57 protein-coding genes, 1 tRNA gene and 1 pseudogene (1 of these 59 only partly in view) are annotated in these 53,270 nt (G+C 66.6%); 22 read left to right on the plus strand and 37 right to left on the minus strand.

The features are described from left to right. Positions 1-62 precede the first annotated feature (62 nt). The 3 genes from ASE66_RS28715 to lipB form a co-directional block, all read right to left on the minus strand. Positions 63-1,661, minus strand: coding sequence for a carboxyl transferase domain-containing protein (locus ASE66_RS28715; protein ID WP_413814300.1), 1,599 nt, complete (start codon positions 1,659-1,661; stop codon positions 63-65). Between the two features lie 144 nt (positions 1,662-1,805). Beyond that, the gene (locus ASE66_RS32795; RefSeq protein ID WP_156412364.1) at positions 1,806-2,006 is read right to left on the minus strand and encodes a hypothetical protein; all 201 of its coding nucleotides are present in this window, start codon (positions 2,004-2,006) and stop codon (positions 1,806-1,808) included. 64 nt (positions 2,007-2,070) lie between these two features. Beyond that, positions 2,071-2,778 (minus strand): lipoyl(octanoyl) transferase LipB, encoded by a 708-nt coding sequence (lipB, locus tag ASE66_RS28725; protein WP_057193161.1) that lies wholly within the window; start codon positions 2,776-2,778, stop codon positions 2,071-2,073. Between the two features lie 133 nt (positions 2,779-2,911). Between lipB and ASE66_RS31665 the strand changes: the two genes are divergently transcribed. Further along, positions 2,912-3,181 carry a FliM/FliN family flagellar motor switch protein gene (locus ASE66_RS31665; RefSeq protein WP_244495087.1) on the plus strand — a complete coding sequence of 90 codons (270 nt, stop codon included), beginning with the start codon at positions 2,912-2,914 and terminating at the stop codon, positions 3,179-3,181. Between the two features lie 25 nt (positions 3,182-3,206). On the opposite strand, the gene ASE66_RS28735 is transcribed toward ASE66_RS31665, so the two are convergent. Continuing rightward, positions 3,207-4,061, minus strand: a complete 855-nt coding sequence (locus tag ASE66_RS28735; RefSeq protein ID WP_057193163.1) for a 2-keto-4-pentenoate hydratase — start codon at positions 4,059-4,061, stop codon at positions 3,207-3,209. Between the two features lie 237 nt (positions 4,062-4,298). On the opposite strand from ASE66_RS28735, the gene ASE66_RS28740 reads away from it, so the two are divergent. The 3 genes from ASE66_RS28740 to ASE66_RS28750 all read left to right on the plus strand — a co-directional run bounded on the left by ASE66_RS28740 (position 4,299) and on the right by ASE66_RS28750 (position 6,982). After that, positions 4,299-4,383 (plus strand) — tRNA-Leu (locus ASE66_RS28740). Positions 4,384-4,562: 179 nt separating this feature from the next. Beyond that, positions 4,563-5,969: a magnesium transporter gene (mgtE, locus tag ASE66_RS28745; RefSeq protein ID WP_057193165.1), complete on the plus strand. Its 1,407-nt coding sequence runs from the start codon at positions 4,563-4,565 to the stop codon at positions 5,967-5,969. Positions 5,970-6,046: 77 nt separating this feature from the next. Continuing rightward, complete coding sequence (locus ASE66_RS28750; RefSeq protein WP_244495088.1) at positions 6,047-6,982, plus strand: glycoside hydrolase family 25 protein; 936 nt, start codon at positions 6,047-6,049, stop codon at positions 6,980-6,982. Between the two features lie 4 nt (positions 6,983-6,986). On the opposite strand, the gene ASE66_RS28755 is transcribed toward ASE66_RS28750, so the two are convergent. Beyond that, positions 6,987-7,706, minus strand: a complete 720-nt coding sequence (locus tag ASE66_RS28755; RefSeq protein WP_057193167.1) for a CDP-alcohol phosphatidyltransferase family protein — start codon at positions 7,704-7,706, stop codon at positions 6,987-6,989. Positions 7,707-7,810: 104 nt separating this feature from the next. On the opposite strand from ASE66_RS28755, the gene ASE66_RS28760 reads away from it, so the two are divergent. Together ASE66_RS28760 and ASE66_RS28765 are read left to right on the plus strand one after the other, a co-directional pair. Continuing rightward, the gene (locus tag ASE66_RS28760) at positions 7,811-8,797 is read left to right on the plus strand and encodes a GH25 family lysozyme (RefSeq protein WP_057193169.1); all 987 of its coding nucleotides are present in this window, start codon (positions 7,811-7,813) and stop codon (positions 8,795-8,797) included. A 75-nt stretch (positions 8,798-8,872) separates the two neighbouring features. Then, on the plus strand, positions 8,873-9,868 hold the full coding sequence (locus ASE66_RS28765; protein WP_057193171.1) for a CorA family divalent cation transporter: 996 nt from the start codon (positions 8,873-8,875) through the stop codon (positions 9,866-9,868). A 109-nt stretch (positions 9,869-9,977) separates the two neighbouring features. Here the strand turns inward: ASE66_RS28765 and ASE66_RS28770 are convergent, their stop codons facing one another. Continuing rightward, positions 9,978-11,579, minus strand: coding sequence for an arylsulfatase (locus ASE66_RS28770; RefSeq protein WP_057193173.1), 1,602 nt, complete (start codon positions 11,577-11,579; stop codon positions 9,978-9,980). Between the two features lie 336 nt (positions 11,580-11,915). On the opposite strand from ASE66_RS28770, the gene ASE66_RS28775 reads away from it, so the two are divergent. From ASE66_RS28775 to ASE66_RS28805, 7 genes and pseudogenes are all read left to right on the plus strand, one after another. Further along, entirely contained in the window at positions 11,916-13,088 is a 1,173-nt protein-coding gene (locus ASE66_RS28775; protein WP_057193175.1) for an isovaleryl-CoA dehydrogenase, read from the plus strand. Positions 13,089-13,127: 39 nt separating this feature from the next. Then, on the plus strand, positions 13,128-14,045 hold the full coding sequence (locus tag ASE66_RS28780; RefSeq protein ID WP_057193177.1) for a LysR family transcriptional regulator: 918 nt from the start codon (positions 13,128-13,130) through the stop codon (positions 14,043-14,045). A 148-nt stretch (positions 14,046-14,193) separates the two neighbouring features. Next, complete coding sequence (locus ASE66_RS28785) at positions 14,194-15,219, plus strand: Bug family tripartite tricarboxylate transporter substrate binding protein (RefSeq protein WP_057193178.1); 1,026 nt, start codon at positions 14,194-14,196, stop codon at positions 15,217-15,219. A 178-nt stretch (positions 15,220-15,397) separates the two neighbouring features. After that, positions 15,398-16,156 carry a rhodanese-like domain-containing protein gene (locus ASE66_RS28790; protein ID WP_057193180.1) on the plus strand — a complete coding sequence of 253 codons (759 nt, stop codon included), beginning with the start codon at positions 15,398-15,400 and terminating at the stop codon, positions 16,154-16,156. Between the two features lie 160 nt (positions 16,157-16,316). Further along, positions 16,317-16,709 (plus strand): annotated as a pseudogene (locus ASE66_RS28795) (gamma-glutamylcyclotransferase family protein); the annotation flags it as partial. Between the two features lie 299 nt (positions 16,710-17,008). Further along, positions 17,009-17,518, plus strand: a complete 510-nt coding sequence (locus ASE66_RS28800) for a DUF3592 domain-containing protein (RefSeq protein ID WP_057193182.1) — start codon at positions 17,009-17,011, stop codon at positions 17,516-17,518. Between the two features lie 98 nt (positions 17,519-17,616). Continuing rightward, a complete protein-coding gene (locus ASE66_RS28805; protein WP_057193183.1) occupies positions 17,617-17,994 on the plus strand; it encodes a hypothetical protein in 378 nt (125 codons plus the stop codon). Positions 17,995-18,017: 23 nt separating this feature from the next. On the opposite strand, the gene ASE66_RS28810 is transcribed toward ASE66_RS28805, so the two are convergent. The 4 genes from ASE66_RS28810 to ASE66_RS28820 form a co-directional block, all read right to left on the minus strand. Next, complete coding sequence (locus ASE66_RS28810) at positions 18,018-18,947, minus strand: alpha/beta hydrolase (protein ID WP_057193185.1); 930 nt, start codon at positions 18,945-18,947, stop codon at positions 18,018-18,020. A gap of 138 nt (positions 18,948-19,085) precedes the next feature. After that, positions 19,086-20,882 (minus strand): ABC transporter ATP-binding protein, encoded by a 1,797-nt coding sequence (locus ASE66_RS28815; RefSeq protein WP_057193491.1) that lies wholly within the window; start codon positions 20,880-20,882, stop codon positions 19,086-19,088. Between the two features lie 487 nt (positions 20,883-21,369). Further along, positions 21,370-21,543, minus strand: coding sequence for a hypothetical protein (locus ASE66_RS32305; protein WP_156412365.1), 174 nt, complete (start codon positions 21,541-21,543; stop codon positions 21,370-21,372). Between the two features lie 9 nt (positions 21,544-21,552). Next, positions 21,553-21,963 carry a rhodanese-like domain-containing protein gene (locus ASE66_RS28820; RefSeq protein ID WP_057193186.1) on the minus strand — a complete coding sequence of 137 codons (411 nt, stop codon included), beginning with the start codon at positions 21,961-21,963 and terminating at the stop codon, positions 21,553-21,555. A gap of 110 nt (positions 21,964-22,073) precedes the next feature. Between ASE66_RS28820 and ASE66_RS28825 the strand changes: the two genes are divergently transcribed. The 3 genes from ASE66_RS28825 (at position 22,074) to ASE66_RS28835 (ending at position 24,705) form a co-directional block, all read left to right on the plus strand. Next, positions 22,074-22,769, plus strand: a complete 696-nt coding sequence (locus ASE66_RS28825; protein WP_057193188.1) for a DUF599 domain-containing protein — start codon at positions 22,074-22,076, stop codon at positions 22,767-22,769. 30 nt (positions 22,770-22,799) lie between these two features. Further along, positions 22,800-23,081, plus strand: coding sequence for a DUF3253 domain-containing protein (locus ASE66_RS28830; RefSeq protein WP_057193189.1), 282 nt, complete (start codon positions 22,800-22,802; stop codon positions 23,079-23,081). 385 nt (positions 23,082-23,466) lie between these two features. Beyond that, on the plus strand, positions 23,467-24,705 hold the full coding sequence (locus ASE66_RS28835) for a glycosyltransferase (RefSeq protein WP_057193190.1): 1,239 nt from the start codon (positions 23,467-23,469) through the stop codon (positions 24,703-24,705). Here the strand turns inward: ASE66_RS28835 and ASE66_RS28840 are convergent. The 5 genes from ASE66_RS28840 to ASE66_RS28860 all read right to left on the minus strand — a co-directional run bounded on the left by ASE66_RS28840 (position 24,702) and on the right by ASE66_RS28860 (position 29,658). Beyond that, positions 24,702-25,511: a YdcF family protein gene (locus tag ASE66_RS28840; RefSeq protein WP_057193191.1), complete on the minus strand. Its 810-nt coding sequence runs from the start codon at positions 25,509-25,511 to the stop codon at positions 24,702-24,704. The genes ASE66_RS28835 and ASE66_RS28840 overlap by 4 nt on opposite strands. Before the next feature lie 244 nt (positions 25,512-25,755). Continuing rightward, positions 25,756-26,271, minus strand: a complete 516-nt coding sequence (locus tag ASE66_RS28845; RefSeq protein WP_162262543.1) for a lysozyme inhibitor LprI family protein — start codon at positions 26,269-26,271, stop codon at positions 25,756-25,758. A 51-nt stretch (positions 26,272-26,322) separates the two neighbouring features. Next, positions 26,323-26,943 (minus strand): glutathione S-transferase family protein, encoded by a 621-nt coding sequence (locus ASE66_RS28850; RefSeq protein ID WP_057193194.1) that lies wholly within the window; start codon positions 26,941-26,943, stop codon positions 26,323-26,325. Positions 26,944-27,119: 176 nt separating this feature from the next. Further along, the gene (locus ASE66_RS28855) at positions 27,120-29,120 is read right to left on the minus strand and encodes an acetyl/propionyl/methylcrotonyl-CoA carboxylase subunit alpha (RefSeq protein WP_057193195.1); all 2,001 of its coding nucleotides are present in this window, start codon (positions 29,118-29,120) and stop codon (positions 27,120-27,122) included. A gap of 148 nt (positions 29,121-29,268) precedes the next feature. Further along, positions 29,269-29,658 carry a hypothetical protein gene (locus tag ASE66_RS28860; protein WP_156412366.1) on the minus strand — a complete coding sequence of 130 codons (390 nt, stop codon included), beginning with the start codon at positions 29,656-29,658 and terminating at the stop codon, positions 29,269-29,271. 332 nt (positions 29,659-29,990) lie between these two features. On the opposite strand from ASE66_RS28860, the gene ASE66_RS28865 reads away from it, so the two are divergent. Then, the gene (locus ASE66_RS28865; RefSeq protein ID WP_057193198.1) at positions 29,991-31,367 is read left to right on the plus strand and encodes a M20/M25/M40 family metallo-hydrolase; all 1,377 of its coding nucleotides are present in this window, start codon (positions 29,991-29,993) and stop codon (positions 31,365-31,367) included. 29 nt (positions 31,368-31,396) lie between these two features. Here ASE66_RS28865 and ASE66_RS28870 read toward each other — a convergent pair whose 3' ends face one another. The 5 genes from ASE66_RS28870 to ASE66_RS28890 form a co-directional block, all read right to left on the minus strand. Continuing rightward, positions 31,397-32,077, minus strand: coding sequence for an HAD-IA family hydrolase (locus ASE66_RS28870; protein WP_057193201.1), 681 nt, complete (start codon positions 32,075-32,077; stop codon positions 31,397-31,399). A gap of 72 nt (positions 32,078-32,149) precedes the next feature. Continuing rightward, on the minus strand, positions 32,150-32,647 hold the full coding sequence (locus ASE66_RS28875; RefSeq protein WP_057193203.1) for a hypothetical protein: 498 nt from the start codon (positions 32,645-32,647) through the stop codon (positions 32,150-32,152). A 104-nt stretch (positions 32,648-32,751) separates the two neighbouring features. Beyond that, the gene (locus ASE66_RS28880; protein WP_244495089.1) at positions 32,752-34,059 is read right to left on the minus strand and encodes an RluA family pseudouridine synthase; all 1,308 of its coding nucleotides are present in this window, start codon (positions 34,057-34,059) and stop codon (positions 32,752-32,754) included. Beyond that, a complete protein-coding gene (crcB, locus tag ASE66_RS33505) occupies positions 34,056-34,439 on the minus strand; it encodes a fluoride efflux transporter CrcB (protein ID WP_057193493.1) in 384 nt (127 codons plus the stop codon). Before crcB ends, ASE66_RS28880 begins: the two co-directional genes overlap by 4 nt. Before the next feature lie 50 nt (positions 34,440-34,489). Continuing rightward, positions 34,490-35,125: a TetR/AcrR family transcriptional regulator gene (locus ASE66_RS28890; protein ID WP_057193205.1), complete on the minus strand. Its 636-nt coding sequence runs from the start codon at positions 35,123-35,125 to the stop codon at positions 34,490-34,492. 101 nt (positions 35,126-35,226) lie between these two features. Between ASE66_RS28890 and ASE66_RS28895 the strand changes: the two genes are divergently transcribed. Together ASE66_RS28895 and ASE66_RS28900 are read left to right on the plus strand one after the other, a co-directional pair. Beyond that, a complete protein-coding gene (locus tag ASE66_RS28895; RefSeq protein ID WP_057193207.1) occupies positions 35,227-35,883 on the plus strand; it encodes a DUF998 domain-containing protein in 657 nt (218 codons plus the stop codon). 67 nt (positions 35,884-35,950) lie between these two features. After that, positions 35,951-37,291 (plus strand): hypothetical protein, encoded by a 1,341-nt coding sequence (locus tag ASE66_RS28900; protein ID WP_057193209.1) that lies wholly within the window; start codon positions 35,951-35,953, stop codon positions 37,289-37,291. A gap of 152 nt (positions 37,292-37,443) precedes the next feature. Here the strand turns inward: ASE66_RS28900 and ASE66_RS28905 are convergent, their stop codons facing one another. Continuing rightward, entirely contained in the window at positions 37,444-38,751 is a 1,308-nt protein-coding gene (locus ASE66_RS28905) for a replication-associated recombination protein A (protein WP_057193211.1), read from the minus strand. Position 38,752: 1 nt separating this feature from the next. Further along, on the minus strand, positions 38,753-40,183 hold the full coding sequence (locus tag ASE66_RS28910) for a DegQ family serine endoprotease (protein ID WP_057193213.1): 1,431 nt from the start codon (positions 40,181-40,183) through the stop codon (positions 38,753-38,755). Positions 40,184-40,339: 156 nt separating this feature from the next. Here ASE66_RS28910 and ASE66_RS31670 point away from each other — a divergent pair, with 156 nt between their 5' ends. Next, the gene (locus tag ASE66_RS31670; protein WP_162262544.1) at positions 40,340-40,759 is read left to right on the plus strand and encodes a BLUF domain-containing protein; all 420 of its coding nucleotides are present in this window, start codon (positions 40,340-40,342) and stop codon (positions 40,757-40,759) included. Between the two features lie 3 nt (positions 40,760-40,762). Here the strand turns inward: ASE66_RS31670 and ASE66_RS28920 are convergent, their stop codons facing one another. The 7 genes from ASE66_RS28920 to ASE66_RS28950 all read right to left on the minus strand — a co-directional run bounded on the left by ASE66_RS28920 (position 40,763) and on the right by ASE66_RS28950 (position 47,421). Next, positions 40,763-41,719 (minus strand): tripartite tricarboxylate transporter substrate-binding protein, encoded by a 957-nt coding sequence (locus tag ASE66_RS28920; protein ID WP_057193217.1) that lies wholly within the window; start codon positions 41,717-41,719, stop codon positions 40,763-40,765. Between the two features lie 235 nt (positions 41,720-41,954). Beyond that, positions 41,955-43,220: a Glu/Leu/Phe/Val family dehydrogenase gene (locus ASE66_RS28925; protein ID WP_057193219.1), complete on the minus strand. Its 1,266-nt coding sequence runs from the start codon at positions 43,218-43,220 to the stop codon at positions 41,955-41,957. A 207-nt stretch (positions 43,221-43,427) separates the two neighbouring features. After that, entirely contained in the window at positions 43,428-43,847 is a 420-nt protein-coding gene (gene rplQ / locus ASE66_RS28930; RefSeq protein WP_057193221.1) for a 50S ribosomal protein L17, read from the minus strand. Between the two features lie 112 nt (positions 43,848-43,959). Then, positions 43,960-44,976 (minus strand): DNA-directed RNA polymerase subunit alpha, encoded by a 1,017-nt coding sequence (locus ASE66_RS28935; RefSeq protein WP_057193223.1) that lies wholly within the window; start codon positions 44,974-44,976, stop codon positions 43,960-43,962. 91 nt (positions 44,977-45,067) lie between these two features. Continuing rightward, positions 45,068-45,457, minus strand: a complete 390-nt coding sequence (gene rpsK, locus ASE66_RS28940) for a 30S ribosomal protein S11 (protein ID WP_043237079.1) — start codon at positions 45,455-45,457, stop codon at positions 45,068-45,070. Positions 45,458-45,629: 172 nt separating this feature from the next. Then, entirely contained in the window at positions 45,630-45,998 is a 369-nt protein-coding gene (rpsM, locus tag ASE66_RS28945) for a 30S ribosomal protein S13 (protein WP_057193225.1), read from the minus strand. Between the two features lie 226 nt (positions 45,999-46,224). Next, positions 46,225-47,421, minus strand: a complete 1,197-nt coding sequence (locus tag ASE66_RS28950) for an ABC transporter substrate-binding protein (protein WP_057193228.1) — start codon at positions 47,419-47,421, stop codon at positions 46,225-46,227. 357 nt (positions 47,422-47,778) lie between these two features. Here ASE66_RS28950 and ASE66_RS28955 point away from each other — a divergent pair, with 357 nt between their 5' ends. Beyond that, positions 47,779-48,015, plus strand: coding sequence for an AbrB/MazE/SpoVT family DNA-binding domain-containing protein (locus ASE66_RS28955; protein WP_057193230.1), 237 nt, complete (start codon positions 47,779-47,781; stop codon positions 48,013-48,015). Further along, positions 48,012-48,413, plus strand: coding sequence for a type II toxin-antitoxin system VapC family toxin (locus tag ASE66_RS28960; protein ID WP_057193232.1), 402 nt, complete (start codon positions 48,012-48,014; stop codon positions 48,411-48,413). Before ASE66_RS28955 ends, ASE66_RS28960 begins: the two co-directional genes overlap by 4 nt. A gap of 11 nt (positions 48,414-48,424) precedes the next feature. Here the strand turns inward: ASE66_RS28960 and ASE66_RS28965 are convergent, their stop codons facing one another. From ASE66_RS28965 to rplF, 8 genes are all read right to left on the minus strand, one after another. Next, positions 48,425-48,724: an alkylphosphonate utilization protein gene (locus ASE66_RS28965; protein WP_057193234.1), complete on the minus strand. Its 300-nt coding sequence runs from the start codon at positions 48,722-48,724 to the stop codon at positions 48,425-48,427. A 74-nt stretch (positions 48,725-48,798) separates the two neighbouring features. Beyond that, positions 48,799-49,380: an adenylate kinase gene (locus ASE66_RS28970; RefSeq protein WP_057193236.1), complete on the minus strand. Its 582-nt coding sequence runs from the start codon at positions 49,378-49,380 to the stop codon at positions 48,799-48,801. Further along, a complete protein-coding gene (gene secY, locus ASE66_RS28975) occupies positions 49,380-50,717 on the minus strand; it encodes a preprotein translocase subunit SecY (protein WP_057193238.1) in 1,338 nt (445 codons plus the stop codon). Before secY ends, ASE66_RS28970 begins: the two co-directional genes overlap by 1 nt. 161 nt (positions 50,718-50,878) lie before the next feature. Beyond that, complete coding sequence (gene rplO, locus ASE66_RS28980) at positions 50,879-51,358, minus strand: 50S ribosomal protein L15 (RefSeq protein WP_057193240.1); 480 nt, start codon at positions 51,356-51,358, stop codon at positions 50,879-50,881. Positions 51,359-51,370: 12 nt separating this feature from the next. After that, a complete protein-coding gene (gene rpmD, locus ASE66_RS28985; protein WP_057193241.1) occupies positions 51,371-51,568 on the minus strand; it encodes a 50S ribosomal protein L30 in 198 nt (65 codons plus the stop codon). A 10-nt stretch (positions 51,569-51,578) separates the two neighbouring features. Next, on the minus strand, positions 51,579-52,142 hold the full coding sequence (rpsE, locus tag ASE66_RS28990) for a 30S ribosomal protein S5 (protein ID WP_057193242.1): 564 nt from the start codon (positions 52,140-52,142) through the stop codon (positions 51,579-51,581). Positions 52,143-52,391: 249 nt separating this feature from the next. Next, a complete protein-coding gene (rplR, locus tag ASE66_RS28995) occupies positions 52,392-52,754 on the minus strand; it encodes a 50S ribosomal protein L18 (RefSeq protein WP_057193244.1) in 363 nt (120 codons plus the stop codon). An 11-nt stretch (positions 52,755-52,765) separates the two neighbouring features. Continuing rightward, positions 52,766-53,270 carry the 3' portion of a 50S ribosomal protein L6 gene (gene rplF / locus ASE66_RS29000; protein ID WP_057193246.1) on the minus strand. It continues 29 nt past the right edge of the window, so only the last 505 of its 534 coding nucleotides appear in the window; the start codon falls outside the window, past its right edge; the stop codon is at positions 52,766-52,768.

Here is a 53,270-nt window from a genome sequence, read left to right on the forward strand (position 1 = left end):
TGCTCGAATACCAACCCTCGGCGAGCTGGAGTTCAGCGGATCCAGAGCATGACGCCTTGGGATCACATCCTGAACACGCCGAACCGCGTCTCAGGCACCTCGGCGTTGAGGCAGGCGGAGAAGGCCAGCGCCAGCACGCGGCGCGTCTCGGAGGGCAGGATGATGCCGTCGTCCCAGAGCCGGGCGGTGGCGTAATAGGGCGAACCCTCGGATTCGATCTTGTCGCGGATCGGCGCCTTGAAGGCTTCGGCGTCCTCGGCCGTCCAGGGCTTGCCCTCGGCTTCGAGATTGTCGCCGCGCACGGTGGCGAGCACACTCGCCGCCTGCTCGGCACCCATCACCGATACCTTCGAGTTCGGCCAGGCGAACAGGAAGCGCGGCGAGTAGGCGCGTCCGCACATGCCGTAATTGCCGGCGCCGAAGGAGCCGCCGACCAGCACGGTGATCTTCGGCACCCGCGCCGAGGCGACTGCCGTCACCAGCTTGGCGCCGTCCTTGGCGATGCCGCGCGTCTCGGCCTCGCGCCCGACCATGAAGCCGGTGATGTTCTGCAGGAAGAGCAGCGGGATGCGGCGCTGGCAGCAGAGCTCGATGAAATGCGCGCCCTTGAGCGCGCTCTCCGAGAACAGGATGCCGTTATTGGCGATGATGCCGACCGGGATGCCGTGGATCCGGGCGAAGCCCGTCACCAGGGTCGAGCCGTAGAGCGGCTTGAACTCGTCGAGCTGCGAGCCGTCCACCAGCCGGGCGATGATCTCGCGGGCGTCGTATTGTTTCTTGAGGTCGGTCGGCACCACCGAGTCGAGTTCATCGGCGCCATAGAGCGGCTCGACCGACTCGGCGATGTCGATGTCGGGCCGCTTGACGCTGTTGAAGTTGCTGGCGATGCGCCGCGCGATCGCGAGCGCATGAGTGTCGTCGCCGGCATAATGGTCGGCGACGCCCGAGAGCCTGGCATGAACGTCGGCGCCGCCGAGATCCTCGGCCGAGACGACCTCGCCGGTCGCCGCCTTCACCAGCGGCGGGCCGCCAAGGAAAATCGTGCCCTGGTTCCGGACGATGACCGTCTCGTCCGACATCGCCGGCACATAGGCGCCGCCAGCGGTGCAGGAGCCCATCACCACCGCGATCTGCGGAATGCCGAGGCCCGACAAGGTCGCCTGATTGTAGAAGATCCGGCCGAAATGCTCGCGGTCGGGAAAGACCTCGGTCTGGTGCGGCAGGTTGGCTCCGCCCGAATCGACCAGATAGATGCAGGGCAGCTTGTTCTCGCGCGCGATCTCCTGGGCGCGCAGATGCTTCTTCACCGTCATCGGGTAGTAGGTGCCGCCCTTGATGGTGGCGTCGTTGCAGACGACCATCACCTCGCGCCCGGCGACGCGGCCGATGCCGGCGATCATGCCGGCGCCGTGCACGTCCTTGTCATACATGTCGAAGGCGGCCAGCGAGCCGACCTCGAGGAAGGCCGAGCCGGGGTCGAGCAGGCGCAGCACGCGCTCCCTGGGCAGCAGCTTGCCGCGCGCCGTATGGCGCTCGCGCGAGCGGGCATTGCCACCGAGCGCGGCGGTGGCGCGCCGCTCCAGCAACTGATCGCGCAGCGCGCTCCAGGCCGCGACATTGGTGCGCGCCTCGGCCGAGTTGAGATCGACCTTGCTCTCGATGACCGCCACGGCGCGCTCCCTAAAATAGTCCTCGTCCGGTTATGGCGCGCCGTGGCCAAAAGGCAAACAGGCGACGGCGCGCAGATGCGCCGTGCGCGGACGTGCACCCTGAAAGACGGCCTCTCGAACCGGATCGGCGAAGGACTACTCGCGCATGCGCCGGACCGAGCCGGTCACGGTCGGAGCCGCGAACGCGCCGATCGCTCCGCCCGCGACGGCGCCGATCGGCCCGCCGACGATAGCCCCGGTGCCAGCCCCGGCGGCAGCGCCGGCAATGCGCTCCTCGGTGTTGGTGCAGGCTGAAAGCAAAGCTGCCAGGCAGCCCGCGAAGATGAACCTCGTCATCGTCGTCCCCATGGTTGATATCACCGGGCAAGCATCCGGGCGGATGGTCAACGCAAGGTAAACGTCAGGAAACGGCGATCGTCGGACCGAAAATCTGCTCGAATTTGGCCCGCAGCGCACTATCGACCTCGGGCATGGTCACGGCTAAGCCGAGATCGACCAGCGAGGTCACGCCCTGGTCGGAGACGCCGCAGGGCACGATGCCGTCGAAATGCGCCAGCTCCGGCTCGACATTGAGCGAGATGCCGTGGAACGAGACCCAACGCCTGACGCGGATGCCGAGCGCGGCGATCTTGTCCTCGGCGTCCACGCCCTTCTCCGGCCGGCGTACCCAGACGCCGACGCGCTCCTCGCGCCGCTCGCCGCGGACGTTGAAGGCGGCGAGCGTGCCGATCAGCCAGGCCTCCAGCGCCGAAACGAAGCGGCGCAGATCCGGCTCGCGCCGCTTCAGGTCGAGCATGACATAGGCGACGCGCTGGCCGGGGCCGTGATAGGTGAACTGCCCGCCCCGCCCGGTCTGGTGCACGGGGAAGCGCTCCGGCGTCAGCAGGTCCGCGTCCTTGGCCGAGGTGCCGGCGGTGTAGAGCGCGGGATGCTCGACCAGCCAGACGCGCTCGCGCGCCACGCCGTCGGCGATCAGGGCGGCACGCGCCTCCATCTCGGCGACGGCCGCCTCATAGCCCACCGGCTCGTCGGCGATCACCCATTCGACCGGCTCCGAACCCGCCTCCGGCAGGAACGAGACCGCAAGCGCCTCGCGCGTCTTCACTATGGCTTAACCTAGTTTGTTCAACTCTTGGCAACCGGTGCGGCGTCCGATCGCTTCGCCGCTGCTCATGCGCCGGTTTCCGCGTCGCTGGCAAGTTCGTGGAATAGTTCTGAAGTTAAGTCTGCGGAGGCGGGTTTTGAAGGCTGATCTCGATCACGTCGCGGTAGAGCTGACGGTGGTGCTCGGCTCGGCGCAGATGCCGATCTACAAATTGCTGCGCATGGGTCGCGGCGCGATCATCGAGCTCAACGCGACCGAGAACGACGAGGTCCAGATTCTCGCCAACAACCATCCCTTCGCCAAGGGCCATGTCGTCGTCGCCGGCACCCGCATCTCGGTCGAGATCACCGAGATGCTGATGCGGCCGACCGTCTACACGCTCGAAACCGTCGCCGACGCGGCCTGATCGACATCGGCCGCCCGGCCCGCTCTCATTCGAACTGGACGCTGACCTTCGGCGTGCCGGCGAAGCCCTCATAGCGGACAGTGACCTGCTGCCCCGGCTTCGGCGGGGTCAGCGGCGAGAACGAACCGACGCTGATCAGGTCGCCCGGGGCCAGCTTGCGACCGGCCTTGGCCAGATCCTGCACCAGCCAGACCACCGCGTTGAGCGGGTTGCCGAGCGTCGTCGCTCCGGTTCCCTCGGCCAGCACCGCACCACCGCCATCCGTCGCGACGATCTTGGTCTCGGCCAGAAGCGCGAGCGTCGCCGCATCGGCCTTGAGCGGTACCTCCGCGCCGGCCACGCCGAAGCGAGCGGCGACATTGATCGCCAGCAATTGCACGCCGTCGAGCGTCTCGCTCGGCGCCAGCGCCAGATCCGGCAATTCGATGAAGGGGCGCATGCCCGAAAGATGGCGCAGCGCTTCCTCGGGCGTCTTCGCGGCGTTGATTCCCTCGTCCTTGACGACGAGGAGCATATCGGCCTCCCAGACCGGGCGGGCACCGTAAGCAGCCGGCAGCTTCGCGCCATCGTTCAGAATCATCTTCTCGAACAGCACGCCGCTCACCGGACTATCGGCCTTGAAGCGCTCCTGCACCGCCTTGGCGGTGAGACCGGCCTTGTAGCCGACAATCTTGCCGAGCTTGCCTTGCAGTTCGGCGACGAGCTTGCCGCGCGCGCAGGCCGCATCCTGGGGATTCGCCACGGGCAAGGCCTTGGCCGGGCGCTTCGCCTCCCAATCCGCGACGAAGCCGCTTATCGCCGCGGCATCCGGGCAGGCAGCGTGCGCAGCCGTCGCGGCCAGGCAGGCGTTCAGGGCCAGAGCAATGGAAAATGCGCGCATCAACGTCCTCCCGGCCCCGCTCATCGCCTGCGCGGGAGCGCAGACTGGCGGCGATTATCACTGAGCCGACTGCGTCATAAGGGAGCGCGGCCGGCAGCATTGTGCCGTGACGATCTCCGGCCGCGCAAACTTCGTCAACAGCACAGTCCGAACGGGGCTTGTCGCCGCCCATAGCTTTTGCTAGACCCGCGCCGCTCCGGAGTTCACGGCCACCACGCGGTGACCTTAGGAGCCGCTGCGGTCATGGCGGAATTGGTAGACGCACTACCTTGAGGTGGTAGCGGGGAGACCCGTGGAGGTTCGAGTCCTCTTGACCGCACCAGTTTGGGGCTAAGGCCCAGGAAACGGCGATCCGCAAGGGTCGCCGTTTTTCGTTGCAATTGCGTCGAATTCGTTCCCGGCGCGTTGCTATGGAGCGGCGGCGCTGACACAAGGGCGCTGACGCGTTCCGGCGCGATCCCCTGCCCCCGAATCCCCTGCCCTCGAATCGCGGAGCGCCCCATGGTGGAAGCCGAGCACGCTGCCGACGAGACGCTGGAGCGCAAGGTCCGCGACGAGGACGGCGCGATCGACGCGAACTTCGTCGAGCAGGTCTCGCAGGCCGTCCTGCTCTCCGACGTCACCACCTTGCGCAAGCTCGTTGCCGAGCTGCACGAGGCCGATCTAGGCGATCTGATCGAGGCGCTCGATGCCGAGGAGCGGCCGAAGCTGATCTCCCTGCTCGGCAACGATTTCGACTTCGCCGCGCTGACCGAGGTCGACGACGCCGTCCGCGAAGAGATTCTCGAGGAGCTCTCGCCGGAGACGGTCGCCGAGGGCGTGCGCGATCTCGACACCGACGACGCGGTCTACATCCTCGAGGACCTCGACGAGGCCGACAAGCGCGAGATCCTGGACAAGCTGACGCCGGCCGAGCGGACGGTGCTGCAGCAGGGCCTCGACTATCCCGAAGACTCGGCCGGCCGGCGCATGCAGCCGGAGGTGATCGCGGTGCCGCCGTTCTGGACCGTCGGCCAGACCATCGATTTCCTGCGCGAGACCAAGGAGCTGCCCGAGCGCTTCTTCGAGATTTTCGTCGCCGACCCCAGTCATCGTTTCGTCGGCACCGTCAGGCTCGACCAGCTGCTGCGCACCCAGCGCCCCGTCAGCGTCGCCGATCTCGTCGAGGACGATCGCCGCGTCGTGCAGGCCACCGACGACGTCGAGGACGTGGCGCGGATGTTCCAGCGCTACAACCTCGTCGCCGCGCCTGTGATCGATGCCGCCGGCCGGCTGGTCGGCGTCATGACCATCGACGACATCGTCGACGTGATCGAGGAAGCCGGCGACGACGACGTCAAGCAGCTCGGCGGCGTCGACGCGGAGGAAGAGATTTCCGACTCGGTCCGCCAGGTCGCGCTCGGCCGCTTCCGCTGGCGCTTCATCAGCCTGATCGCCGCCTTCGTCAGCGCCTCGGTCATGGCGATGTTCGAGGAGCAGCTCGGCAAGCTCGTCGCGCTGGCCGTGCTCGCGCCGATCGTCGCCAGCCAGGGCGGCAACGCCGCGACCCAGACAATGACGGTGGCGGTGCGCGCACTCGGCACCGGCGAGCTCGGCGGCTGGAACATGGGCCGCTTCTTCCGGCGCGAGATGATCGTCGGCGTGCTCAACGGCGTCGCCTTCGCGCTCATCACCGCACTGGTCGCCGGCTTCTGGTTCGGCAACCACATGCTCGGCGTCGTCATCGGCCTCGCCATGGTCGCGACCCTGATCATCGGCGCCTTCGCCGGCGTCGCCGTGCCGCTGGCGCTCGACAAGGCCGGCATCGACCCGGCAATCTCGTCCGGCACCTTCGTCACCACCATCACCGACGTCGTCGGCTTCTTCTCCTTCCTGGGCATCGCGACATTGCTATTGCGCCTGACCTGACAGGCAGGGAAAAATCGGTAGCGTAAACCGGGCGTCAAGCTTTCTCCTCAATTGTCCGGGAAATGACCGCCCGCCGCATGAAACCTTTTTCCCTGGCTCCCTTCGCACTGCTCGCCGCGCTGACGGCTTTGGGCGGCTGCGTCGGCTTGGACAACTATCCGGCCAAGGGCGATGCGCGTCCGCATCCCGGCGTCGACGCTGCCAGGCAATATCCGATCCAGGGCATCGACATCTCGCGCTGGCAGGGCGAGATCGACTGGGCCGCGGTCAAGGGGGCCGGCACCCGCTTCGTCTACATCAAGGCAACCGAGGGCGGCGACCATGTCGACCCGGCCTTCCAAAGGAATTGGGAAGGCGCGCGCCGCGCCGGCGTGCCCCGCGGCGCCTACCATTTCGTCTACTGGTGCCGCCCGGCCCATGAGCAGGCGATCTGGTTCAAGCAGCAGATCCCGAACGATCCCGACGCGCTGCCGCCGGTGCTCGACCTCGAATGGAACGGTCACTCCAAGACCTGCCCGAAGAAGGTCGAACGCTCGCTGGCGCTGGAGAAGATCCGGCTGATGCTGACCGAGCTCGAGCAGCTCACCGGTAAGAAGCCGGTGATCTACACCGACATCACCTTCCACAAGGACATCCTGGAAGGCGAGTTCAACGACTACGCCTACTGGATCCGCTCGACCGCGGCGAAGCCCGAGACGCGCTACGAAAACCGGCCCTGGGCCTTCTGGCAGTTCACCACCACCGGCCGCATCCCCGGCATCAGGGGCGACGTCGATCGCAATGCCTTCTACGGCAATGAGGGTGAGTTCACCGGCTGGCGCGAGGGCCGCTTCGATATCGGCACGCGGACCTGGACGCGCCAGCGTCCGGCGGCGCCCAATCCGAGCCCCGGTCCGGAGCACACCCCTGTCGCGATGATGCCGGGCGCGAGCCGGCCGGTGGCCGCAGCCGCCTTCCAGCCGGCGCCGCTCGGCCAGGTCGTCGACGACGAGACCGCGCCGGAATCCGAGTAAACACCTATCCGCGCGGTACCCTGGCGCGCGCCAGGCCAAGCCCGACGAAATAGCAGGCCGCCAGCGCGAGCCCGGCCTTGCTCCAGGCGTCCGGCCGCATGCCGTGCCAGATCGTCGCGGCGGCCGCAGCGGCCCAGAGCACCAGCATGGCCAGCGTCAGCCCGCGCCAGCGCCGCACACGTACCGGGTGCACGAACACCACCGGCAGGAACATCAGCGCCGTCGCGATCAGGATGACCACCAGCGCAAGCCAGTCCGGCGGCGCGAAGGCGACGATGTAGAACACCGCGATGTTCCAGACCGCCGGAAAACCGCGGAACCACCAATCGTCGGTCTTCATGCCGGTATCGGCGAAATAGAGCGCGCTCGTCAGCGTCACGATGAGGCCGGCGATAAGCCCATAGGGCTGCGTCATCACCTCAGGCCGCAGCAGCATAGCCGCCGGCACGAAGACATAGGTGACGAAATCGACGACGAGGTCGAGCTGCGCGCCGTCATAACGCCTCGCCCGCTCCTTGACCGCAAAGCGCCGCGCCAGCGGCCCGTCGAGCGCATCGACGATCAGCGCCACACCAAGCCAGGCGAAGGCCTGCGCCAGATCGCCGACGAAAATCGCCTGCAGCGCCAGCAAGCCGAGTGCGGCACCGAGCGCCGTCAGCACATGGACGCCATAGGCCAGGACCCGGCCGGCCTTGCCTTTCCCCGCGCCCTCCGGGTTCTCCATCGCCAGCCTCCCGCCGGTTAACCAAGCCTGAAGCCGGCCACTCGAATGCTAACCACCTCTTAACTCGGCCGCCGCCTATCCTGCCTCGCAAACGGGAGACAAGCATGGCGCGGCGCGCTGAGACCAGTCCAGAAGCGCGGCCGGCCACAGCTTTGCCGTTGCAGGCATTCGCCGCCGCCGTTCTCGGCCTGCTCTGTGCTGGCCCGGCGCTCGCGCTCTATCCGAAGAAGGGCGACGCCTCCCCGCATGCCGGGGTGCGCGATGCACGTCAGCGCTCGATCCAGGGCATAGACATCTCGCGCTGGCAGGGCGAGATCGACTGGGCCAAGGTCAAGGATGCCGGCACCCGCTTCGCCTTCATCAAGGCGACCGAGGGCGGCGACCATCTCGACCCGATGTTCAAGAAGAACTGGGCCGAGGCGAAGAAGGCCGGTGTGCCGCGCAGCGCCTACCATTTCGTCTACTGGTGCCGGCCGGCCAAGGATCAGGTGCGCTGGTTCAAGCGCCATATTCCGCGCGATCCCGACGCCTTGCCGCCAGTTCTCGACGTCGAATGGAACGGCGAATCGGAGAAATGCGGCAAGAAAATCCCGCGCGAGAAGGCGCTCGCCAAGATTCGCGAGATGCTCAAGGGCCTGCAGGAGCATACCGGCAAGAAACCGATCATCTACACCGACATCACCTTCCACGAGGACGTGCTCGAAGGCGAGTTCAACGACCACCCCTACTGGCTGCGCTCGACCGCCGCCCCGCTCAAGCACCGCTATGAGCGCAAGCAATGGGAGTTCTGGCAGTTCACCACCACCGGCCGCGTGCCCGGCATCAGCGGCGACGTCGACCGCAACGCCTTCTTCGGCACCGAGCACGAGTTCTCAGCCTGGCGTGACGGTCGCTACGACATCGGCGCTCGCAAATGGCGCGGCGGCGAGTCCAAGGTCGCGACCACGCCGAAGCCGCCGGCCACTCCGGCAGGACTGCGGACGCCGAAGGCGGCCGGCAACACGCCGTTGAAATTCGCGCCGCCGGGCAAAATTCCGAGATCGGCGCAGGCACGCGACGTCGCCACGACTGGGTCGATCGCCCGCGACTGAGGGCAGGCGTCGCAAAACCGTCATCTGACAAGCGCTGATGCGACATCAGCTAGCCAGTCAGAATGCGGAATATCGATGTTGCAGGATATCCAGTCGCGGACAGGCATCGTCTGGGCCTACCGTTTCGACGCGAACGGCACCCCTGAACTGCTGCCGCGCGACGAAGTGCCGACGCTGGCGCCGGAGCAGGGCTTCGTCTGGCTGCATCTCGATCTCGTCCACACCAGGGCCCAGGCCTGGATCGACGAGCGCAAGGAACTGCCGCCCGCAGCGCGTGAGCTCCTGCTCTCGCGCGAGACGCATCAGCGGCTCGATCATTCCGCCAGCCTGGTCTGGGGCATCGCCCATGACCTGACCCGCGACATCGTCGACCGCACCGACCATGTCGGCACGCTCGCCTGGGCGGTCGGCGAGCGCTTCCTGCTGACCGGCCGGCGCGAGGCGCTGCAATCGATCCGCAAGGCCGTCGAGGCTCTCAATGCCGGCGAGCAGATCGCCTCGCCGGCCGAATTGTTCGAGCACATCATCGAATATCTGATCGACGACGTCACAGACGCGGTCGTGCGGCTCTCCGACGAGACCGACAGCGTCGAGGACCAGATCCTGCTCGACAAGCTGGACAACGGCCCGCAGCGCGTCGGCACCGTCCGCCGCTCCGCTGTGCAGCTGCACCGCCAGCTCGCCGGCCTGCACCTGCTGTTCCGGCGTTTCGCCGAGACGCCCTCGGGACGCTCCGCCCCCGAAGCGGTGCGCGCCAGTGCGCTTCGACTGCTGCTGCGGGTCGATACGCTGCGCCAGGACATCCAGTCGGTGCAGGACCGGGCTCGCCTGCTCCAGGACGAGATCGCCGTGCGCTCCGCCAACCAGACCAACCGGCAGCTCTACGTGCTCTCGATCCTGACGGCGCTCTTCCTGCCGGCGACCTTCATCACCGGCCTGTTCGGCATCAATGTGAAGGGCCTGCCTTGGGTGGAATCGGAAACCGGCGCCGCGCTGGTCACCCTGGCCTGCCTCTGCGCCTCGATGCTGACCCTGTTCCTGCTGCGCCGGCGCGGGGTGATCGGGCGGTAGGGCTATCGCCACGCCCCCGATCGCCGGCTATTTCGGCGTCGACACCAAGGTCTTGCCCCCCGCCCTCAAGCGTCTTCGACTCACCACCAAAGACTCGCCGCCAAATTCGTCAATTACCGCCTTTCCCCATCGCCTCGACCTTCTGCATGACGTCATCGAGATTGAAGCTGGCCGGCTTCTGGCGTGGCGGGAACTCTCTGAAGCTCTGGAGCCAGTTGGCGGCGAAAGTCTGCATCGGCACCTGCACGAACGCCCGGTCAGCCATCCACTTGTTATAGAGGATCGACTCATCGCCTCGTTCGAATGGGTCGGAGCGCAGGTTGAAAAGCTTCGGAACGCGCAGGTTGGTGAATTGCCCCTGCCAGACGCCGATGCCCTTGTTATTCTGCTCCAGGAACACCGATTTCCATTCCAGATACCGGATCGCGACGAGCTGGCCGTCGTCGTTCCAGAAGATGAACTCCTTGCGCGGTGTCTCCTTCACCTCACCCTTGAAGAAGGGCATGAGGTTGTAACCATCCAGATGGACCTTGAAGGTCTTGTTGCCGATCTGCGCGCCCTTCAGGCACTTGGCGACGACATCCGGATCACCCCCGGCCGCGGCAAATGTCGGGATCAGGTCGTAGTGCGAGAAGGCTTCATTGTAGGTCGTGCCGGGCGGGATCGTTCCCGGCCAGCGGATGACCATCGGCACCCGGTAGCCGCCCTCCCAGTTGGTCGCCTTCTCGCCGCGGAAGGGGGTCGTCCCACCATCGGGCCACGACATCACTTCAGCGCCGTTGTCTGAGGTGAACAAGACGATGGTGTTGTCGGCGACGCCGAGGTCGTCGAGCTTCTTCAGGAGCTGCCCGACATAGCCGTCCAGTTCGACCATGCCGTCCGGGTAGGGCCCGAGGCCCGTCTTGCCTTGAGAGGCGGGCTTCAGGTGCGTCCAGACGTGCATCCGGGTCGGGTTGAAGTAGCAGAACCACGGCTTGTTCGCCTTGTGCTGGCGATCCACGAAATCGAGCGCAGCACCGAGAAACTCCTCGTCGACCGTCTCCATCCGCTTGGTCGTCAGCGGACCGGTGTCCTCGATCTTGCCGTCGGACGAGATTTTGAGGACGCCGCGTGGACCGAACCGCTTCCGGAACTCCGGATTCTTTGGATAGTCGGGGTTTTCTGGCTCCTCCTCGGCATTGAGGTGGTAAAGATTGCCGAAGAACTCGTCGAAGCCATGGTTCGTCGGCAGAAACTCGTCCTTGTCGCCTAGGTGGTTCTTGCCAAACTGCCCGGTGGCGTAACCAAGCGGCTTGAGAAATTCCGCGACGCTGGGATCCTCGGCACGCAGGCCGATGTCGGCGCCGGGCAGCCCAACTTTCGTGAGACCGGTGCGGATCGGTGACTGCCCCGTGATGAAAGCGGCTCGTCCCGCCGTACAGCTCTGCTCGCCATACCAGTCCGTGAACAGCGCGCCTTCCTTGGCGATCCGGTCGATATTGGGCGTCCGATAGCCCATCATCCCGTGGTTGTAGGCGCTCACGTTGAACCAGCCGATGTCGTCGGCCATGATCATGAGAATATTCGGCTTGCGATTACCAGCTGCGTTACTTGGCGCCGGCTGTTGAGCCTGAGCCGTTTGCATCGGAGAAGAAGTGAGACCCGACGCCGCCAAAGCCGTGCCGCCAAGAAGGAGGGTTCTGCGAATTGGATCAGGTCGATCGGTAGCCATGCTTCCCTCCTTGATCTCTCAGAGAAGGCCAAGCTAGGACGACCCATCTGCGGAAGCCAATTCGAAATTCTGGCGCGGTGAATGAATTCATCAACGTCAGGGCAATGTCCCAGAAGGCTCGGAAGGCGCGCTGCCATTGTTCCGAGTTCGCCGCCTGGGCAGTCTCCGAAACTGAGCTCCGGTCGGTCGCATCGCCCCTGTTCCGCCACCGACTCGCATCTGCGCATCGACGCAGAACCATCTGCCGCCGCCTGCCCGCTGACTTGGGCACCAACCGCGCTATAACGCAGGAAAGGGGCGCGCGCGCTCCGCCTGTTTTCAAGCCGGGAGGACACCATGCTCGCCAACGCGCCCCGCCCCTTCAATTTCGACCTCGGCGAGACCGCCGACGCGATCCGCGACACCGTCCATGCCTTCGCGCAGGAGAAGATCGCGCCGCGCGCCGAGGAGATCGACAAGACCAACCAGTTCCCGCGCGATCTCTGGCCGCAGATGGGTGCGCTCGGCCTGCACGGCATCACCGTCCCGGAGGAATATGGCGGCGCCGGCCTCGGCTATCTCGAGCATTGCGTCGCGATCGAGGAGGTCTCCCGGGCCTCGGCCTCAGTCGGCCTCAGCTACGGCGCCCATTCCAATCTCTGCGTCAACCAGATCGCCCGCAACGGCAACGAGGCGCAGAAGCAGAAGTATCTGCCCAAGCTGATCTCGGGCGAGCATGTCGGCGCACTCGCCATGTCCGAGCCCGGCTCAGGCTCCGACGTCGTCTCGATGAAGACCAAGGCGGTCAAGAAGGGCGATCGCTACGTCCTGACCGGCAACAAGATGTGGATCACCAACGGCCCGATCGCCGAGACTTTGGTGGTCTACGCCAAGACCGATCCCGAGGCCGGCACGCGCGGCATCAGCGCCTTCCTGATCGAGAAGGGCATGAAGGGTTTCTCGACCCATCAGAAGCTCGACAAGCTCGGCATGCGCGGCTCCGACACCTGCGAGCTCGTCTTCGAGGAGTGCGAGGTTCCCGAGGAGAACGTGCTGGGTTTGGTCGGCCGCGGCGTCAACGTGCTGATGAGCGGGCTCGACTATGAGCGCGTCGTGCTCTCGGCCGGCCCGCTCGGCATCATGCAGGCGGCGATGGACATCGTCCTGCCCTATATCCACGAGCGCAAGCAGTTCGGCCAGTCGATCGGCGAATTCCAGCTCGTCCAGGGCAAGGTCGCCGACATGTATGTCGCGATGAACTCGTGCAAGGCCTATGTCTACGCCGTCGCCAAGGCCTGCGACCGCTCCGAGACCACCCGCGAGGACGCCGCCGGCGCCATCCTGATCGCCGCCGAGAAGGCGACGCAGCTGGCGCTCGACGCGATCCAGCTGCTCGGCGGCAACGGCTACATCAACGACTACCCAACCGGGCGCCTGCTGCGTGACGCCAAGCTCTACGAGATCGGAGCCGGCACCAGCGAGATTAGGCGGATGCTGATCGGGCGGGAGCTGTTCAACAAGACGAAGTAGACCTGACGGCGGCCTTTCCGAGATGTCGAGGCGGCGCTGATGAACATGCGGCAGCTGAGATACTTCGTCAGCGTGGTCGACGCCGGCAACATGACGCGCGCCGCCGAACAGCTGCATGTCGCCCAGACGGCGCTCGGCATGCAGATTCGGCTGCTCGAAGAGGATCTCGGGGTCGAATTGCTGGTCCGCCATTCGCGCGGGGTCTCGCCGACCGAGGCCGGCAAGCTGCTGCGCGAGCGGGCACTCGCGATACTCGATCTGGCTGCCGCGGCACGCGCCGACGTCTCGGCCTTTGGCACCGACAGGACCGAGGCGATCCGTCTCGGGACGACGCCGGCCCTGATGCCGGTGGTGGGGCCGGAGATCGCCGTGACCATGCGCGAGCGCCTGCCGCAGGTTTCGCTGGGGATGGTCGAGGCGATGAGCCATGTCCTGGTCGATGACCTCGCCCGCGGCGAAGTCGACTTCATTCTCTGCTACGACGTGCCCGACCTGCCCCAGCTCGCGCGCACCCCCTTGCTCCGCGACGATCTCGTGCTCGTCACCCTCCCCGGCCCGGACAAAAGCGGGCCCGTGCCCTTCGCCGAGGTGCTGGAAGAGACCCTCGCCATGCCCGAGCAGGGCGACACCGTGAGGGCCGCGGTCGCACGGGAGGCGCTGGAGCTGGGACTCACGCTGAAGGTCGCCTATGAGGTTCGATCGGTGTCGGCCATGAAGAACCTCGTCAGCCGTGGCGCGGCGTCCAGCGTCCTGCCGTATTTCGCGGTGCTGGACGAGGTTCGCGACGGCAGGCTAGCGGCTCGGCCGATCATCCGGCCGGCGATCCGCCGCACCCTCTTCCTCGCCTGTTCCAGCCAGCGCCCGCGGTTCCGCAACGAGGCCGGCCTGACGGCGGCGGTGAGGCTCTCGCTGAAAAGTTTGCTCGACGCACTCGGTCCCCTCGCCCAGCCTCTCTGAACCGCCACGGCTGCGGACCGGGCTGCAAAACCGCGCGCTGCGCTCTCGGGATCATAGTGGACGCACCGCCGCGCTTCCTGTGATGTGAAGGCCCGAGGCCGGCCGAACGGCAGGGCCGTCCGAACGGCCACCGCCATCGGAGGACGCGATGATGCTCTCTTCCGCCTTCCCCCGGCTGCGATCCCCGGACACCGGGAGCCGGCTCGCAGGTCGCGCCGGATGCCTCCTTTCGGCACTGCTTTCGCTTGCGGCGGCCTTCTGTAGCCCCGCCGCCGCCCAGAGCTTTCCCGACCATCCCGTCAAGCTGGTGGTTCCCTTCATTGCCGGCGGGCCTGTCGACGCGCTGGCCCGGATTGCAGCGCAAGACCTGTCGCATCGGCTCGGCCAGGCGGTCGTCATCGAGAACCAGTCAGGCGCCGGCGGCGCGATCGGCACCGGCGCCGTGGCGCATGCGTCGCCCGACGGGCATACCCTGCTCTTCGCCATCAGCTCGCAGGTCTATGGCCTCTATCCGCAAGGCGGCCAGGATTTCCTCAAGGGCTTCGTGCCGGTCGCGACCGTCGCGGCCTGGTCGCATGTTCTCGTGACCGGCCTTCGCACCCCGGCACGGACCTTGCGCGAGCTGATCGCCCACGCGAAGGCCAATCCCGGCGCGCTCACCTTCGGATACGGCCTCAATACACCGCCGCAGATCCTCGGAGAGACGCTCAAGAGCGTCGCGGGCGTCGATATCAGAAGCATTCCCTACCGAGGCGGTGCGCAGGCGATCGCCGACATGCTCGGTGACCGGCTCGACCTGAACTTCGGGACCACGGCCACGCTTCTCCCGCTGATACGCGAGGGCAAGCTCAGGGCCCTCGCCTATACCGGCGCCAGCCGAAGCCCCGAACTTCCCGACGTGCCGACCGTCGCCGAAGCCGGCTATCCGCAGCTCGCCTTCGATCCGGATGCCTGGGCGATGATCCTCGCTCCGGCGGATACGCCGCGCCCGGTCGTCGAACGGCTCAACCAGGCCGTCCGCGACTGCCTGCGAAGCCCGCAAATGCTCGCCAGGCTGGCCGCCCTCGGTTACGCGGCACGCCCGGGCTCACCCGAGGAGACAGCGGCGTTCCTCGCAGCCGAAGTCGTGAAGTGGCCGCCGATCGTCAAAGCCGCAGGAATCAAGGCGGAGTAGATTGAAAAATGGGCAACGCGAGTCGCCTTCAAGCTGAATTCAAACGAGGAGCGCGCACGTTATAATATTGGATCGAATAAATGACCGATGCTCTAGTCGATCCAGCGTTCTTATGTCGCTCCAGCAACGATGCTGCCGGCATGAAAGAACAGCTCTAATTCGATCGGCGGAGATAAAGATGATCTTCAATATTCCCGTGGTGATGTTCTGTGCCCTTCTTGCCCCTGTCGGAATCGGTGCCCCCAGGGCGGAGAGCGTCGACATTTTCCGGGCGACCTTGGCCGAAACCGGTCAGAAGACGGCTGAAGTCTCCACTGACGAGATGCGCAGGGTGCTCGCCGACCGCAGTGCCATCGTGCTCGACACCCGCACACCGGCGGAGTTCGACGCGGGGCACCTGCCCGACGCTCATAGCCTCGACGGCTCGCCGGCAGAGGTGGCGGCCGCCGTTGAGCGACTGGCGAAGGGCGACAGGGCGGCCGCGTTGGTGCTCTACTGCAATGGTCCCTATTGCCAGGCCAGCCGCAGGCGGGCCGACGAGCTGGCGGCGGCGGGCTTCTCCAATGTCCGGCGCTACCAGCTCGGCCTCCCGGTCTGGCGGGCGCTCGGCGGGCCGGTCGAAGTCGAGCTGGCCGGCGTGCGCCGCATCTTCAACATCGACAGGACGGCCGTGTTCATCGACGCCCGGGCCGCCGGCGAATTCGGGCAGGGCAGCCTGCCAGGTGCGCTCAATGCCCCGGTCGACGCGCTGGCCTCGGGCGCCCTCAAGAAGGCTCCGCTTCCGGAGGACGACTTCAATCGCCGCATCGTCCTGTTCGGACGCGATGTCGCCCAGGCCCGCCAGCTCGCCGCCCTGCTGACCAAAAGGCCCTGGCACAATGTCTCGTATTTCCCCGGCACCTTCGACGAATTGTCGCTCGCGCTGCGGAGCCAGTGACATTCGGATTGCCGGCAGGGCCGGACCACGCAAGCGCAGCCGGCCAGCCATCTGGCCGGTTGCCGCGTCCGGGGCTTTTGCGGCATTGGTATCGTCGAAGCCCGCCGCCGGACCTGCCGGTTGCCGCAGGCGACAGCCCTCGGGAAAGCGACGACCCGCCATGCCGCTCTACTTCGCCTATGGCGCCAATATGGACATCGCCGCGATGGCGCTGCGCTGCCCGCGCTCGAAGGCGCTCGGCCTAGCCCGCCTGCCGCGCCACCGGTTTATCGTCACGACGGACGGCTACGCCTCGGTGATCCGCGATCCACGCGAGAGCGTCCATGGCGTGCTCTGGGATTGCGCCCTCGGCGACATCCGCACGCTCGACAAATTCGAGGAGCTCGCCAGCGGCCTCTACGTCAAGATCAGCCAGCCGGTGATCGTCGAGGGCGGCGCCAAGCGGGCGCTGATCTATGTCGGGCGCAGCGGGCAGGTCGGCCGGCCCCGCCCCGGCTACCTTGAAGACATCATCGCCAGCGCCAGAAGCTGGGCTTTGCCAGAGACTTACCTCACCGGGATGAATCGCTTTCTGAACAAGCCGATTCAGGATGGCAAGCCGCTGAATCGGGATCTGAATGAGCCGCTGCCGGCCGGCCCTGTCGCCGGCGTCAGGCCGCGTGCCGCAGCTCCGAACCTGGCAAATCGCACCGGCAAACCGTCCGAATAGTTCGAATCTCGAAAGAGTGACGCTGGCGCATGCGCGCCATGCGCGAGCCTTCACGGCTGCGAAAGTCGCGCTGGCCGGGACAGGCGGGAGGCGCCCGGACAGGATCCGGGCTCCTTTCCCGAACTGTCTCGATGGAGGCCCCAATGAGCGGAATCGTCGGCTGGATAACCGGCAAGATCAAATGGCTGCTGCTGATCGCAGCGATCGGCGGGCCGGTCCTCGCCTTCTTCAGCTGGCAGGATGGCGAACGCGTCAGGACGATCGCGGCGAAGGGCATCGAGGCCCAGGCCTCGGTCGAGGGCGCGACCCGCACCAAGCGCCGCCGCGGCGGCACCAGCTATTCCGTCGACCTCGCCTGGAAGGATGCCGCCGGCAAGGACCGCACCGCCGAGAAGATCACGGTCTCGACCGAGTTCGCGCGTCGCATCATCAGCAACGACAAGCTCACCGTCGACACGCTGAAGATCAAGTACCTGCCGGACGAGCCGGGCAAGGACGCGGTGATCATCGCGGACGACGCCAACAAGCAGGCCGATCAGGACAGCGAGATGATCTATGTCGGCGCCGGAGCGGGTGCCGTCGGCATCGTCGGCTCGGCACTGTTCTTCCTGCTCGGGCGCCGTCGCCAGAACAGCCAAGAGCAGGCCGCCTGAACCGGCCTCCACCTACTTTTGCGCCGCTGTCCCGCCGGCAGCGGTGCAAAGGCGTTGTTCGCGGCAGATTGAACGCTTCTTTGGAGGAAACAGCGACGATGCCGATCCGCGCCGGAGCCATCCTGCTGTTCCTCGCCATGCCCATGGCGAAAGCAGCTCTCGCCCGCTCGCCGGAAACACCGGCCGCGCCCCTCAGCTGCGGCGGCGATGAACCCTATTGGAGCCTGAAGCTCGGCACCGACGGCAAGGCTCGCTTCTCCGATGGCGATGGCAAGGCCTCCACCTCCCCCTTCGCCCTGCAGCAGAGCCGCAACACGACGCTGATCGCCGGCGTGACCTTCGGACTGAGCGCCGATATCCGCGCCGTCATCGGCCACGAGGCCTGCTCGGTGACTGCCAGCGACGACGACAAGCCGATGACGATCTCGGTCTGGTACAAGGACCGGCTGCTGTCCGGCTGTTGCCAGCCGGGCTGACCACTAGTTCGATTGTCCCAGCCTCAGCGGGCAGCCTTCATCATCGCCATGACGGCCTGGGACAGCTCGGTCTTCGCATTGTTCAGCTCCTCCGGCACCACGAAGTGGTCGCGCCCGGGCAGCACGACCTTCCGCGCAAGACGCCCCATACCGGCGAGCGCCGTCGCGAACTCGTTGGATTGCCGCTGGAATTCGGGGCTTTCCTTGTCGCCGAAGGCGACGATGACATCGCAGGCGATCCGGTCGAGATGGCGCATCGCACTGAGCGCTGCGAGCTCGTCTTTCGAGATCTTGATGTAGGAGCTGCGGGCCGAGAGCATCACCGGATAGAGCTCGTACATGCCGCTCATCGCGACGCCGCCCTTGATCAGGTCTTTCGGACCGCCCAGCGCCGACCAGTCGCTCGTTAGCATGACGCCGCAGAGGTGCCCGCCAGAGGAATGGCCCGAGACGAAGATGCGCTGCGGATCGCCGCCGAAGCGCGCGATGTTCTTGTGAAGCCAGAGGAACGCCCGCTGGCACTGCGCCGCCATCTCGGGCAGGCGCACCGCCGGGATATTGGCGAAGTTCAGCGCGACATAGAGACAGCCGTTCTCGACGAAGGTCGGCGCGGGCGCCGAGGCGTCCTCGCGTCCGAGCGCCCGCCAGGCGCCGCCATGGATGAACACCATCACCGGCAGGTCCTTGGCTCCGGCCGGCGCGAAGATATCGAGCGTCTCGGCCTCGCTCTCGCCGTAGCGCTCCGTCTTCGGCGGATACTTCTGCCGGACTGTGGCGCTGTCGCTGGCGTAGCGGGCGATCACCTCCTGCGCGTTCGGCGCCCAGACGCGCTGGTCATAGGCCTTGTCGAGCGCATCCTGCGTGTAGTCGAGGAAAATGGCCGATTGCGCCCGTGCCGCCAGCGGCGCGGCCATCGCGGCAGCCAGCGCGATACCGAAACTACGACGATCCATGAAGCCCCCCAAATCTCGGCTGCGAGGCTAGGGCTCCTCCCTCAGCAGTGGAATGCGGGTTTCGCAATAAATCCATAAGCAAAAGCAAGGGTGAGGTGCGCCTTGCCGCCCCGATAAGGGGCGGCAAGGCTTGATGGTTCAGGCGACGAGGCCCTTGGCCAGCTCGCTGACCTGCTTCTCGAACAGCGCCCGGTAGATGCCGCCGTCATGGGTCAGCAGCGTCTCATGCCGGCCTTCTTCCACGACCTCGCCGCGGTCGAAGACCAGGATGCGGTCCATGGCGCGCACCGTCGAGAGCCGGTGGGCGATGACGATGGTGGTGCGGCCTTCCATCAGCCGCTCCATCGCCTCCTGGATCAGCGCCTCCGATTCAGAATCGAGGCTCGAGGTCGCCTCGTCCAGGATCAGGACCGGCGCGTCGGCCAGGAATGCGCGTGCCAGCGCCACCCGCTGCCGCTCGCCGCCCGAGAGCTTGACGCCGCGCTCGCCGACGAGCGTGCCGTAGCCCTTGGGCAGGCGCATGATGAACTCATGCGCGTTGGCGAGCATCGCCGCTTGCTCGATCTGCGCCATGCTCGCGCCCGGACGACCATAGGCGATGTTCTCCGCCAGCGAGCGGTGGAACAGCACCGGTTCCTGCTGCACGATCGCGATCTGTGCCCGCAGGGACGTCTGCGTCGCCGAGGCGATGTCGCGCCCGTCGATGGCGATGCGCCCGTCGGTGACGTCGTAGAGCCGCTGCACCAGCTTGACGAAGGTCGTCTTGCCGGAGCCGGAGCGCCCGACCAGGCCGACCTTCTCGCCGGCCCTGATCGTCAGCGAGAAGTCGCGATAGAGCGGCTCGATGTGGCCTCCATAGTGGAAGGTCACCCGCTCGAAAGCGATCTCGCCGGCAGTCACGTCCATCGCCGTCGATCCCGGACGATCCGGCACGCCGAAGGGCAGCGCGTGCATCGCCACCAGCTCCTCCATGTCGTTCACCGAGCGCTGGAGATTGTGCACATGCTGGCCGACATCGCGCAGATAGCCATGCACGACGGCGTAGCTGGTCAGCACGAAGGCGACGTCGCCGGGCGTGGCCTGGCCATTGGCCCAGAGCCAGATCACCAGCCCGATCACCGCAGCGCGCAAGGCCAGCAGCACGATCTGCTGTGCGGTCCCCGACCAGGTTCCGCGCACCCATGTCCTACGCGTCCGCCCCGCCCATTTCGCCAGCACACCGGTCAGGCGCTGGTCCTCGCGCGCCTCGGCGCCGAAAGCCTTGACCACCGGATTGCACGAGATCGAGTCGGCCAGCGCGCCGCCGAGTCTGGTGTCCCAGCTGTTGGCGAGCGTCGCCGCCGGCGCGACGAAGCGCAGTGACAGCACCATCGTCACGGCGCAGTAGATCACTGCGCCGGCAAAGACGACCGCGCCCATCGCCGGCCAGTGCCAGGCCAGCAGGACCGTCGTGCCGAGCAGCACGATCAGCGACGGCAGCAGCGCGATCACGATCGTGTCGGTGAGCAGGTCGAGCGCCCACATGCCGCGGGTGATCTTGCGCACTGTCGAGCCGGCAAAGTTGTTGGCGTGCCAGTCGGTCGAGAAGCGCTGCAGGCGCGCGAAGGATTCGCGCGCGACATCGCCCATCGTGCGCAGCGTCATCTGCGTGATGCCGATGAAGGACAGGTGCCGGAACAGCACCGTGACCGCGCCGAGCACGATCATCATGACGAGCGCCGCAAGCGCAGCGTCGAGTCCGCTCGCCCGCTCGCCGGCGACCGCATCGACCAGCCGCCCGGCATAGAGCGGCATGAACAGGTCGGCGGCGGTCGCCGCCATCACGGTGAGGACCACGCCGGCGACGCGCCAGCGTTGGCGGCCCCAATGTGAAAAAGTGAAGCCGAGAACGGCCCGGAACGGCTCCTGCCGCTCCGTCTTGGGAGAAAGAGACATGAAAGCATCCGGCCCCGACGAGACCGGCTCCAAATTCAGGCGAAGCGCGACCGCGGCCGCGACTTCAGAAAACGCGATGGGAAATGCTGGCTCGAGCCGCCGCAAAGGCGGGCCTCGTGCTGATCCGACCTAGTGGTGGCGGGACCGCATGGTGGGAGCGGTGATGGTAGCGAATTCCATTCAGCCCTCCCTTTCCTGAGTTGGAGCCAGGACCGGCAACATGCCGCATGCCCGCTTATTGTGCAAGCCGCGTCCAATGCATGGGGTGGTTGCAGCGAAAACCGATCGGACCTCGCATTGGCGTCACGATATTTCGCGACGCGCGTGCAGGATTCGTCTGTTCTTCCCTTCTCCCCTCGGGGGAGAAGGTGGCAGCGCGCAGCGCTGACGGATGAGGGAAGGACGGGTGCAACCTGTCCTAGTTTCACCCAGTCGAAGCGCCCTCATCCCCCTGCCGGAACCTTCTCCCCCGAGGGGAGAAGGAGGCTCACCAGAACATCGCGACCAGTCTCATCCCGATCACCAGGAGGAACGCCACGATGACCGTGCCGAGCACGCGCTGGCGCTTCGCCCGATCGGGGAATTGCTTCGCCAGGAGGCGTCCGAGCGGCTTGCGGAAGACGAAGCAGATGACGAGAAAAACGATGACGAAATGGGACAAGCGACGGGCTCAGCCTTGCTTCGGCTCAGGCGCATCGAACGGCGCGCCGGCCTTCTTCCAGGCGCCGAAGCCGCCAGCGACATGCGCGACCGGCTTCAGGCCCATATCCTGCGCCGTCTTGGCCGCGAGCGCCGAGCGCCAGCCGCCGGCGCAGAAGAAGACGAACTGCTTGTCTTCCTGGAACACCGGCTTGGCATAGGGGCTTTCCGGATCGATCCAGAACTCCAGCATGCCGCGCGGGCAATGGAAGGCGCCCGGCATGCGCCCTTCCCGCTCGAGCTCGCGCGGATCACGCAGGTCGACGAAGACGGTATCGTCGCGCCCGACCAAGGCTTTTGCCTCGTCGACCGAGAGCGTCTTCACAGCGGCTTCCGCCTCGGCCAGCAGCGCCTTGTAGCCCTTGGTGATCGTCTGCGGCATGGCCGGCCCTCCCCCTGCGAGGCCGGCAAAGTGGCGGCTGGCGCGGCTATCGTCAATCGCGGGCTTGCAGGTGTGCGCCAGCCTCGCCAATCTGCCGGCCGGAGGGGCTCATGGCCGGATTCGGACCGCTCGACCTGATCGCGATCGCCTTCTTCGCCGCCGCCTGGATCGGCTACCTTCTGGCCGTCGAGACCGGGCCCCACTCCAGGCGCAGCCTGAACACATTGATGAACCAGCGCCGCGAGCGCTGGATCATGGAATCGGTCAAGCGCGAGAACCGCATCATCGACACGCAGGTGATGAACGGCCTGCAGAACGGCACCGCCTTCTTCGCCTCGACCTCGCTGATCGCCATCGGCGGCTCGCTGACGCTGCTGCAATCGGCCGACCGCGTCGTCCAGATCTTCGCCGACCTGCCCTTCGCCACGACGACGACCCGCGCCGCCTGGGAGATCAAGGTGATCGGGCTCGCGGTGATCTTCGCCTATGCCTTCTTCAAGTTCAGCTGGAGCTATCGGCTGTTCAACTATTGCGCCATCCTGATCGGCGCGATCCCGTCATGGACCGAGGCCGACAAGCCCGAGACGATCGCCGCGGCGCGCGAAGCGGTGGCGATGAACATCGTCGCCGGGCTGCACTTCAACCGCGGCCAGCGCGCCTTCTTCTTTGCGCTGGCCTATCTCGGCTGGTTCATCTCGCCCTGGCTCTTCCTGATCGCCACCGCGGCAGTGTTGACGGTGATGTGGCGCCGGCAATTCGCCTCGGACTCGGCCGCCGCCGTCGGCGCGGGGCGTCGCAGCGCTTGACGAAATCCATCCGCAGGCTCAGCAAGCGGCATGACCACACCGACAGATGACGAGCTTGCCGAGACGATCCTGCGTCTCACCACCGAGCGGAGTGACCGGACGACCTCGCCGATGGATATCGCCCGCACGCTTGGCGGCGACCACCCCGATGGCTGGGGCCCGCTGATGCAGCCGATCCGCCGGGTCGCCGTGCAGTTGATGAAGGACGGTCGGCTGGTGATTACCCGAAAAGGGCGCCCGGTCGATCCGGACGATTTCCGCGGCGTCTATCGCCTGCGGTTGCCGGGGCATGATGAGGCCAGCCAAGACTAGATCACCGCGCGTCCTATCGGACGCGATAACGGTGATCTATCTATTTGTTATAGCATCTGATTTTTCCGAAAAGTGGATTCCACTTTTCGGTCTGATGCTTTAGGCCGTCCCGCGGCAATCAGCTTCCTCCGCGCCGCAACGATGGTCTTCGGACGGCGCTAGACCGCGCCTGCTTCGTGCTGTCTGGGATGGTCGAGGAGGTCGTTCGAGGCTGCGTCGCCAGCTCGCGAGGGGCGATTTCAGCTGCAGCGGAGAGCGGCCGAGGGATGCATCTGCCTCTTGCCACTATCATCGTCTAACGCACCGGGGGGCTTGCGGCAAGCCCCCCTCCATGTCCTAGGAACGCTGCCCTCGGCCTGAACCCCAGGCCAAAGGGAGAAGAAAAATGCGTGTATTGCTATCGACTTACGGCTCGCGCGGCGATGTCGAGCCGCTCGTGGCACTTGCCGTGCAACTGCAGGGCCTCGGCGTCGAAGCGGTGGTGTCCGCGCCGCCGGATCAGGAATTCGCCGCCCTGCTGGCACGGGCCGGCGTGCCGCTGGCGCCGGCCTTCATGCCGATCCGCCAATGGGTCGGCGAGCGGGCAAAGCCGTTATCGACAGCGGACTTCCACAAGCTCGCCTCCGACATGATGGCTGCGCAGTTCGACGCCATCTCCGCCGCGGCCGAAGGATGCGATGCGATCGTCGCGACCGGCCTGTTTCCGTCAGCGAGCGCCGCACGCTCGGTCGCGGAACTGATGGGCCTCACCTATCGCCATGTCACCTTCTGCCCGCTCTTCCTGCCCTCGCAGCATCATCGGCCCTTCCCCTATCCGGGCCATCCGCTGCCGCCGGAGGTGACCGACAACCGCGAACTATGGGATTTCAACGCCCGGACCATGAATGCCTTGTTCGGTGAGGCGCTCAGGGCGCACCGCTCGGCGCTCGGCTTGCTGTCCGTCGACAATGCCCGCGATCACGTCTTCACCGACCAACCGCTTCTGGCATCCGACCCGGTCCTGTGGCCCTGGCGGCAGACGGAACTCTGCGACGCCGTGCAGACCGGCGCCTGGATCCTGCCCGACAAGCGGCCGCTTCCGGCAGAGCTGGTGACATTCTTGAAGGCAGGCGAGCCACCGATCTATGTCGGCTTCGGCAGCATGTTCATGCAGTCAGCCAGGGACGCCGCCCTCGTCGCGATCGAAGCAGCCCGTGCGCAAGGCCGCCGCGCGGTCGTGTTGCGGGGCTGGGCCGACCTCGCCTTGGGCGACGACCAGGGTGATTGCTTCATCACCGGCGACGTCAACCAGCAGGCGCTGTTCCCGCAGATGGCGGCCGTCATGCATCACGGCGGCGCCGGCACGACGACGGCGGCAACCCGCGCCGGCGCGCCGCAGGTGATTATCCCCCAGATCGTCGATCAACCCTATTGGGCCGGTAGGGTGGCGAAACTCGGCATCGGCGCGGCTCATGACGGTCCGACGCCAAGCTTCGCCTCATTGTCGGCAGCGCTCACCACGGCGCTGGCACCCGAGACCGGAACGCGGGCGGCCGTCGTGGCCCGCACGATCCGCAGCGATGGATCGGAGGTGGCAGCGAGGCTGGTGCTCGACGCGATCAGCCAGGAAAGGCGCCCCTGCTAGCGCCGCGGCGCCGCCTGCGCCGGTCCAGGAAACAGCGCGTCCGTATAGCCGGCGAGATAATAGGCGAGGAGCCCGGCCCATTCCTTGAAGGCGTCGTCAGCGATGTCGAGCCCGCGCGCCGCCTTGCGATAAGGCCGCAGAAAATCGGCGCGCTCGCCGCTGGAGAGGAAATCGACCGGGAAAGCCTCGACCTGGAAACCTGCCTTGCGGAACACGCCCATGGCGCGCGGCATGTGCCAGGCCGAGGTCACCAGAAGCCAACGCTCGCCGGGCTTGGGGTTGACCAGACGGCGGGTGAACACAGCGTTCTCGACCGTGTTGCGCGACTTGTCCTCGAGGACGAGGCGGTTTTCCGGCAGCCCTAGGCCGAGAAACAAGAGCCGCGCCCCGTCGGCCTCGGTCCGCACCACCGGCGAGAGCAGATTGGCGCCGCCGCCGGTGAAGACCAGCTTCGCCTCGGGATGAGCCCGGGCGAGTTCGACCGCCTTGGTCATCCGCGCCGCGGCATTGTTGAGCACGATGTCCTCGCGCGCGACGCCGATCGCGCCGCCGAGCACGATGATGCCGTCGACCTTGCCGGAATTCACCGCCTGCTGCGGGAAGCGATCCTCCAGCGGCCTGACGACAATGCGCGGCAGCGGGCTGAAGGCGAGCAGGCCGAGCGCGAGCACGCAAATCAGCCCGAGCCAGCGCCCCGGCCCGGAAAAGCGCGTGAAAGCGAGCAGGCTCGCCAGCACGAGCCCGGCAATGGCGAGGTTCACCGGCGAGGCCAGGAACCAGAGGATCTTGGAGAGGGTGAAGAACATGATTTTCTTGAACAGACCCGCCTCCCTTACGCGCAGAAAGCTGACAGGCCGTTAGGAAACGGCCGAGGGCACTCGGGGTTCAGCAGGGATTCTCAATCACGTTGCGGTGAGTGGCCGGCGGCGGCGAGCGCCGTCATTCTCGGGCGGAGCGCAGCGCAGACCCGAGAATCTCGTGACGAGAAGGCGTCGGCTGGAGCCTCATCCGGCCTGAGATGGTCGGCTCAAGGCCGACCATGACGCGAAATTACCTGATGATCTGCGGAGGCTGTGCTGGCGGGCGGCGCGTCTGCCGCGCCGCGAAGCGCTCGACTTCGAGCGCGCGCTCGGCGACCTCGCGCAACTCACAGCCGGCCTGCAGCCCAGCCGAACGTGCCGGTGGCTGGGCGGCGCCGTAGAAGGCGCATTTCTGCACGGCGTAGCTCTGCCAGGCGACCTGCAGCGCGGCGAACTGGCTGCGCGCACCGGCATCGAGGATCCGCCCCAGCGCCGCTCCCGCCAGCGTCAGCCGCTCGCGCCAGACCGCCTCCTCGCGCCTTGCGCAGGTGATCTCGGCCTGCGGCCGGTCGCTCGCCGAAGCAGCGCTGACGCAGGGCACCGCGACGAGGCCGATGCAGGCCGGGCTCGCGGCCTGGCCCTGCCGAACGCAATTCGCCACCTGCATGCGGTCGGCGGACTGCACCGGATTGGTCGGCACCTGCGCGAACGCCACCGTGCAGCCGAGCTGCGCCATCAGGACAGGAATGACGAGAAAACCGCGCATGGCGGCGATCATGACGGCCAAATCGGCCGGGTCAAGCGCGCTCTGCCGCCCTCACGCGATCGGCAACGGCAGCGCCGGCCCGGCCGCCGGCCGTGCCGCGACCTGCTGATACCAGCGGCGGATATTGGGCCAGTCCTTCTGCGGCACCGGCATGTGGAGCCAGCGATGCGCGCCGGGCGCCACCGTGATGTCGGCCATGCCGAAGCGCTCATTGGCGAGGTAGCTGCGCCCGGTCAGATGCGCCTCCAGGACATCGAGCTTGGCTTCGGTCTTGGCAATCGACTCCTCGATCGCGGCAGGATCCTGTCGCGCCGGGTCCTTCCGGACCAGCCCCCAGAAGGCCGGCGTCAGCGCCGGCTGCAGCTGGGTATTCATCCAGTCCATCCAGCGATCGGCCTCCGCCCGCCTGGCCGGCTCCTCCTCCCAGATCCAGCCCGAGCCATAGCGGGCGGCGAGATAGCGCACGATGCTGTTCGATTCCCAGATGCAGACCTCGCCGTCCTCCAGCGTCGGGACCAATCCGTTCGGGTTCTTGGCGAGATAGGCCGGCTCGCGATTGCCGCCGAATTTGCCGCCGATATCGATGCGCTCGAAGGGCTGGCCGACCTCGCCGGCGGCCCAGACCGCCTTCTGCACATTGATCGAGCTGATCCGTCCCCAGATCGTGAGCATTCGCAGCACCTTCCCGTGATAGGGCGGCGACAATCAGCCGGCGGGCGAGCGAAGGCAAGCGCCCGCGGCGCGGGCACACCCGTCATTGCGAGGAGGCGTCAGCCGACGAAGCAATCGAGGGAAAGGTAGAGCGAGCCCGCCTGGATTGCTTCGCTGCGCTGGCAATGACGAAACCGTCAGGCGAACTCCATGATGACGGCGTCGACGGCGAGCGAATCGCCCTCCTTCGCCAGGATCTTGGCGATGGTGACGTCCTTCTCGGCGCGCAGCACATTCTCCATCTTCATCGCTTCGACCATGGCGAGCGGCTCGCCCGCCTTGACCTCCTGGCCGACAGAGACGAGCAGCGCCTTGACGAGGCCGGGCATCGGGCAGAGCAGGAATTTTCCGGTATCGGCGGCAACTTTCTCCGGCATCAGCGCCGCCAGTTCCGCCTCGCGCGGCGTATAGACATGGGCATTGGCATAGGCGCCGGCATGGCCGAGCGCGACGCCGTTCAGGATCGGCCGGACCTGCGCCGCGATCGCGACGCCGTCGAGCGTGCCGCGCCAGACCGGTTCGCCCGGCCGCCAGTCGCTGGCGACCGTCAGGCTGCGCTCGGCGAAGGCGATCGTCACCGCCCCGCCCTGCTCCGTGACTTCACCCTCGAAGCGCTCGCCGCCGAGCGAGACGATGCGGGTGCGCTCGAACTCGACCTTGCGCCAGCCCTCCATCTGCGCCGAGACGTTTCGCTTGCGGGCGTTGAGCCGATGGTCGCAGCCGATCGCGATCGCCGCCATGCGCAGCGCGATCTCGCCTTCCGGCTGCGGCAGCGAGAAGCCCTCAGGGAACTCCTCGGCGATGAAGCCGGTCGAAATATTGCCCGAGATCCAGCGCGGATGCTGCATCACCGCCGCGACAAAGGGGATGTTGTGCCGGATGCCGTCGATGGCGAAGGCATCGAGCGCGCGCGCCTGCGCCTTGATCGCAGCCTCGCGCGTCGGGGCATGCGTCACCAGCTTGGCGATCATCGGGTCGTAATAGATCGAAATCTCGCCGCCTTCGAACACACCGGTGTCGTTGCGCACGGTGGCATCGCCATCCGGGCCTTCGCTCGGCGGACGATAGGTGACGAGACGGCCGGTCGAGGGCAGGAAGTTGCGGGTCGGATCCTCGGCATAGACGCGCGACTCCACCGCCCAGCCGTTCAGCTTCACATCGGACTGCGAGATCGCGAGCTTCTCGCCATAGGCGACGCGGATCATCTGCTCGACCAGGTCGATGCCGGTGATCATCTCGGTCACCGGATGCTCGACCTGCAGGCGGGTGTTCATCTCGAGGAAGTAGAAGGACTTGTCCTGGCCCGCGACGAACTCGACCGTGCCGGCCGAGTCGTAGTTCACGGCCTTGGCGAGCGCGACCGCCTGCTCGCCCATCTTGCGCCGCGTCGCCTCGTCGAGCAGCGGCGACGGCGCCTCCTCCAGCACCTTCTGGTTGCGGCGCTGGATCGAGCATTCGCGCTCGCCGAGATAGATGACGTTGCCGTGCTTGTCGCCCAGCACCTGGATCTCGATATGGCGGGGGTCGACGATGAACTTCTCGACGAAGACACGGTCGTCACCGAAGGAGGACGCCGCTTCCGATTTGGAGCGGGCAAAGCTTTCCGCCACCTCGCTGGCGGAATGGGCAATGCGCATGCCCTTGCCGCCGCCACCGGCCGAGGCCTTGATCATCACGGGATAGCCGATCTCGTCGGCGATGGTCACGGCGTGTTCGGGGGTCTCGATCACGCCGAGATGGCCCGGAACGGTCGAGACCTTGGCGGCGGCCGCCGCCTTCTTCGATTCGATCTTGTCGCCCATCGCGGCGATCGCGCCGGGATTGGGGCCGATGAAGACGATGCCGTTTTCCTTCAGCGCCTTGGCAAACGCCTCGCGCTCGGACAGGAAGCCGTAGCCCGGGTGCACGGCCTCAGCGCCCGTCTGCTTGCAGGCCGCGATGATCTTGTCGATCTGGAGATAGGATTCGGCGGCCGGGGCTGCGCCGATATGGACGGCCTCGTCGGCCATCTCGACATGCAGCGCGTCACGATCGGCATCGGAATAGACCGCCACCGTCTTGATGCCCATGCGCTTTGCCGTCTTGATGACGCGGCAGGCGATCTCGCCACGGTTCGCGATCAGAATCTTCGAGAACATGCGTGGCTTCCCCCAGACCCGGTGCCTTCACTGTGCAGTGCGGGATTTACGGGAGGCAAGCGCATCCGTCCACTGATGCGAAAGTTTTGTAACGTGCGCAAACACCCGGCGGCGGCCGGGCGCGCGCGCTCCGTTCGATCAGGAGGCCTCAGCTCGCCAGCAGCACGCGCTGGGCGGTCGGCGCGGCGGAGATCCGGGCATCGGCCTTGCGCAGGGCGAAGCTGACCAGCGCTTCGTCGCAGGTCTCGGCTTCGCGCACGACCTCGAAGGCGATCTTCTGCGCCAGCGGCGTCGGGCCCTGCCCGGCCGAAAGCGTCGTCACCAGCCAGTGCGCCTTGTCGCGGTCGATCTTGCCGGTCGGGCGGCTTTCCCAGACCGAGAAGTCGACGCAGAACGCCAGCAGCACATCGGCGAAGAGCGGCGACTTGTCGGCGACGGCACGGTCGAGCGCCACCAGCACGTCGATGATATCGCGAGTCAGCACGACCTCGTGCAAGATTTCGCGCTGAAGAACTCGGACGTCTTCATCGTCGATCACGTGCCTGTCCATCACGCGATCGACGAATTCACGAAGTTCATGGCCGATCATTGTTCAACCCCTGTCCGACGTTGTTTTGTGTCGGTTTGTCCCTGTCGTATGAAGACGATGCGACCGGGCCAGTCATCAGGTGGTTAACACGCAAATCTGAACGCGCGTTCAGGTTAAACGGTCCTGATCGGACGTGGTTGCGAGGATGTTACTGGCGCCGCCGTTTCCTCTGCACCCTCAGGCGCGCCGCCGGGCTGCGCCAGGAGCATTGGAGGCAGCCGCGCGGCATCGTAACGATTCTGCCCTGACCCCGATCCTCACCTCAGGCAGGTAGCGCGACCATGGCTTCTCCCGACACGCTCGCTGCGGTTTTCGACCATATCGAGGCCAACCGAAGCGCCTTCCTCGATCGCCTGATCGCCTATCTGCGCCACCCCAGCATCAGCGCCGAGAACATCGGCATCGCCGAAGTCGGTGCGCTCCTGGTCGAGATGTTGACCGAGATCGGGCTGGAGACCTCCCTGGTACCGACGCAGGGGCATCCCATGGTCGTCGCGCGCTGGCAGAAGGCGCCGGGCAGGCCCACCGTGCTGCTCTACGGCCATTACGATGTGCAGCCGCCCGACCCGCTCGACAAATGGACCTCACCGCCCTTCGAGCCGACGATCCGTGACGGCCGGATCTATGCGCGCGGCGTCGGCGACAACAAGGGCCAGCACTTCGCCCAGATCCTCGCGATCGAATCCCATCTCAAGGTGCATGGCACGCTGCCTTGCAACGTCATCCTGCTGCTGGAGGGCGAGGAGGAGATCGGCAGCCCGAACATCGCCGGCTTCGTGCGCGCCAACAAGGCGATGCTCAAGGCGGACCTCGCCGTCACCGCCGACGGGCCGCGTCATGTCAGCGGAGCGGCCGCGATCAAGTTCGGTTCGCGCGGCGTGGTCTCCTTCGAGTTGCGCTGCCGCCATGCCGTCCGCGACGTTCATTCCGGCAATTTCGGTGGCGTCGTGCCGAACCCGATCTGGACCCTGGTGCATCTGCTCGGGACCATGAAGAACGCCGCCGGCGAGATCACCATTGCCGGCCTCCATGACGATATCGAAGCGCCGACGCCCGAGGAGCGCGCCGCGATCGAGGCCCTGCCGCTCGACATCGAGGCGGTGAAGCACAGTCTCGGCCTGACGCGGCTCGATGCGCCGGCCGACCGGCCCTTCTATGAGCGCCTCTGCTTCCGCCCGACGCTGACCATCAACGGCTTCCACGGCGGCTATGGCGGTCCCGGCACCAAGACGGTCCTGCCCAACGAAGCCCTGGTCAAATGCGATATCCGCCTGGTCGAGGCGCAGGATCCGCAGGACATCCTGCGCAAGGTCGCGGCGCATGTGGCTGAGCACGCGCCGGAGGTCGAGTTCGTCGCGGCCGATATGGGCATGCAGCCTTCGAAAACGCCGATCGCCTCTCCCTTCACCGCCCTGCTACGCCGGGCCTTCGTCGCTGGTCAGGGCGAGGAACCGCTCCTGATCCCGGCGGGTTTCGGCAGCCTGCCCGGCTATGTCTTCACCAAGATCCTCGGCATTCCCGCCTTCGTCACGCCCTATGCGAATCCCGACGAGGCGAACCACGCGCCGAACGAGAACCTGACGCTCGACTGCTTCTACAGCGGGCTCCGCACCGGCGCGGCGCTGCTGCATGAACTCGGAGAGTTCAAGGCGTCCTGAGCAGTCTCCTGGACGGCCCCGTCCGCCCCTCAGGCTGGCTCTGCCATCGCCAGCTTGTCGACGATGCCGGTCAGCTCGTCGCAGCGTTCGATCACATGTCGCGCGCCCGCCGCCCGCAGCGCCGCGACCGGCTGGAAGCCCCAGGAGACCGCGACCGGGGTGACGCCGGCTGCAACCGCCATCTCCATGTCGAATGTGCTGTCGCCGACCATCAGCGTCCGCTCGGGGCTGACGCCGGCCTCGGCCATCGCCCGCAGGATCATCTCCGGATGCGGCTTCGAGATCGCATCGTCGGCGGTCTGGATCGTCGTGAACATCGGCGCCCATCCATGGCGCTCGACGATGTAATCGGCGCCGCGCCGCGACTTGCCGGTGGCGATGCCGAGCACTGTGGCCGGCCGCTGCGACAGCCCGGCCAGCAGCTCGACGACGCCGGGAAAGAGCGGCTCGGCCAGGGCTGGATCGCTCTCCGCCCTCTGCCGCATGCCGTTGAAGACATCCCTGTAGGTCTGCGTCAGCACGTCGTCCGGCTCGGTGAGCCCGGCGACCCGCATCAGCGCAATGTCGAGGGTCAGCCCGATCACGCCGAGACCGGCCTCCCGGCCCGGGTGGACACGGCCGCAGCGCGCGAAGGTCTCGTACTGGGCACCGAGGATGATCGCCTCGGAATTGATCAGCGTGCCGTCGAGATCGAAGATGATGAGGTCCATGCCGGGCGCTCTACAGGAGATGGCGACAGCTCGCCATCTCCGCCGGCGCAAGGCCCTCATGCCGTCACGGCCTCACCCTTGCGGGTTGCGACCGCACTCGGCGATCGCCGCCTTCAAAGCCTCTCCGTCGAGCCCCTTGCCACGCGCTTCCTTGCGGCATTCGGCGCGCTGGGCGAGGTCCGGCCGCTTGCCGTTGAAGCAGGCGACCAGCGACGCCGTCCGCTCGGCTCCTTTGAGTCCGCTGGCATCGGCCTCCTGCTTGCAGGCGGCCCGTGCCGTCACGGCAGTGGGCTTGCCGTCGCGGGTCAGCCCGTCGCTGGCATAGAGTTTTACGCCCGGAAAGCGCTCCTGCAGGCAGTCGCGCATGGCGCGGCGCAGGTCGTCGCCCGAGAGTGCGATATTCTCGGCATAGCAGTCGCGGCGCGCCTCGGCACGAGCAGCACGCGGCACCGGCTCGTCGGCCGCTGCCGCGGCCGGTTTCGGGGCAGCCGGGGCCGGCTGCGCCTGGGCAAAAACCGTCGAGGAAAAGGAAAGAACGAGGCCGGCGGCAAGCAAGGCGGTGCGCAACATGGAAAGCCTCCCGTGATGGATAGTCACAGGAACAAACTTAGAACAGAACACGCTTTGTTCCGCAAGCGTTCTTACGTCAGGTCACGCAACTTTCTCGTGCGACCCTACTCGTCCGGCGCGTCGACGATCGGATCGTAGGGCGCGTCCTCGAAGCCGAGCAGGTTCCAGCTCTGGCGCATATGCGGCGGCAGCGGCGCGCTGACGTCGATCGTGCCCTTGCCGCGCGGATGCGGCAGCACGATGCGCCGCGCCAGCAGATGCAGCTTGTTCTGGATGCCGCCGGGCAGTTCCCAGTTCTGGATGTTGAAGTATTTCGGGTCGCCGACGATCGGGTGGCCGATATGGGCGGCGTGCGCGCGCAACTGGTGGGTGCGCCCGGTCACCGGCTTGAGCGAGAGCCAGGCCAGCTTCTGCGCCGCGGTCTCGACCACGGCGTAATAGGTCACCGCGTGCATGGCGCCCTCATCGCCATGGCTGGCGACGGCCATGCGCTGGTCGCCGTCATAGGCTTCCTCGCGGGCGAGATAGGTCGAGATCCGGCCCTGGCGCACGCGCGGCACGCCGGCGACCAGCGCCCAGTAGACTTTTCGCGCCGAGCGCGAGCGGAAGGTCTTGGCGAGCGTCGCAGCGGCAAAGCGCGACTTGGCGATGACGAGGCAGCCGGCCGTATCCTTGTCGAGCCGATGGACGAGGCGCGGCTTCTGCCCGTCCTTGCCGGTGAGGGCATCGAGCATGCCATCGACATGTCTCGTCGTGCCGGAGCCGCCCTGGACAGCCAGGCCCGCCGGCTTGTTGAGGACGATGACGTCGTCGTCCTCATAGAGCGTGATCGAGCGCAGGAAACCGATCGTGTCGCCATCGGCCTTGGCCGAGCGCGGCCGCTCCGCCGCCTGCTCCAGCTTCAGCGGCGGGATGCGCACGGTCTGGCCGGCCTCGAGCCGGTCCTTGCTGTCGGCGCGCTTGCCGTTGACGCGCAATTCGCCCTTCCGGACGATGCGCTGGATATGGCTGAACGAGAGCTGCGGGAAGCGCGCCTCGAGGAAGCGGTCGATCCGCATCTCGTTCTCGTCCGGCGTCACCACGAGCTGCTGCACGCCGGTCGAGAGCACTTCGGCGGTGACAGCCTTGACCTCGGCACGTGTCGGCGCATCCGTGATCGGCGGCTTGCGTATCGCGGGCTTGCGCGGACCGGCCGCCCTCGGCGCCGGATGATGCGGCTTCGGATTGCGCGTCGGCTCGGTGCGCACGACCTCGTCCTCCGTCGGGCGCGGCTTGGCACGGGCCGAGCGGCGCGCATCATGGCTCGGGCGCTTGCCTTTCGGCGCGCCGGAGGCGGGTGGCCTGCCGCCGCGCTTGGGGCCGTTGCCTCGCGCAGGGCCGCCAGTTCCCGTTCCCTTGCCGCCGGTTCTCATGACAGCCCCCTGACCAGAGCGAGCCCAGCGACCAGCGCCGCGAGCGATAGCGCGACCGAGCCCAGCACATAGAACGCCGCCAGCAGCGCCTCGCCGCGCTCCCAGAGCAGCACCGCGTCGAGCGAGAAGGCCGAGAAGGTGGTGAAGCCGCCCAAAATGCCGGTGGCGAGGAAGAGCCGCGCGTTCTGCGTCCAGCCTTCGCCGGCCTTGAAGGTGAGGAAGCCGGCGACGAGCCCCATCGCGCCGGAGCCGAGAATGTTGATCGCCATCGTCCCGTAGGGGAACGAGGCGCCGAGCCATTTCAGCGAGACGACGTTGACGCCGTGCCGGAGCACGCCGCCGATGCCGGCGCCGAGGAAGACGAGAGCGGTGGAAAGCATCGCTGAGGCATAGAGCGCCGGGCGGTCGCGCACAAACGAAATCCGCCGCCTCAGTTCATCGTTTCCGTGCCGTAGCCCCGCAGAAAGGCGTCGACCCCGGCTTGCGCATAGCGGGCGAGCTCGGCCGGGTCGCTGTCGCAACTGCCGCTGAACATCGCGCGGTTCAGCGGGATCCACAGCACCAGCCCGGCGAAATGATTGGCCGCCATCAGCGGATCGTCCATTCGCAGGCGCCCCTTTGCGGCATAGCGCAGGAAGGCGGCGGAGAGCGTCTCCAGCACCCGTTCGAAGCCGCGCGAGAACCAGCCCTGCCCGACCTCGGGGAAGCGCTCGGCATTGGCGATCACCAGTCGCCGCAGGCGCAGCAGGTCCGGCTGCATCAGCGCGGTCAGGAACTTGCTGGCCAGCCGGCCGAGCCCCTCCCTCGGATCGTCGGAGGCGGCAAGCTCCTCGGCCACCAGCTGCAGCAACCCGTCGATATTGTCCGTGGTTGCCGCGACGATCTCGGCATAGAGCCGCTCCTTGTCGGCGAAATAGCGGTAGAGCGTCGGCTTCGACACACCGGCCAGGGCCGCGACCTCGTCCATGGTGGTGCCGTCATAGCCCTTCCCCAGGAACAGGCTCGTCGCCGCCTCGATGACGGCGCCGCGCTTGCGCTCGGATCGATCGAGCGTGGCTTGCGACATGGCGACTCTCCCCGGGGCTTGACATCAGAAATAAAACTACACAGTTTAGTTGTACTAAACCGTTCAGTTTCACTCTACCCCTTCCGCTCCCGGACAGCCAGATGAAAACCGCATCCCCCCGCGATCGTGCCCTCCTCGCCTGCGGCGTGGCGAGCACGCCTGTCTTCTACGCCCTCGCCGCGCTGCAGCTGGCGTTGAGGCCGGGCTATGACATCCGCACCCAGCCGATCAGCTTCCTCGCGGTCGGTGAGCTCGGCTGGATCCAGGTCGCCAACTTCCTGGCGACCGGCGCCCTGGCCCTCGCCGGCGCGCTCGGTTTGCGCCATGTCCTGCGCGGCCAGCGCGGCGGGTCGACTGGCCCGATCCTCGTCGGCCTCTACAGTCTCGGCATGATCGGGGCCGGGCTGTTCGGGCCCGATCCCCTCCCCGTCTCCGGCCAGGAGCCCCAGATGAGCGTCATCGGCGCGTTGCACATGGCCGCGTTCCTCGTCTCATTCCTGTCACTGATCGTGGCCTGCTTCGTCTTCGCCCGCCGGTTCGGCACCGTCGGCAAGCGTGGCTGGGCTCTCTACAGCATCGCCACGGCCCTGCTCGCTCCTGCACTCGTCGCGGCGGGCATGGCCACCCCGTCCTGGGCGGGCGTGATCGTCGGCGGCGCCGGCGTCGTGCTCTTCGGCTGGCTCTCGCTCGTCGCCTTGACGATTCGCGGCGAAGCTTCGCCCTCCGGGTCGCTCTCATCCCACGCCACTGCGGCCTGAGCCCGGTAGCCGTCGGCGCGATTGACTTGTCACCTCCGCGACCGGCAGAAACGCCGGGACATAGGGGGTGATCATCGCGCCGATGGCATGCGGTTCTGAACCGGGAGGCGAGGATATCGGCGCGGCGCTCTGGCGCGCGGCCTTGCCTGTCGGCCTTTGCCTCGCGCTGCTCTCGCAGACCGCCCTTGCCGCGCCGGCGCGCTTGCCGTCCCGCCCGGTGCAGGCCCCGAGCTTCGCCCGCGCCTGCACCATCGCGCTGCCCGAGACCCCGCCGCTCTTCGCCAGCGAGCCGGCCGCCACGAGCGGGGACGATGCAGACGACAGTGACGACGACAGCGAAGACGATGATGACGACGACGATGAGGACCCGCCAGAGCGCGGCCTCATCCTGCCCGGCTCGGCCACCTGCCTCTCCATCTCCGGCACGGTCAGCGCCGGCATCCAGCGCGATTCCTTCCGGGCCTCGCGCAATGGTCCGCCGCCGCCCTCCAACGTGACCTCCTTCCCGGTCAGCGCCGCCTTCCGCATCGCGACCTCGCATGAGCTCGCCTCGGGCTTGCGGATCGGCACCGCCTTCGGCTTCACCCTCTACAGCCCGGTCGACGGCGTCAGCGATCCGTCGATCGACGAGGCGACGATCCTGGTCGGCCCCTGGACCTTCGGGCTCGATACCTCGCGCTTCGCCTTCTGGACCGGCGACGAGTTCATCTTCTCGGCCCGGGTGCCGTCACGCACCGTCGGCATCATCGCGCTGGAAATGCCGCTGACCGAGAGCTGGACGGCGACGCTGGCGCTCGAGGACCCGGCGCTGGGCAACACCTCCTCGACCGCGCCGGTCGCGACCGGAAGGCGGATGCCCGATGCGATCGGCCGGCTGGTCTATGAGCAGGGCGGCTGGACCGTGCATGGCGCGCTCGCCTTGCGCGAGATTCCCGGCACGCCGGCGCGCTTCGGCCGGGCCGGCATCCTCGGCGCGACCTATGAAGGCGAGGCGTTCGGGCATGGCTGGAGCCTGACAGCCCAGCTCGCCGGCGCGATCGATGGCGCGCCCTATCTCGGCTCGGTGCTGGATGCCCGCATCGTCAACCGCGTGCTGCTGGCGAGCGACGCCACGCGCGGCTTCTCCACGATCGTCTCCAGCCGCTTCGAATGGACCGACGAGCTCGCCAGCAACGCCTATCTCGGCCGCTACTGGCTCGCCGTGCCGCTCCTCGCCAACCAGATCCGCGGCGAGATCAGGATCGACCGCTTCGCCGCCAATCTGGTCTGGACCCCGGTCGAGGGCTTCAAGGCCGGCATCGAGAGCTCGGTCGCCTGGGCGAAGATCGCGCTGACCGGCCGCGAGATCGCGGCTGGCCTGGCCGGACGGCAGATCTCGACGCAGGTTTTCATCGAGCGGAGCTTTTGATCCGAAGGCGTCGGTCCCGTCACCTCGCCATTCTCGGGCGAAGCGAAGCGCAGACCCGAGAATCTCATGACGAGAAGGGGTTGATCCGAGCCTGACACGGCCTGAGGGGCTCGGGTCAAAGCCCGAGCATGACGCCAAGTCTGATCGACCCCCTACTCCCCCCGCTCCTGCCTGAGCTTCTCCCAGTACTCCAGCCGCTTCCTGATCTCACGCTCGAAGCCGCGCTCGGGAGGGTCGTAGAAGCGCTGGCGGCCGAGCGCGTCCGGCCAGTAGTTCTGGCCGGAGAAGGCGTCGGGCGCATCGTGGTCATAGGCGTAGTCGGCGCCGTAGCCTTCGCTTTTCATCAGCTTGGTCGGCGCATTCAGGATTGTCTTGGGCGGCGTCAGCGAGCCGTGTTCTTTGGCGACGCGCACCGCCGCCTTGTAGGCCGTGTAGGCCGCGTTCGATTTCGGCGCGGTCGCGAGATAGATCACTGTGTTGGCCAGCGCGAGCTCGCCCTCGGGCGAGCCGAGCTGCTCATAGGTCTCGGCCGCGGCGCGGGCATGAACCAGCGCCTGCGGATCGGCAAGGCCGATATCCTCGACCGCCATCCGGACTAGCCGCCGCGCCAGGAAGCGCGGATCCTCGCCGGCGTCGAGCATGCGGGCGAAGTAGTAGAGCGCAGCATCGGGATCGGAGCCGCGGATCGTCTTGTGCAGGGCCGAGATCAGATTGTAGTGGCCGTCCTGCGCCTTGTCGTAGATCGGCGCGCGGCGCTGGATCACCTCGCCGAGGCCCCCCTCGTCGAATATCTCGTCCGGCTTGGCGGCGCGCCAGGTCTCCTCGGCCAGCGTCAGCACCGCCCGCCCGTCGCCATCGGCGAAACGCGCCAGCGCGAGGCGCGCCTCCGGCGTCAGCGGCAATTGCCGGTTCTCCAGCGCTTCGGCCCGGCCGAGCATGAAGAGCAGCGCGCCCTCGTCGAGTGCCTTGAAGGTCAGGACGCGGGCCCGCGACAGCAAAGCCGCGTTGAGCGCGAAGGACGGGTTCTCGGTGGTGGCGCCGACCAGGGTGATCGTGCCGTCCTCCATCACTGGCAGGAAGGCATCCTGCTGGGCCCGGTTGAAGCGATGGATCTCATCGACGAACAGCAAGGTGCCCTTGCCGCCGAGCCGGCGGCCGCGGGCGGCATCGAAGGCCTTCTTCAGATCGGCGACCCCCGAGAAGATCGCGCTGATCTGTTCGAAGCCGAGATCGGTCTGTCCCGCGAGCAGGCGCGCTACCGTCGTCTTGCCGGTGCCGGGCGGGCCCCAGAAGATCAGGCTGCCGAGCGAGCCCGAGGCGATCAGCCGGGTCAGCACGCCGTCCTCGCCGGTCAGGTGATCCTGGCCGGAGACCTCGCCGAGCGTCGTCGGCCGCACCCGGTCCGCGAGCGGGCGCGGGCCGGATTTATCGAGGCCGGAAGCGGAGAAGAGGTCGCTCACCTCACCCGCCGAACACGGACGTCACGGTCTGGCCGCCGCGCGAGATCGTCACCTCCCAGGAGCGCTTGCGTTCGCGCGTCGCCAGCTCGATCTCGCGCGAGGCGTTGATGCGCTCGCCATTGATCGCAAGGATGAGGTCGCCCTTGCGGAAGCCGACGCGCGCCGCCGGGCTGCCTTCCTCGATCTCGCCGACGACCACGCCTTCGGTCGACAGGTCGATCGACAATTCCTCCGCGACCGCCGGCGACAGGTTCAGCACGGTCAGGCCCGTGAAAGGCGAGCGGCCGGCGACCTTGATCGGCTCGCGCGGACGCGTCTCCGGAGCCGGCGTCAGCTTGATGGGGATGGTGATGCGCTTGCCGCCGCGCAGCACGGTGAGTTGCGTCGTGCTGCCGATCGGCCGCGTGGCGAAGCGGTAGCCGAAGCTCTCGGGGTCGTCGACGCCGACGCCGTCGACGGCGAGGATCACATCCGAGCGCTTGAGGCCGCCTTCGGCCGCCGGCCCGGACTCGACCACGCTCGCGACGACAGAACCGGCCGGCCGGTCGAGCCCGAGCCCATCGGCGACGTCCTGGGTCAGCGTTTGCAGCCGCGCTCCGAACCAGGCCCGGCGCACGGTCGTCGCCCCCGCCTTGGCGCTTTCGATGACGACGCGGACCATGGCCGAGGGAATGGCGAAGCCGATGCCGACGCTGCCGCCCGACTTCGAGAAGATCGCGGTGTTGATGCCGGTGAGCCGGCCCTGCATGTCGACCAGCGCGCCGCCGGAATTGCCGGGATTGATCGCAGCATCGGTCTGGATGAAGGACTGGGCGTCGCCGACGCCGACCTGTGTGCGCGCCAGCGCCGAGATGATGCCTTGCGTCACCGTCTGGCCGACGCCGAAGGGGTTGCCGATCGCCAGCACGAGGTCGCCGATCTGCAGCGCATCGGAATCGCCGATCTCGATCGCAGCGAGGTCCTTGACGCCCTTGAGCTTGAGCACGGCGAGATCCGTGCGCGGATCACGCAGCAGGATCGTCGCTTCGAACTCACGCTTGTCGGCAAGCGCCACCTTGACCTCGGTCATACCCTCGATGACGTGGTTGTTGGTGACCACTAGCCCGGCCGCATCGACGATCACGCCGGAGCCGAGCGAGCGCTGCACCTGCTCGCGCGGCAGGCCGAAGCCGCCATCGCCGAAGAAACGGCGAAAGAACGGATCGTCCATGAACGGGTTCTGCGGCCGCCGCTCGACGCGCGCACCATAAACATTGACGACCGACGGCGCCGTCTTCTGCACAACCGGCGCGAAGGAGAGCGTGATCTGTTGGCGCGCCTCGGGCACTTGCCGGGCCTGGGCCAGCGCCAGCGTCGACGCCCCCATGGACAGCGCAAGGCCCAGGGTCAGAGCGACAAAACGACTGTGACTCGGCACGATGGAACGGCGCATGCCGATCTCCTTCTTGAAACAAACCAGCTGCCTTGGACGTTCAACCTCTGAACCATCTCACCGCGGCAGCACCCCGGACAGTCTCGGAAACACGCGCTACGCGATTCCGTTCCGGGCCGCGAAACTCCCGCGCTGCCCCGAGAAAGGACCGTCGACGTGAGCCTTGTGCGCCTTGTTTATGCCAGCCGTAGCCGACTCGTCGAGGCGGATCGACGCGTCGAGCTCGCGCGTATTCTCGAGACGGCGCGACTGCGCAATGCCGAAAGACATATAACGGGTTTCCTGATGGCGACACCGGGCGGTTTCGCCCAGGTCCTCGAAGGCGAGGCCGGCTCTATCGCGGAAACCTATGGCCGGATCATGGTCGATCCGCGCCATGGCGACCTGCGCCTGCTGGCGCAGGATGCTATCGCTCACCCGCAGTTCACCGGCTGGGCGATGGCTTTCGCCGAGCACAGTGAGACAACCCAGTTCATCTTCGGGCTCTATGGCGTCTCGCCGGAAGCGGAGATTTTCGAGCAGCCGCTGGATGTACTGCTCGATCTCGCCGGCGAGCTCGCCAACGCTCGTGCGTGAAACTCACTTCCCGTCGCTGAGCAGCACCTTGTACCGCTCGATCTCGACCGGGACCATTTTGGCGACGAACTCCGGCGACATCTCTTCGCTCGAAGGCAGCACCGAGGACAATTCTTTGAAGCGCCCATGCAGCCTCTCACTGGCGAGGGCGGTGCGCAGCGCCTCGTTCAGCCTGTCGATCACCGGCTGCGGCGTGCCCTTCGGTGCAAAGATCGCGTTCCAGCCCTGTGCCTGGAAGGCCGGAAGCCCGGCCTCGGCCGAGGTCGGCACCTCCGGCAGGCTCGGCAGGCGCTGCGGCGTCGCCACGACCAGTGCCTTGACCTTGTTGCCCTGGACGGCGCCCGACAGCGACGTCGCGGCATCGCAGACGCCGTCGATCTGTCCGCCCATCAGGTCGTTCAGCGCCGGCCCCGCACCGCGATAGCTCACCAGCGCCACGTCGAGCCCGGACGCCTTGAGAAAATTGCGGCAGATCAGATAGTTCGACGAGCCGACGCCGGCATGGCCGAGGCTGATCTTGCCCGGGTTCTTCTTGGCGTAGTCGAGGAACTCCTTGAGATCCTTGGCCGGGAAGTCGAGCTTCAGCGCGATCATCGGCGAGGTCTTGGCGACGAGGCCGATCGGCACGAAATCGGCCGGCGTGTACTTCAGGTCGTTGTAGATGGTGTAGGAGGCTGCGTTGGTGCCGCTATTGCCGATCACGATGGTGTAGCCGTCGGGCTCGGCCCTCGCCGCCCGCGTCAGCGCGGTCGCACCGCCCGCCCCGCCCATGTTCTCCATCACGATGCGCTGGCCGAGGATCCGGCTCATCTCGTCACCGACGAGACGCGCGATCACGTCGGACGAACCGCCGGCCGCGAACGGCACCAGCATGTTGATCGGCTTCGACGGATATTTGTCCTGGGCCTGTGCTGGCAGGACGGCGATGGCGGCCAGCACGGCCAGAGCAGCGCGCTTCATGCGATTTTCCCCTCGTTGCCGGGCTTGTTGCTATGGCGGCCTCTAACCGCCCTGCCCGGTTCGCGATGAGGCTAACATCGGCCTGACGCAGCGAAAAGCGCGAGCGGGTGTAACAATTTCCCGCAGCAATCGCCCTCGCACGCCCGCCAGAACAAAAAGGGCGGCCCAAAGACCGCCCTTCCGAAATGCTGGCTATCGATTCGCCGAAACTTCGCGGCGACGTCGAGGCCCCCTATCAGGTCGTGAAGAAGCTCTGTGTGCCGTGCGCCTCGATCGCCTCGGCGAGACGACTCAGCGCGTGGACATAGGCAGCGGTACGCATCGAGACGCCTTTGGCCCGGGCGACGTTCGAGATCGCCCGTCCTTCGCGTACCATGATGGTGCGCAGGCGCTCATGGATCTCCTCCAGCGGCCAGTAGAAGCCCTGCTTGTTCTGCACCCACTCGAAATAGGACACGGTGACGCCGCCGGCATTGGCGAGGATGTCCGGCAGGACGACGACCTTGCGGGCCTCCAGCAGCGCATCCGCCTCGGCCGTGACCGGGCCGTTCGCCAGCTCGAGCACGACGCCCGCCTTGATGCTGCCGGCATTGCCCTCGTGGATCATGTTCTCGAGCGCCGCCGGCACCAGGAGGTCGCAATCGACGCCAACCAGCGCGTCGGAATCGAGCGCCTGGTGGCCGGCATGGCCGACCGTGTCCAGCACGGACTTGCCGCGCGCCTTGGCGGCGAGCAGCGCCGCAAGATCGAGCCCGTCCTCGGCTATCACCGCGCCGCTCGAATCGGAGACGGCTACGATGCGGTGCCCGTCCGCCGCGAGCAGCTGGGCGATGTACTGGCCGGCATTGCCGAAGCCCTGCACCGCGACGCGCATGTTGCCCCCGAGGCCGAGTTCGTCGGCAAGGTCGCGCACCAGGTAGTAGCCGCCGCGCGCCGTCGCATCGCCGCGGCCGAGCGAGCCGCCGAGCGCGATCGGCTTGCCGGTGATCACGGCCGGCACGGTCTCGCCGACGATCTGGGCGTATTCGTCGGCCATCCAGCCCATGATCATCGCGTTGGTGTAGACATCGGGCGCCGGGATATCCCGGTCCGGCCCGATGATCCGTGCGAAGGCCTGGATATAGGCGCGCGAAAGCCGCTCCAGCTCGGCTTTGGAGAGCTTGCGCGGATCGACCTGCACCGCTCCCTTGCCGCCGCCATAAGGCAGGTTCATCACCGCGCATTTGAAGGTCATCCAGAAGGCGAGCGTCTCGACCTCCTCGGCCGTCGACGCCGGATGGAAGCGAATGCCGCCCTTGGTCGGCCCGCGCGTGTCGTCATAGCGGCAGCGCCAGGCCAGGAAGGACTTCCGCGAGCCGTCATCCATGCGGATCATCAGCCGCACCTTGGTGGTCTCGCGCGCATATTTCAGCTTCTCGATGACGTCCGAGTCGATGTTCAGATGGCGTGCAGCCTCGTCGAGGCGAACAAGGGCGTGATCGAGAAGGCTGTTTTCCGACATCAAGGCAAGTCCGATTGAATAAACACAAAACGAGCAATCGCATAATCTCTGGGCAGCGACCGCACAAGGCTCGTCCACGTCATTGGAAATACTCGAATTTCACATGGCTGGCGGCGCTGGTACCTCCGTTCGACCTCGCCCGAGACCGGCAAGAAAAAAGGCGGCCCGCCGGGCCGCCTCGTTTCATCCGTTCGAAGCTGGAAGCGCTCAGGCTGCCTGCTCGTCATCCGCCGTGAAGACCGGGCCAGAATCCTTGCCCTTGGCCTCGACATCGCGATCGACGAACTCGATCACGGCGAGCGGCGCGTTGTCGCCGAAGCGGAAGCCCGCCTTCATGATGCGCAGATAGCCGCCATTGCGCTCCTTGTAGCGCGGGCCGAGGACCGCGAAGAGCTTGCCGACCAAAGCGACGTCCTTGATCTGGGCGATCGCCTGGCGGCGGGCGTGCAGGTCGCCGCGCTTGCCGAGCGTGATCAGCTTCTCGACGACCGGACGCAGATCCTTCGCCTTGGGCAAAGTGGTGGTAATCTGCTCGTGCTTGATCAGGGCCTGGGCCATGTTGGCGAACATCGCCTGGCGATGCTCGACCGAGCGGTTGAAACGACGACCGCGAAATCCGTGACGCATGTTTGGCTCCTTCGTTGCTTACGGCCGCCGTGCCACGGTACGGCCGTCCTTTATGCTCCGGCGCTTATACGCCGGGCGGGAAGTGGCGCGGGAAATCTCCCGCGCCGGGATCTCAGTAGTGCTCTTCGAAGCGCTTCGCCAGCTCTTCGATGTTCTCCGGCGGCCAGCCCTGCACGTCCATGCCGAGGTGGAGGCCCATGGTGGCGAGCACTTCCTTGATCTCGTTCAGCGACTTGCGGCCGAAGTTCGGGGTGCGCAGCATCTCGCCTTCCGACTTCTGGATCAGGTCGCCAATATAGACGATGTTGTCGTTCTTCAGGCAGTTCGCCGAGCGGACGGAGAGCTCGAGTTCGTCGACCTTCTTGAGCAGAGCCGGGTTGAACGGCAGCTGCGGCGCGGTCGAGACGGCCTCTTCCTTGCGCGGCTCTTCGAAGGTGATGAAGACGGCGAGCTGGTCCTGCAGGATGCGGGCGGCGAGCGCCAGCGCGTCCTCGGGGGTGACCGAGCCGTTGGTCTCGATCTGCATGGTCAGCATGTCGCGGTCGAGGTTCTGGCCCTCGCGGGTGTTCTCGACGCGATAGGAGACCTTCTTGACCGGCGAGTAGAGGCTGTCGACCGGGATGAGGCCGATCGGCGCGTCCTCGGGGCGGTTCTGCTCGGAGGGGACATAGCCCTTGCCGGTGTTGACCGTGAACTCCATGCGGATCTCGGAGCCCTCGTCGAGCGTGCAGAGCACGAGCTCGGGGTTGAGGATCGAGACGTCGCCGATGGTGTTGATGTCACCGGCAGTGACGGTGCCCGGGCCGGTCTTGCGCAGGGTCATGCGCTTGGGACCCTCGCCCTGCATCCTGATGGCGACCGCCTTGATGTTCAGGACGATGTCGGTGACGTCCTCGCGGACGCCCGGGATCGACGAGAACTCATGCAGCACGCCGTCGATCTGGACGGCGGTCACGGCCGCGCCCTGGAGCGAGGAGAGCAGCACGCGGCGCAGCGCGTTGCCGAGCGTCATGCCGAAGCCACGCTCGAGCGGACGCGCAATCACGGTGGCCTGACGCTTCGGGTCGTCGCCGACCTTGACTTCGAGCTTGTTAGGCTTGGACAGATCCTGCCAGTTCTTGCTGATCACGACCGCACTCCTAGTGCTTCAATAATGGCGGCGGCGGGCCGCCCCGTACCGGCGCCCGCCCCTGCGGACGCCGCTTCGATCCGGCGCTGGCTCAGACGCGGCGACGCTTGCGCGGCCGGCAGCCATTGTGCGGGATCGGCGTCACGTCGCGGATCGAGGTGACGGTGAAGCCGGCGGCCTGCAGCGCGCGCAGCGCCGACTCGCGGCCCGAACCCGGACCGGTGACTTCGACCTCGAGGGTGCGCATGCCATGCTCGGCGGCCTTGCGGGCAGCGTCCTCGGCCGCGACCTGGGCGGCATAGGGGGTCGACTTGCGCGAGCCCTTGAAACCCATCGTGCCGGCGGACGACCACGAGATCGTGTTGCCCTGCGCGTCGGTGATGGTGATCATGGTATTGTTGAACGAGGCGTTCACATGCGCGACGCCGGAGACGATGTTCTTGCGTTCGCGACGACGGACGCGCTGGGCTTCCTTGGCCATAGTCTCTTTCTTTCATCCTTCAGGCGCGCCCGTGATGCCAGGCGCTGGGGAGAGTTCTGCTCGTCATGGTCGGGCTTGACCCGACCATCTCTTGCAGGAGAGGGCCCCGGGGGCGCCCTCGTCACGAGATCCTCGGGTCAGGCCCGAGGATGAGGATTGCCTACGGCAACCCTCACTTCTTCTTGCCGGCGATCGGCTTCGCCTTGCCCTTGCGGGTGCGGGCGTTGGTGTGGGTGCGCTGGCCGCGCACCGGCAGCGAGCGGCGATGGCGCAGGCCGCGATAGCAGCCGAGGTCCATCAGGCGCTTGATGTTCATCGAGACTTCGCGGCGCAGATCGCCCTCGACGAGATAGTCGCGGTCGATCGTCTCGCGGATCTGGAGAACCTCGGCGTCGGTCAGCTGGTTGACCCGGCGCTCGGCGGCGATGCCGACCTTCTCGCAGATCTCCTTGGCCTTCTGGGCGCCGATGCCGTGAATGTACTGCAGACCGATGACGACGCGCTTGCCGGTCGGAATGTTGACGCCTGCGATACGAGCCATGTTCTTCACCTCTCCATTGCGGTCACGACGCCGGGCGCCGCGACAATGACAAGAACTCCGCGTCCGGTGGAGGCCGGCCCTTGCGGAGCGTTGAATCCGATGCACGCGAGAATGCGACGCCGTCCCTTCTCCCGAAGGCATCGGCATCGCTTATCTGAGACCGGATGGCGCGCTGGTAGTCGGTTGGGCGTGTCCTGTCAAGCTGGACGCGCCCAACCATGCCGCCTTACTTCTTCACCAGTGGGCACTTGCTCTCGGACAGCGGCGCGATGATCTCCGCCGCCGGGATCTTGCGGACCACCTTGAAATAGTCCCACGGCGCCTTGGACTCCGAAGGAGCTTTGGCCTCGACCAGCAGCATGTCGTTCATCAACCGGCCATCCTCGCGGACCTTGGCGCCGGGCGCATAGAAATCATCGACCGGCAGCTCCTTCATCTTGGCCGCGACCGCCGGGCCCGCCGCCGTGCCTGCCGCCTTCACCGCCTTGAGATAGTGCAGCACCGAGGAATAGACGCTGGCCTGGATCATGCCCGGCATCTTCTTGGTGCGCGCCATATAGCGGTCTGCCCAGGCGCGGCTCGGCTTGTCGGCGTCATGATAATAGGCGGTGGTGGTGATCAGCCCCTTGGCCTTGTCGAGGCCGAGCCCGTGCACGTCGCTCAGCACCACGACCATGGCGGCGAGCTTCTGGCCGCCGTCGACGAGGCCGAACTCGCCGGCCTGCTTGATCGAGTTGATCGTGTCCGTGCCGGCATTGGCGAAGGCGACGATCTTGGCCTTGGAGGCCTGCGCCTGCAGCAGGAAGGAGGAGAAGTCCGGCGTCGACAGCGGCGCGCGCACCGTGCCGAGCGTCTTGCCGCCATTGGCCGCGAGGATCTTCTCGATATCGGCGGTGAGCTGATGGCCGAAGGCGTAGTCGGCGGCGATGATGTACCAGCTGTCGCCGCCTTCGCGCAGGATCGACAGCGCCGTGCCCTTGGCCGAGGTCGCGGTATCGAAGGTCCACATGAAGCCGGTCGCCATGCAGTCCTCATTGAAGAGCCGCGTCGTCGCCGGGCCGTTATAGAGCGCAACCTTCTGCTTCTCCTTGGCAATCCCGGCGACCGCGAGCGCGACGGCCGAATTGGTCAGATCGGCGATGGCGGTGACGCCATCGACATCGTACCAGCGCCGCGCCAGGCCGGCGCCGACGTCCGGCTTGTTCTGATGGTCGGCCGAAACGATCTCGATCGGCTTGCCCAGCACCGAGCCGCCGAAATCCTCGATCGCCAGCTTCGCCGCCTCGACCGAGCCGAGCCCGCCGAACTCGGCATAATTGCCGGACTGGTCGTTGAGGATGCCGATCTTGACCGCATCCTGCGCCCGCACGGTCGATGCAGTCGCCAGCAGCGCGGCCGCCACAAGGCAAGCAACCCGTTTCATGCCATCCTCCCGGTCTCCGGCCGGTCGATCAGCCGGCGATGGCTCATGCCACCGTCCTTCGCTGCCGCCGCCGTGTCTTGGCCATCATGGGCCTGAGCCGAGTTCAGTCGGCGGGAGGAGATGTGTCAATTGCAACCGCGGCGCGCGAAACCGTGCCTGCGCTGGCGCAAATGCGCACCGCTCCCTCTTCGCCGACAGCCACCGGTCAATAGCGTGTGAAGGCGCGCCGCATGGTCTCATCCATCTCCTCGCGCTGCTTGCGCAGCTTCTCGTTGAATCGAGCTCTGGCCTCAGCCTTGCGATCAGCACAATCGAAGCATATGCTCAGGCATATGCCAACAGCGTCGGAGCATAAGAATGAACGAAACCCGGCATGTGAGGCTGTTTCGCAACGGCCGCAATCAGGCTGTTCGCATTCCTGTCGAGTTCGAGCTTCCAGGTGACGAGGCGCTCATGCGCCGTGACGGCGACCGCCTCGTCATCGAGCCGCTGGCGAAACGGGGCCTGTCCGCTCTGCTCGCGAGCCTGGAGCCGCTCGACGAGGCCTTCCCGGAGATCGCCGATCCCCCTCCGGCGCCGGAACGCGACCTTTGACGCGCTATCTGCTCGACACCAACATCATTTCCGATCTGGTCCGTCAGCCGCAGGGTCGGACCGCAAAACGCATTGCCGAGATCGGTGACCGGCAAGTTCTGACGAGCGTGATCGTCGCGGCCGAATTGCGCTATGGCTGCCGGAAAGCCGGCTCGGCACGCCTGTCGGCGACGGTAGAGGCCTTGCTCTTCGAGATCGAGATAATCCCCTTCGACGAAGCAGCCTCGCGCGCCTATGCCGATCTGCGTGCCGCGCTCGAAGCGAAAGGCCAACCGATCGGCGGCAACGACATGCTCATTGCCGCACAGGCTCTGGCGCTCGGCTGCATCATGGTCACGGCGAACACCGACGAGTTCACGCGCGTCGACGGGCTCAAGGTCGAGAACTGGCTGCACTGAGTTCAGCCTGTTCACCGCTTCCGCACGAACTCCGTGCGCAGCACCAGCCCCTTGATGCTCTCATGCCGGCAGTCGATCTCCTCGGGATTGTCGGTCAGGCGGATCGACCGGATCACAGTGCCCTGCTTCAGCGTCTGGTTGGCGCCCTTGACCTTGAGATCCTTGATCAGCGTCACCGCGTCGCCATCGACCAGGACGTTGCCGGAGGCGTCGCGGACCTCGGGCTTCGACGCAGACGCCGCCACCTCCGAGGCCGGACGCCACTCGCCGGTCGCCTCGTCATAGACATAGTCGTCGTCGCCATCGGCCATCGACCTGCTCCATCACATGAAAAAGCCGCGCGGCGAGCACCGCGCGGCATCCGAATTCGTAGCGGGCCGGGCTTTCAGCCTGCCAGCGCCTGCTCGATAGCCGAGGAGACGTCGTCGATCGGCTGCATGCCGTCGATCGGCGTGAGCTGGCCGCGCTTCTCATAATAGGGCGCGACGATCGCGGTATCGCGGTTATAGGCCTCGAGCCGGGTCTTGAAGACCTCCGGATCATCGTCCTTGCGCACCGGCAGACCGGCAGCCCTGGCCTCTTCGGCACGGCGCACGATCCGGTCGACGAGCTTGCTCTGGTCGACCTTGAGCTCCAGCACCTTGTCGAGCTGCAGGCCCTTGCCGGCCAGCATGGCGTCGAGCGCCTCGGCCTGCGCCAGGGTGCGCGGAAAGCCGTCGAGGATGAAACCCTTCTTCGCGTCCGATTCCTCGATCCGGTCCGCGACGATGCCGATGACGATCTCGTCCGAGACCAGCCCGCCGGCGTCCATCACCGACTTGGCCTTGAGGCCGACCGGCGTACCCGCCGCAACCGCGGCACGCAGCATGTCGCCCGTAGAAAGCTGCGGAATGTCGTGTTTCACGACGATCCGCGTCGCCTGAGTCCCCTTCCCCGCCCCCGGCGGCCCCAGGAATATCAGCCTCATCAGCGCCTTGCCCCCCTCAACTTCGCCTTCTTGACCAGGCCCTCATACTGATGGGCCAAGAGATGGCCGTGGACTTGCGCCACGGTATCCATCGTCGTCGTCACCACGATCAGCAGCGAGGTGCCGCCGAGCAGGATGATCGGAATCTGGGCATAGGTGATCATGAACTCGGGGATCAAGCAGACGATAGTCAAATAGGCGGCGCCGAGCACGGTGATGCGGGTCAGCACCCGGTCGATATGCTCGGCGGTGCGCTCGCCCGGGCGGATGCCCGGCATGAAGCCGCCATGCTTCTTGAGATTGTCCGCCGTCTCGACCGGATTGAACACGATCGCGGTGTAGAAGAAGCAGAAGAAGATGATCAGCGCCGCATAGAGGAACATGAACAGCGGCCGGCCATGCGCCAGATAGGTCGCGAGCGTCGATAGGATGCCGGTGCCGCCCGACGCCTGCGAGAAGCTGGCGATCGTGGTCGGCAGCAGCAGCAGCGAGGAGGCGAAGATCGGCGGAATCACGCCGGCGGTATTGAGTTTCAGCGGCAGGAACGAGGTCTGGCCCTCATACATGCGGTTGCCGACCTGGCGCTTGGGATAGTTGATCAGCAGGCGGCGCTGGGCGCGCTCGACGAAGACCACGAAGGCGATGACGCAGACCGCCATGACCAGCACCAGCAGCAAGAGGCCGGTCGAGATCGCGCCCTGGCGGCCGAGTTCGAGTGTCTGGGCCAGCTGCGACGGGAACTCGGCGATGATGCCGGCGAAGATGATCATCGAGGTGCCGTTGCCGATGCCGCGGCTGGTGATCTGCTCACCGAGCCAGAGCAGGAACATCGTGCCGCCGACCAGCGTGATCGTCGTCGAGATCAGGAAGAACGGCCCCGGCTCCAGCACGAGATTGCCCGAGCCTTGCAGGCCGACGCCGATGCCCCAGGCCTGGAACAGCGCCAGCACCAGCGTCAGGTAGCGCGTGTACTGGTTCAGGATCTTGCGGCCCGCCTCGCCTTCCTTCTTCAGCGCCTCGAAAGTCGGGACGACGCTGGAAAGCAGCTGCACGATGATCGAGGCCGAGATGTACGGCATGATCGCCAGCGCGAAGATCGCGAGCCGGCCGACCGCGCCGCCCGAGAACATGTTGAACAGGCCGAGCACGCCCGACTGGGTCTGCTTGAAGAGGTCGGCGACCGCGTCCGGGTTCATGCCGGGCAGCGGGATGTAGGTGCCGAGCCGGTAGACGATCAGCGCCCCCAGCGTGAACCAGATCCGCTTCTTCAGCTCGTCGGCCTTGGCCAGCGCGCCGAAGTTCAGGTTTGCCGCAAGCTGTTCAGCCGCCGATGCCATGCGTCCGGTCCTTGGGTGAATTCAGGTCCAAGTGATTCTCAGTCGGCGCAAATTCTGATAGTTCGACCGAAAAGGTCGAGCGGAACGTGCGCCAGACAGTCGAACGGCGGCCAAGGCTCCGGGCCCGGCCGCCGCTCGCAGTAGTCATGTAAGCGTGGAAATCACGCCTGTGAAGCGGCAGCCGCCAGGATCTTGACCGTGCCGCCAGCCTTCTCGATCGCCTCGACGGCCGACTTCGACGCACCGAAGACCTCGAAGGCGAGCTTCGCCTTGAGCTCGCCGGCGCCGAGGATCTTGACGCCGTCCTTGGCCTGCCGGGTGATGATGCCGGCGGCGACCAGCGCCTCGATCGTCACGGTACCCTTGGCGTCCAGCTTGCCGGCCTCGATCGCCTGCTGGATGCGCCCGAGGTTGACCTCGTTCAGATCCTTGGAGAACAGGTTGTGGAAGCCACGCTTCGGCAGGCGCCGATAAAGCGGCATCTGGCCGCCCTCGAAGCCCTTGACCGCCACGCCGGCGCGAGCCTTCTGGCCCTTGACGCCACGCCCGCCGGTCTTGCCCTTGCCGGAGCCGATGCCACGGCCGACACGCATGCGCGACTTGGTCGCGCCTTCGTTGTCACGGATCTCAGTGAGTTTCATCAGACGATCCCCTCACTTGCCGTCGACGACGCGCACGAGATGCCTGACCTTGTCGATCATGCCCCGTACGGCCGGCGTGTCGACCAGGGTCGACTGGCGGCGGAGTTTGTTGAGGCCGAGACCGATCAGGGTCTGGCGCTGCGAAGCCTCGCGGCGGATCGGGCTACCGATCTGCTCGACGACGACGGTGGTGCTCTTAGCTTTTGCCATGATCCCACCCTCACACTTCAGCCGCAGCGTCGGTGCCAGCATCGCGGCGACGCGTCTGCAAGGCCGAGACCTTGAGCGAGCGGCGAGCCGCAACGCCGCGCGGGCTATCCTCGTTCTTCAGTGCGTCGAAGGTGGCGCGCACGAGGTTGTACGGGTTCGACGAGCCGAGCGACTTCGACACCACGTCCTGCATGCCGACCGCCTCGAAGACGGCGCGCATCGGGCCGCCGGCGATGATGCCGGTACCGGCAGGCGCAGCGCGCAGGATGACCTTGCCGGCGCCGTGACGGCCTTGGACGTCATGATGCAGCGTGCGGCCATCGCGCAGCGGGACGCGGACGAGGCCGCGCTTGGCCGCTTCCGTCGCCTTACGGATCGCCTCAGGCACTTCGCGGGCCTTGCCGTGGCCGAAGCCGACGCGGCCCTTCTGGTCACCGACGACGACGAGAGCAGCGAAGCCGAAGCGACGGCCACCCTTCACCACCTTGGCGACGCGGTTGATGTGGACCAGGCGGTCCACGAATTCAGAATCGCGCTCTTCGCGAACCTGACGGTCACGAGATTCTCTCGCCATATCTTCCTCTTACTTACGCGGACGGCACCGAATCCTGGCCCGCCGCTCGCTCGAGCGCTCCGGAATGGAGCGACTTTTCCAAAATGCGACATGCGGGAAGCCTGTCGGCCTCCCGCATCCCGCGGTCTTCAGAGCCGGATCCGATCTGGTTGGTACAACCTGATCGGTGAATCCGTCTCTCAACTCAAAGATAGAGACCGTCTTACCGATCAGCTTGCGCCGCAAGCTGATCGGAACGGGCTCTAGCGATCAGAAGCTCAGCCCGCCTTCGCGAGCGGCTTCGGCCAGCGCCTTGACGCGGCCATGGTACATATAGGCGCCACGGTCGAACACGACCTCCTTGACGCCGGCCTTGATGGCGCGCTCGGCAAGGATCTTGCCGATCTGCGTCGCGGCCTCGACATTCGCGCCCGACTTGATGTCGGCGCGGATATCCTTGTCCATCGACGAGGCCGAAGCGAGCGTCAGCCCCTTCGCGTCGTCGATGACCTGCGCATAGATCTGCTTGCCGGTGCGGTGCACCGAGAGGCGGGCGCGGCCGTTGGCCACCGCCTTGATCGCGCGGCGGACGCGGGCCTTGCGGCGCGCAGTCGCAACTGTCTGCTTGCTCATGGCTCCGGTCCTTACTTCTTCTTGCCTTCCTTGCGGAAGATGAATTCGCCGGCGTACTTGACGCCCTTGCCCTTATAGGGCTCGGGACCGCGATAGTCGCGGATCTCGGCGGCGGTCTGGCCGACGACCTGCTTGTCGATGCCGACGACGACGATTTCCGTCGGCTTCGGCGTCGTGATCGTCACCCCGACCGGGATTTCATAGTCGATGTCGTGGCTGTAGCCGAGCGACAGCTTAAGCACCTTGCCATTGACGGCGGCCTTGTAGCCGACGCCGTTGATCTCGAGCTTCTTCTCGAATCCGGCCGTCGTACCGACGACCAGGTTGTTGATGCGGGCGCGCGAGGTGCCCCAGAGCGCGCGGGCGCGCTTGGTCTGCGAGCGCGGCTGGACGGCGATGGCGCCGTTCTCCAGTGCAACCGAGACCTCCTCGGGAACCTCGAAGGACAGTTCGCCCTTCGAGCCCTTGATCTTGACCAGCTGGCCCGAGACGTTGGCGGTGACGCCAGCGGGGACC

It is taken from the genome of Allobosea sp. Root483D1 (assembly GCF_001429505.1).
Lineage (GTDB): Bacteria > Pseudomonadota > Alphaproteobacteria > Rhizobiales > Beijerinckiaceae > Allobosea.

What these genes read in the sequence shown, in the direction of transcription:
- ASE66_RS28950 (WP_057193228.1), bottom strand. Translation starts at nt 47,421, where the DNA reads ATGAAACGGGTTGCTTGCCTTGTGGCGGCCGCGCTGCTGGCGACTGCA.
- ASE66_RS28755 (WP_057193167.1), bottom strand. Translation starts at nt 7,706, where the DNA reads ATGGAGAACCCGGAGGGCGCGGGGAAAGGCAAGGCCGGCCGGGTCCTG.
- ASE66_RS28785 (WP_057193178.1), top strand. Translation starts at nt 14,194, where the DNA reads ATGATGCTCTCTTCCGCCTTCCCCCGGCTGCGATCCCCGGACACCGGG.
- crcB (WP_057193493.1), bottom strand. Translation starts at nt 34,439, where the DNA reads ATGCTTTCCACCGCTCTCGTCTTCCTCGGCGCCGGCATCGGCGGCGTG.
- ASE66_RS28865 (WP_057193198.1), top strand. Translation starts at nt 29,991, where the DNA reads ATGGCTTCTCCCGACACGCTCGCTGCGGTTTTCGACCATATCGAGGCC.
- ASE66_RS28765 (WP_057193171.1), top strand. Translation starts at nt 8,873, where the DNA reads ATGTTGCAGGATATCCAGTCGCGGACAGGCATCGTCTGGGCCTACCGT.
- ASE66_RS28780 (WP_057193177.1), top strand. Translation starts at nt 13,128, where the DNA reads ATGAACATGCGGCAGCTGAGATACTTCGTCAGCGTGGTCGACGCCGGC.
- ASE66_RS28880 (WP_244495089.1), bottom strand. Translation starts at nt 34,059, where the DNA reads ATGAGAACCGGCGGCAAGGGAACGGGAACTGGCGGCCCTGCGCGAGGC.
- ASE66_RS28820 (WP_057193186.1), bottom strand. Translation starts at nt 21,963, where the DNA reads ATGCCGCAGACGATCACCAAGGGCTACAAGGCGCTGCTGGCCGAGGCG.
- ASE66_RS28965 (WP_057193234.1), bottom strand. Translation starts at nt 48,724, where the DNA reads ATGGCCGATGGCGACGACGACTATGTCTATGACGAGGCGACCGGCGAG.
- ASE66_RS28840 (WP_057193191.1), bottom strand. Translation starts at nt 25,511, where the DNA reads ATGTTCTTCACCCTCTCCAAGATCCTCTGGTTCCTGGCCTCGCCGGTG.
- secY (WP_057193238.1), bottom strand. Translation starts at nt 50,717, where the DNA reads ATGGCATCGGCGGCTGAACAGCTTGCGGCAAACCTGAACTTCGGCGCG.
- rpsE (WP_057193242.1), bottom strand. Translation starts at nt 52,142, where the DNA reads ATGGCGAGAGAATCTCGTGACCGTCAGGTTCGCGAAGAGCGCGATTCT.
- ASE66_RS28750 (WP_244495088.1), top strand. Translation starts at nt 6,047, where the DNA reads ATGAAACCTTTTTCCCTGGCTCCCTTCGCACTGCTCGCCGCGCTGACG.
- ASE66_RS28825 (WP_057193188.1), top strand. Translation starts at nt 22,074, where the DNA reads ATGGCCGGATTCGGACCGCTCGACCTGATCGCGATCGCCTTCTTCGCC.
- ASE66_RS28970 (WP_057193236.1), bottom strand. Translation starts at nt 49,380, where the DNA reads ATGAGGCTGATATTCCTGGGGCCGCCGGGGGCGGGGAAGGGGACTCAG.
- ASE66_RS28805 (WP_057193183.1), top strand. Translation starts at nt 17,617, where the DNA reads ATGCCGATCCGCGCCGGAGCCATCCTGCTGTTCCTCGCCATGCCCATG.
- ASE66_RS28775 (WP_057193175.1), top strand. Translation starts at nt 11,916, where the DNA reads ATGCTCGCCAACGCGCCCCGCCCCTTCAATTTCGACCTCGGCGAGACC.
- ASE66_RS32795 (WP_156412364.1), bottom strand. Translation starts at nt 2,006, where the DNA reads ATGACGAGGTTCATCTTCGCGGGCTGCCTGGCAGCTTTGCTTTCAGCC.
- ASE66_RS28735 (WP_057193163.1), bottom strand. Translation starts at nt 4,061, where the DNA reads ATGCGCGCATTTTCCATTGCTCTGGCCCTGAACGCCTGCCTGGCCGCG.
- rpmD (WP_057193241.1), bottom strand. Translation starts at nt 51,568, where the DNA reads ATGGCAAAAGCTAAGAGCACCACCGTCGTCGTCGAGCAGATCGGTAGC.
- ASE66_RS28895 (WP_057193207.1), top strand. Translation starts at nt 35,227, where the DNA reads ATGAAAACCGCATCCCCCCGCGATCGTGCCCTCCTCGCCTGCGGCGTG.
- ASE66_RS28760 (WP_057193169.1), top strand. Translation starts at nt 7,811, where the DNA reads ATGGCGCGGCGCGCTGAGACCAGTCCAGAAGCGCGGCCGGCCACAGCT.
- ASE66_RS28830 (WP_057193189.1), top strand. Translation starts at nt 22,800, where the DNA reads ATGACCACACCGACAGATGACGAGCTTGCCGAGACGATCCTGCGTCTC.
- rpsK (WP_043237079.1), bottom strand. Translation starts at nt 45,457, where the DNA reads ATGGCCAAGGAAGCCCAGCGCGTCCGTCGTCGCGAACGCAAGAACATC.
- ASE66_RS28850 (WP_057193194.1), bottom strand. Translation starts at nt 26,943, where the DNA reads ATGCTCACGATCTGGGGACGGATCAGCTCGATCAATGTGCAGAAGGCG.
- rplR (WP_057193244.1), bottom strand. Translation starts at nt 52,754, where the DNA reads ATGAGCAAGCAGACAGTTGCGACTGCGCGCCGCAAGGCCCGCGTCCGC.
- ASE66_RS28870 (WP_057193201.1), bottom strand. Translation starts at nt 32,077, where the DNA reads ATGGACCTCATCATCTTCGATCTCGACGGCACGCTGATCAATTCCGAG.
- ASE66_RS28920 (WP_057193217.1), bottom strand. Translation starts at nt 41,719, where the DNA reads ATGAAGCGCGCTGCTCTGGCCGTGCTGGCCGCCATCGCCGTCCTGCCA.
- ASE66_RS28800 (WP_057193182.1), top strand. Translation starts at nt 17,009, where the DNA reads ATGAGCGGAATCGTCGGCTGGATAACCGGCAAGATCAAATGGCTGCTG.
- ASE66_RS28910 (WP_057193213.1), bottom strand. Translation starts at nt 40,183, where the DNA reads ATGCGCCGTTCCATCGTGCCGAGTCACAGTCGTTTTGTCGCTCTGACC.
- rpsM (WP_057193225.1), bottom strand. Translation starts at nt 45,998, where the DNA reads ATGGCTCGTATCGCAGGCGTCAACATTCCGACCGGCAAGCGCGTCGTC.
- ASE66_RS28815 (WP_057193491.1), bottom strand. Translation starts at nt 20,882, where the DNA reads ATGTCTCTTTCTCCCAAGACGGAGCGGCAGGAGCCGTTCCGGGCCGTT.
- ASE66_RS28855 (WP_057193195.1), bottom strand. Translation starts at nt 29,120, where the DNA reads ATGTTCTCGAAGATTCTGATCGCGAACCGTGGCGAGATCGCCTGCCGC.
- ASE66_RS28925 (WP_057193219.1), bottom strand. Translation starts at nt 43,220, where the DNA reads ATGTCGGAAAACAGCCTTCTCGATCACGCCCTTGTTCGCCTCGACGAG.
- mgtE (WP_057193165.1), top strand. Translation starts at nt 4,563, where the DNA reads ATGGTGGAAGCCGAGCACGCTGCCGACGAGACGCTGGAGCGCAAGGTC.
- ASE66_RS28770 (WP_057193173.1), bottom strand. Translation starts at nt 11,579, where the DNA reads ATGGCTACCGATCGACCTGATCCAATTCGCAGAACCCTCCTTCTTGGC.
- ASE66_RS28890 (WP_057193205.1), bottom strand. Translation starts at nt 35,125, where the DNA reads ATGTCGCAAGCCACGCTCGATCGATCCGAGCGCAAGCGCGGCGCCGTC.
- rplQ (WP_057193221.1), bottom strand. Translation starts at nt 43,847, where the DNA reads ATGCGTCACGGATTTCGCGGTCGTCGTTTCAACCGCTCGGTCGAGCAT.
- ASE66_RS28845 (WP_162262543.1), bottom strand. Translation starts at nt 26,271, where the DNA reads ATGCGCGGTTTTCTCGTCATTCCTGTCCTGATGGCGCAGCTCGGCTGC.
- ASE66_RS28810 (WP_057193185.1), bottom strand. Translation starts at nt 18,947, where the DNA reads ATGGATCGTCGTAGTTTCGGTATCGCGCTGGCTGCCGCGATGGCCGCG.
- ASE66_RS28875 (WP_057193203.1), bottom strand. Translation starts at nt 32,647, where the DNA reads ATGTTGCGCACCGCCTTGCTTGCCGCCGGCCTCGTTCTTTCCTTTTCC.
- ASE66_RS28790 (WP_057193180.1), top strand. Translation starts at nt 15,398, where the DNA reads ATGATCTTCAATATTCCCGTGGTGATGTTCTGTGCCCTTCTTGCCCCT.
- rplO (WP_057193240.1), bottom strand. Translation starts at nt 51,358, where the DNA reads ATGAAACTCACTGAGATCCGTGACAACGAAGGCGCGACCAAGTCGCGC.
- ASE66_RS28835 (WP_057193190.1), top strand. Translation starts at nt 23,467, where the DNA reads ATGCGTGTATTGCTATCGACTTACGGCTCGCGCGGCGATGTCGAGCCG.
- ASE66_RS28955 (WP_057193230.1), top strand. Translation starts at nt 47,779, where the DNA reads ATGAACGAAACCCGGCATGTGAGGCTGTTTCGCAACGGCCGCAATCAG.